The organism is Williamsia muralis (assembly GCF_051487485.1).
GTDB classification, from domain to species: domain Bacteria; phylum Actinomycetota; class Actinomycetes; order Mycobacteriales; family Mycobacteriaceae; genus Williamsia; species Williamsia muralis_B.
In genome coordinates, this window is the sequence record NZ_JAHVCV010000002.1 from 914,380 (window position 1) to 970,417 (window position 56,038).

The following is a 56,038-nucleotide window of genomic DNA, read 5'->3' on the forward strand; positions in this document are numbered from 1 at the left end:
GCGGGCCGGGAAAGCGAAGTGGCTGCGGCCAGTTCCGCCAACGTCGGGTTGGGACGATCAGCGTTGAAGGCCAGAAGGACCGCAAAGCCGCGTTCGATGCTCTGGATGTGGTCCCGGTCCCGCTCGGCCCCGACGTCGGTCACCATTGCCCCCTCGATAGTCGCGGTTCAACCGTACGCAATGCGGGCAGTTGGTGGCCGGTCAGGTTGTGCGTTCGAAGACAGCAGCAAGACCCTGCCCACCACCGATACACATGGTCTCCAGGGCATACCGGCCCTCTCGACGGTCCAGTTCGCGCAGCAGGGTCGCCAGGATCCGCGCACCCGTGGCCCCGACCGGATGACCCAGCGAGATGCCTGACCCGTGTGGATTGAGTCGCGCATCGTCGGCGTCGATCCCCCATGCCTGCAGAACGGCCAGCACCTGCGCCGCAAAGGCCTCGTTCAGCTCGATCACGTCCATGTCCCCGAGTGTGAGATCCATTCGACCCAGCACCTTTTCGACCGCGCCCACGGGTCCGAAACCCATCCGCCCCGGTTCCACGCCGGTTGTCGCCCATCCGGCCAACCGGGCGAGCGGACGCAGTCCGAGCTCCGCCGCCTTCTCAGGGGTCGTCACCACACAGGCTGCGGCACCGTCGTTCTGGCCACTGGCGTTCCCGGCAGTCACCGTCGCATTGGTATCGACTGCACTCCGGATCGGCCGCAAAGCCGCCAGTGACTCGACCGTGGTGTCTGCACGTGGGTGCTCATCCCGCTCGACCACCACAGCGGCGCCCCGCCGTTGCGGCACCTCGACGCCGACGATCTCTTCTGCGAACACACCGCTGTCCTGCGCGGCAACGGCCCGTCGATGCGATTGGACGGCCAACGCATCCTGGTCGGCGCGGCTGATGCCGAACTCGGCCCGCAGGTTCTCTGCGGTCTCGATCATCCCGCCCGGGACAGGGAAGTTGGCGCCACCGGCAGTGACACGGGCACGCGCAAGGCGATCGGCGAGTTCCACCCCGGTGCCCTTGACACCCCATCGGATCGAATCGGTATAGAACTCTGCCTGGCTCATCGATTCGGTACCACCGGCGATCACCACGTCACCGGCCCCGGTCATCACCTGCATGCACGCCACAAGTACTGCCTGCAAGCCTGATCCGCACCGGCGATCCACCTGCATGCCGGGCACCGAGATTCCCAGGCCGGCGTCGAGAGCCGCGACCCGGCCGATCGCCGGAGCCTCCCCACCCGGCGTCGCCTGACCCAGGATCACGTCGTCGATCTGATCGCCGGATATCCCCGTACGCTGCAGCAACTCCCGGATGAGAGTCGACGCCAACGTCTGCGGTGGAACATCTTTCAGTGAGCCACCGAAACGTCCGACGGGTGTGCGCAACGGTTCACAGATGACAGCGTCTGGCATGGGTGGCTCCTGAATCGGTCTGCGGGAGTGGGGTTTGCGGGAGTTCGGTCCCGGGCGGTCAATTCACCGGGAGTTCGGGGTTCGGGCGAGGTCGGCCGTGATCTCCGCGGCCGTCGACTGTAGCTGCGGGAGCAGATCAGCGTGGACGGCGTCGACGCTGTATCGAGCCGACTGGGTCGATATGTTGATGGCTGCGACCACCGCTCCGTCACGTCCGTGCACCGGCGCGGCGAGTGAGCGCAATCCCAGTTCGAGTTCCTCGTCGACGATGCAATAACCGTCGCGGCGGACCCGGTCGATCTCGTCGCGGAGTTCGCGCACAGTGGTTTTGGTGTGTTCGGTCAGTGCCACGGGCGAGACCCTGGCGAGGTGCTCGTCCAGCTCGTGGTCGTTCAGACCCGCCAGTAGCACGCGCCCCATCGACGTCGCGTATGCCGGAAACCGGGTGCCGATGGTGATGGAGACCGCCATGATGCGGCTCACCGGAACACGTGCGACGTAGACGATGTCGTCGCCGTCGAGAATCGACACCGAGGCAGACTCATGCACTTTCGCGGCGAGAGCCTCCAGGTGCGGGCCGGCCAGTTCCGGGAGAGACAGACTCGACAGGTAGCTGTACCCCAGGTCGAGAACGCGTGGTGTGAGCCAGAAGGCGTTACCGTCCGAGCGCACATAGCCGAGGTCGACAAGGGTGAGGAGAAACCTGCGCGCCGCCGGCCGGGACAGTCCGGTTGCCGTCGCGACCTCGCTGACCGTCTGCCTCGGGTGGTCGGCATCGAATGCCCGGATCACCGCCAGCCCTCGGGCCAGTGACTGGACATGATCGCCGGGAGTGGGTGTCATGCGCCCACGATATGAGCCCGGAGCAGAGCCGAGACCTCTGTTGCCCGTTCCAGGTTCACCAGGTGGGCGCCGGGGTCGAGCACCTCGAACCGGGCCCCGGTGATGCCATCGGCCAGGATCTGCACCGTGTCCGGTGGGGTGGACGGGTCTTGCGTTCCCGCGATGGTCAGGGTGCGCGCCGAGATCGCCGTCAGATCGGCACGCGAATCCCAGTCCGCGAGAGCTTCGCAGCATGCGGCGTACCCCTCGTCGTCGGTGCCTCGCACCATGGCGACCGCCTTGTCGACAACGTCTGGATGCGACTCGGCAAAATCGGCCGTGAACCACCGTCCGACAACAGCGTCGGTGATCGCGCCTGTCCCCTGTGCCCGCACGGTTGCCGCCCGTTCGACCCAACCCGCCGGTTCCCCGAATTTTGCAGCGGTACACAGCAGCGACAATCCGGCCACCCGATCTGCGGCCGTTATCGAGATATGCTGCGCCACTGCGCCGCCGAGCGACAACCCGACCACGTGAAACCGCTCGACACCGAGGGTGTCGAGGGTCGACAGCACGTCGGCGGCGAGGTCGTCCACCGAATACGGCCCCGGCGGAGTCGGTGAATCCCCATGTCCACGAGGATCAAAGGCGATCACGCGCAGCCCGCCATCGGCAAGCGCTTTGATCTGCGGGTCCCACATGGAGCGGTTCGAGCCCAGCGACCCCAGGAGCACCACCGTGTCCCGACCGTCCTGCGCCCCGGCCACCGTGCGCGCGAGATCAACTGACATGCACAACCCTCCTCGTTGATGTGTACACATAGCTGTACGTACTGCGTACGACTGTACTTGTAGCGTACACGACGCTATCGTTGCATCATGCTCGACAAAGTCATCAGCACAGCAGCGGCCGCGGTCGCCGACATACCCGACGGCGCGTCCGTCGCCGTAGGCGGGTTCGGCCTGGTCGGCGTACCCGAGGTACTCATCCGCGCCGTCCTTAATCAAGGTGCGACCAACCTGGAGACGGTCAGCAACAATTGCGGCACCAACGGATTCGGCTTGGGAATGCTGCTCGCCGAACACCGGATCCGCAGGACCATCTCCTCATACGTCGGGTCGAACGAAGAGTTCGCCCGGCAATATCTGTCCGGTGAACTCGAGGTCGAATTGACCCCACAGGGCACACTGGCCGAGCGGATGCGCGCCGGCGGCGCAGGGATACCGGCGTTCTTCACCCCCGCGGGAGTCGGGACACCGGTCGCCGACGGTGGTCTGCCCTTGCGATACGACGGAACCGGCGGCGTCCTCACGGCCAGTCCGCCAAAGGAGACCCGCGAGTTCGACGGCACCACATACGTTCTCGAACACGGCATCGTCACCGACTTCGCCCTCGTGCACGCATGGAAGGGCGACCGCCACGGCAACCTGGTCTACCGCCGGAGTGCCCGCAACTTCAATCCCCCGGCCGCAACCGCAGGACGAATCACCATCGCCCAGGTCGAGGAACTCGTCGAACCAGGCGAGATCGACCCCGACGCGGTACACACCCCCGGCATCCACGTGCAACGTGTGGTGCACGTCGGCAAGGTCAAGGTAGGCATCGAGAAGAGGACGGTACGCCCATGAGCTGGACACGCGAAGAGATGGCCGCACGCGTGGCAGACGAACTCGAGAACGGGCAATACGTCAACCTCGGCATCGGCATGCCCACGTTGGTCCCCAACTTCATCTCACCCGGCATCTCGGTCGAGTTGCATTCGGAGAACGGAGTTCTCGGAGTCGGGCCCTACCCCACCGAGCACGAACTCGACCCCGAACTCATCAACGCCGGCAAAGAGACGATCACCGTCAACCCCGGCGCCTCGTACTTCGACTCCGCCGCCTCGTTCGGCATGATCCGCGGCGGCCATGTCGACGTCGCGGTACTCGGCGCAATGCAGGTCAGCGCCACCGGCGATCTGGCCAACTGGATGGTCCCGGGTCAGATGGTCAAGGGGATGGGAGGCGCCATGGACCTGGTCCACGGTGCCCGCAAGGTCATCGTCATGATGGAGCACATCACCCGCAAAGGCGCCCCCAAAATCCTCGAGCAATGCACGCTGCCCCTCACCGGCAAGGCGTGTGTCCAGCGCATCATCACCGACCTCGCCGTTCTCGACATCACCGACAACGGACTGCGTTTGGTGCAACTGGCACCCGGCGTGGGTATCGACGAACTCCTCGACAAGACCGGGGCAACAATCCTCGTCGACAGCGTCGTGTGAGCATGTGGGTGTGGTTGCAGACCACCCCTCGCACAACGCAATTAAGCCACATCAGCCGGTGGTGAACCGACCGATGTGGCTGAATGTCTTTGTGCTGCCTACTTGATCGAAGATCCGTGTTTGGCCAACGGGGTGACCACGATGTCCATGTACGGGAACAAGGGCAGCCCCCAGAGCAGGTCGTTGAGCTCGTCGGGATCGGCGACATCGAAGATACTGATGTTGCTGTATTGACCGGCGATGCGCCACAGGTGAACCCACTTGCCCTGCCGCTGCAGGTCCTGCGAGTAGGCCTTCTCTCGCGCGATGGTCTCGCCCCGCTCGTCGGGGTCGAGGTCACGCGGGATGTTCACATCCATACGAACATGGAAGAGTGCCAACGGGTTTGTCCTTTCGGGATTCGGGTGTCACTCGCGGGTCAGCGAGTTGACGACGTCCATGTCGAGCTGGATGCCCAGCCCGGGACCTTCGGGCAGCGCGACCTTACCGTTCGAATACCGAAGTGGCTCTTGTAACAACTCGACCGAGAACAGCAGCGGACCGAACAGTTCGCTCCCATAGTTGATCGCAGGCTCCGAGCACGCGAAATGGATCGATGCGGCGGTACCGATCGGGCCTTCGATGGACGTGGCACCATGGCACGCAACACCGGCCGCCTTGGCGATCGCGGCGATCTCCTTACTGCGTTGCAGACCACCACATTTGGTGGTCTTGACAGCGATCACGTCGGCCGCGCCCTGGCGCACCACATCGAGTGCGTCGTGTGGGGTCTGCACACTCTCATCGGCCATCACAGGGATCGGCAGCAGGTGGTTCAACTCGGCCAGCACCTCGATCTGCTCGCCGGGCGTGGGTTGTTCGATCAACTCGACGCCACCATCGGCCAGAGCCGGTAGATACCGCAGCGCTGTGAACCGATCCCACCGGGCATTGATGTCCACCCGTACCCCGGCCCTGCCTTTGAGGCCTTCGGCGATGGCAAGAACTCGCGCCGTGTCGTCGGCCGGCTCGATGGCGCCCATCTTCAGCTTGAAGCTGAAGTGCTCTCTGCGGTCGAGCTTCTCAGCGGCCTCGGCGAGGATATCCTCGACCGGCGCGGCCCCCAGCGCCCATGTGACATCGATGCTGCTTCGAAATGCGCCGCCCAGCAACGTGTGTACCGGCACATCCAGACACCGGGCCCACGCATCGTGCAGCGCTATCTCGACCGATGCCTTCGCGAACCGAGCACCTGCGACCACTCGCTCGATGTCGAGCATGATCCCGGTGATGTCGTCCACGGTGCGGCCCACCAGCACCGGGGCGATGTAGCGGTCGACGAGGACTTTCATCGTCTCGACCGACTCACCGCCCCACCACGGCCCACCTGGGACAACACCCTCGCCCACGCCGGTGACCCCACCGTCGACACGAACCGATACCAACAGGATCGGCTGAGCGTCCATCGATGTGGTGGCGAACTTGTGCGGGCGAACAAGCGGGACGTCGATGATGCGGGTGTCGACGCCGACGATCTTCAGATCCGGCACAGCCCGCTTACCCGGCTGCCGGGTCGAGTACAAAGTCGTATGTGACCCGGTTGACCCCGTCGTCACCTGAGGTCGGCCGCAAGACGAGTTCAGGCTTGGTGGCCGAGGCGACATCACTGTCGAGCCACTCCCCACCGTCGAAGTACAGCTGCGTGGTCACCGATTCGTGCTCCGGTGCCGACACGATCAGGTGCAGATGCGCCGGCCGCCAGGGATGACCATTCTGGGCCGCGATGAACGCACCGGTCGGGCCGTCGGTCGGAATCTGGTACGGCGCAGGCTGAATGGTCGTCACCTGGTAACGGCCCTCACCGTCGGTGATGATCTTTCCGCGCAGGTTCCACTCCGGCAGATGATCGGCGAACTGCGAGTAGTAGCCATCGGCATCGGCGTGCCACAACTCGACGATCGCACCACCGATGCCCTTGCCGTCCAGATCGGTGACCTGACCGGAGAAGACGAGAGGGGTCTCTTTCGTGTCGACCTCACGCATCGGCAGCGTGCACACCGACGGCAGCTCGGGAGCATCGGCCACGTAGTACGGCCCCTCGATGCTGCCCTTGGTGCCCTTACGGCTGCGCGCAAGGACTTCTTCCACAGCATGCTCGATGAACACGTCGAGGAACAGCGGCCACTCGCCGCCCTCGCCCACATCGATGAGCCACTGCTTGAGCACGCGATATTCCGGATACGTGACGTTGTGATCGAGGATCACCTTGTGCAGCGCGCTGAGCGCGTCTTTCGCGATGGCAGCAACTCGTTCCGGCGAGGTGTCGGCACTGACCCGCTCGTTCTTGAACTTGTCGGTGGCGGCGGTGCCAGATCCCACCGCGGTGGGGCTCTCGTGTTCGGTGGTTGTCATGTCGTGTCTCCTGCTCAGCAGATCGTTATGAGGTGTGACCGCTATGCGTACCGGGCTGTCGCAGTGCGTACGTACACTGTGCGTCCAGTCACAGGTGATGTCAAGCACCCGAATGCCCATCCACCGCGGTGGACCCGACGAGCCGGGACATCGTTCATCGACTGCGTCCTTGCTGAGCGGCGCTGCCACACAATGGTATTCGACGTCGTTCTGCCTTGTCCCGACCTCATGGCCGTCGGCAGACCGGATACTCCCTGCGTCTCCCTAAGGGAATTCCCAATTGCCTCGCATCTGTGACAGCAGTCACGATCACGTACGCAGAAGGTCAGCCATGTACGCATCGCGTACCCCACCTTGGAGTTTCGATGAACTATCTCAAAGGGCATGTCAGCCCCCTGGATCACCGGAGTCGTGGCCTGTCCGCGGCCGACGGCAGAGGTACCCCATGACCGTGCATGAACACCCCCGCGCCGATCGCACGGACTACTACGCACTGAGCAAAGAGCGCACCCGACTCACACTCACCCTGAGCGCAGCAGTGTTGGCGTTCTTCCTGCCGCTGCCCGTCCTCGGTGGATTCATCTCCGTCCTGGACGGGGTGCTCTTCCAGGGACTCACCGTCGCGTGGGTCTATGCGTTCGCCCAGTTCGTCGTCGCAATCGTCGTCGCCCGCTGGTATTCGCATTGGGCGGCTCGGTTCGACCAACGACTCGCGGCCCTGACCACCGGAGAGACCAGCTCATGACACTTTCTTCAGCACTGCTCTTCGGCGCCCTTGTGGTGGTCACCCTGATCATCACGTGGTGGGCGTCCAAACGGAACAAGACAGCCGCCGACCACTATGTCGCCGGCGGCCGACTCTCCGGTAGACAGAACGGCGTCGCGATCGCAGGTGACTTCATCTCGGCCGCATCATTTCTCGGTGTGACCGGAGCCATCGCGCTCACCGGATTCAACGGGTTCTATCTGGCTGTCTTCGTCCCGATCGCTTTCCTGCTCGCGATGCTGATCGTCGCCGAACCCCTGCGAAACCTCGGACGCTTCACCCTCGCCGACGTACTCGCGACGCGCTTCCAGGGGTCGGCCGTCCGCTCCGCCATGGCCACCAGCACCGTTGTCATCAGCGTGGTCTACCTGGTCGCGCAGCTTGTCGGAGCCGCGCTCATCGTGTCGTTGCTGTTCGACATCAAGTACTACGTGGCCGTGCTCATCATCGGCGTGCTGACCACGGCGTACACCATGATCGGTGGCATGCTCGCGACCAGCTGGATCCAGATCATCAAGACCGGACTTCTGATCTGCTGCGCGGTCGCGATGTTCCTGCTGGTGCTCTTTCGGTTCGACTTCAACCCCCTGGGCCCGTTCTCGTCGGCGCTCAGCGAGTTCGGCAAGTCGTTTGTCGGCCCGGCCCGGTCGTCGGACATGGCGTCGTTCGATCAGCTGTCGCAGATCGTCGGGCTGGTCTTGGGTGTGCTCGGACTGCCACACGTGATGATCCGCTTCCTCACCGTGCCGGATTCGAAGCAGGCCAGATCATCGGCCTACACGGCGATCTGGGTCTTCTTCGCGTTCTATCTCATGATTCCGATCCTCGGTTACGGAGCCGCCAACATCGTCGGACGTGAGGACATCGCCAAGGAGAACAAGGGAGGAAACCTGGCCGTGGCCCAGTTGGCCGAATCACTGGGTGGCTCAATGCTTCTCGCCTTCGTGGCTGCAGTCGCCTTCGTCACCATCCTTGCCGCACTCTCCGGTCTGGTCATCGCCACGTCGGGCGCGATCGCCCACGATCTCTATGCGCAGGTGTTCCGGCGCGGCAAGGTGTCCGAGGTGGGTCAGCATCGCGCCGCCCGCATCGCCACTGTCGCCACATGCGCCATCGGCGTCCTCATCGCACTCGCGGCGGAGAAGCAGAACGTGGCGTTCCTGGCCTCCCTCGGAATGTCGATCGCGGCATGCGCCAACCTGCCGGCGCTGCTGTTGACGATGTACTGGCGCCGGATGACCGCATCTGCGGTCATCAGCGGAATCGTTGTGGGACTGACGTTGTCGATCGCGATCATCCTCGCGAGCCCCGCCATCCACGGCCCCGACGCGCCTCTCGGCTTCTCCAACCCGGCTCTTGTCGTCGCGCCGATCGCGCTCATCGTGTCCATCGTGGTCGCGTTGATGACGGCACCGCGTGGAGACCGTGCGAAAGACGCCACCGAGACGTTCGACGACATGCGGATCACCGCGCTCACCGGCAAGCCGCCCGTGGTGCGGACACCGGATTCCGCCCAAGTCAGCTGACCCGGGGCGGCAGCCGCCGACCTCTCGACACCAGGCACCTCCCGCCGGGCACCCAGCCCGCGGGAGGTGTTTTGTGTTTGTGTGGAATGAGCCAGTCCCTCCGACTCCATGCAGAACCTCCGGTTGCAACCGGAGGAAGTCATCGCAACCGGAGGGTATGGCCGACCGCACTCAGGTCCTCCGACTTCGTGCAGTTCCTCCCGCTGCAACCGGAGGAGGTCACCACAGTCGAAGGGTCTGGTCAGCAGACCGCAAAACCCAACACCCGCTGACACACAGTCCCTCCGACTCCATGCAGCCCCTCCCGCTGCAACCGGAGGAAGTGGCTGCAGTCGGAGGGTCTGGCCGGCAGACTGCAAGCCCCCACACCCGCTGACACACAGTCCCTCCCGCTGCAACCGGAGGAAGTCGCCACAATCGGAGGACCTAGACCGACAGACCGCAAACCCCACACCCGCTGGGCGACAAGTTCCTCCGACTTCGTGCAGAACCTCCCGCTGCAACCGGAGGAAGTCGCCAAAGTCGGAGGGTCTGGCCGGCAGCACTCAGTTCCTCCGACTCCATGCAGATCCCCCCGTTGCAACCGGAGGAAATGGCCACAATCGGAGGAGACCGCCTCTCCCACAACCAAAAACGGGCACCACATCGTCGCTACGATGTGGTGCCCGTATCAGGTGCCTGTTCTCTCAGTAGAGTTCGATCACCAATTTCTCCGACAACGCTCGAGACACGCAGAGCGCCATCTGATTCCCCGCGGCCTTGTCTGCCGCTGACAGGCAGTTGTCGCGGTGGTCCGGCGTCCCTTCGAGCACACCGGAAACACACGAACCGCAGATGCCTTCCTCGCAGGACTTGAACACCTCGATGCCGTTGTCCTCGAGGACCTCGAGGATGGACCGGTCGGCCGGGATCTCGAACTCTTCGCCCGTATCCAGCTCGACGGCAAACGCCTTGTCGTCACTCGAGTCGATCACCGTCGCGACGAAGTGCTCGGTGTGAACGTGATCCGATCCGACCACCGGTGCGAACACTGCCGCGACCTGCTCCATGAATCCGTCCGGGCCACAGGCGTAGACGTGGGTTGCGCTTGTCGCGGTTGACGCAACGTCGGCGAGCACACCGGGCTGTTCCGACCGCGGTGTACCGAAATGCAGGTGCACGCGCGGCGTGAAATCGACCCGGTTCTCCAGCAGGTCTACAAAGGCCGCTTGATCACGCGATCGGGCGAAATAGTGGAGCTCGAATTCCTCGCCCCACGAATAGATCTCGTAGGCCATGCTCAGCAACGGCGTCACACCGATGCCTCCGGCGATCAAGATGTGCCGGTCTGCACCTTTGGCGATCGTGAGCAGATTCCGCGGCTCACTGATCTTGATGTGGTCGCCGGTGCTCACCTCGTGCAACGCCACCGAACCACCACGGGACTTCGCCTCCCGCTTCACGGCGATCAGCAACGACGACGGGTCGCTCGGTGGACTGCACAGCGAGTACTGGCGCAGCACGCCGGTGGGGCCGACCACATCGATGTGGGCGCCTGCCTCATACCGGACGAACGGGGCGCCGTCCTCGCGAGTCAATCGAAGAGTGCGGATGTCGGGCGTCTCCTCGACGACCTCCGCCACCCGTACGAGCACGCTCATAGCAGGAATCCGGCCGCCGGGACCTCGTCCCTGCCGTCGATGAGGCGGATCACCTTACGGACGATCTTGTCTTCCTGCGCAGTTGCCGCCACCCGGATCGTGTAGTCGACGTTCGCGGCCCAGATGTCATGCCTGCCACGCTTGTACGCGATCAGAACCTGCGCGGCGCGAACCTCGACGGTGGAGCCGTCCTCGGTGTCGACAACGTCGGCCGGGACGAAACGTGAGACGGTACGCGCTGTCGTCGCCGAGTCGACCGCCGCGATCGCGTAACCCTCGGTCATCCGTGTAACGCGCAACTGACGCATTCTGGCGTCGTCGTAGACCATGTTCAGGCTGTTGGCGAAGTCTTCTTCGTCCGGGTCGATCGGGACGACGTAGAGGGCATCATCGGAGTAGAGCTGCTGCCAGGGCTCGTAGGCCTTCTGGTCCAGTAGTTCGGCCTCGCGCGCGATGAGGTCGGTGGCCCGCACGACGCGGGGATCCGTTGTCGGCACAAAGGAGACCGGAAGATCGCGCCCCTCGGTGGCGGCTGCCCACGCCCCCGGCTTGGGTTTCGGCTTGGGCTTCGGGGTGGTGACCGTGTCAGTCATCGCTCATCATCTCCTTCCATTTGCCGTATGCAGCGCGCATACCGGTTTCGTCTGTGACGTGTGAGGTGGGCCAACCCTCGGGTGAGAGTTGTTCCCGGCCGAGACCGCGGTTGACCATGATCGGCAGTTCGGGTCCGCCGATCGCGCCCCGCTGCACGCGGTCCCAGCCCTCCGCGTCGTCAGGGGTTCCGAAACCGAAGGGGCCCTGGAAGTGCTCGTGCACCCTGAGCCGCTCGCGGTTGACCGGGCCGACGATGTCAGCCGGGCCGTCCGAGCCGAGAGCGACGTGTTCGATCCACGTCTCGTCCACCGAGATCGGCCGGATGACCCGGAAGAACGAGATCGACATCGACACATTCGGGAACAGGTTGAGGTTGAACCCTGTTCCGTGCATGGCCCGCACCAGCTTTCGGACCGCAGCGTCGTCGAGACCGGCCGACTTCAGTTCGGCGACCAGGCCGTCGAAACGAGCCTGCAGGGGCTCGCTGCCGTCGTCGATGTCGAGATCGGAGTGCTCGGGAACCATCTGCATGACCGAGTGACCGTTGCCGAGGTCGTGGGTGATGGCCGCGGGGTCGGTCATGAAGCTCATCATGTCCGACGTCTCGGAGTCGACCGACGCCATCCACGAGCGGTGGACGATGGGGAAATGGTAACCGTCGGTGGTGTTCTCGAGCTGGATCTTCCAGTTGCCCCGGAACTTGAACCGGTGCGTGCCGAGAACCTTGACGGGGTAACCGCCACCCTGCTTGAAAAATCTGTCCATCCAGAGTTTGGCATCACCCAGGAAGTCCGCGAGAGGCGCAGCATCGTGGTCGAGCGTGGCGAACACCATCCCCGCGTACGACTCGGTCCGCAGTTTCTTCAGGCCCATCCCTTCCTTGCCCATGACGTCTTCGTAACCGTCGGGGTAGGGAATGCCGCGCAGCGTTCCGTCCAGTCCGTAGGACCAGGCGTGGTAGGGACAGGTGAACCCATTGGTGGTGCCCGAACGCTTCTCGCACACGCTGGCCCCGCGGTGGCGGCACCTGTTGAGCAACGTGTGGATGTTGCCTTTGCGGTCACGGCTGACGATGACCGGCTGGCGTCCGACGTGTGTCGACTTGAAGCTGCCGGCCTTGGGGAGCTCACTCTCGTGTGCAACCCACACCCATGTCTTCTCGAAGATCTTGGTCATCTCGAGCTCGAAGATCTCGGGGTCGGTGTACATACGGCCCGCTACGCGATCTTCGCGCACCAGGTCGGCGGGAGGGAGGTCAAAGACCTTCTCCGCGGAGAAGTCGATGGTCATCGGTGATCGCTCCAGTGGATAGACTATGTGCATCGCAAGACGAACGAGGTTGTGGCACTGCGGCACCGGATGCGCACACCTACCGCGGTCTTGCGACTTTTCGCACCTTCCCCGCCCACGGTACGGGGGCACGGCCGGGTGCGAAATCAGAAAAGACACAACCTCGGGTAGGTGATTTCCTTACCCCCGCAGTGGGCCCGGACGAGCCCGTTCCGCCGTAGAGTCGGGCAGTGGCCGGCCGCACGCTCAGGCAGTGACAGAGCCGAACTCGTAGATGCCACAACCCATGCGAGGAAAGACCCACGGAATCGAAATGACCTCAACAGCCCGCACCGCCGTCGCCGGCGAGCACCGGATGACCCTCACCTGTTACAACGACACCTTCGGCTACGGATGGCGGCACGTCGATCTGTTCACCCGCGATGCTTCCGGCCGCGAGCTGAACTGGGTGCACTGGACGGTACCGGCCGACGGGCCCGACGCCGCCGACGCGGTGACCGCCCGTGTCGAGCCGACCCTTCGGCGCACCTCTGACTGGCGTCACAAGGTCAGCGCCGGCGGAATGGACTTCTGGGAAGCCGATGCAGTCTGGGCGGACGACGACGTCTAGGCGCTCCCGCACGAACAACGCCCCCGGATCCGGTCGAGATCTCGGGGGCGTTTGCTCTTCGGGGCGTTTGCTCGTCGGGGCGTTTGTACATCGGGCTGAAAGCACTGCGTGACAATGTCTCTCAGGGGTTCATGACCACCGAGGTGGATGGGTAGCTCTCTGCGAACTCCTCGGGCAGCGGCGCGATGAAGACGTTCTCGGTGCGGGTTCTCGAGATCTTCCAGGTCCCGGACTCTTTGCGGAACGCGTTGTTCAGCCGACTCGACCGCAGCAGACTCCTGCCGTCGGAGAACAACCACGGCTGCATGTGGATCCAGTGACCCTCTGCCGTGTCACCGTCGACATGAATCTGCTCCGAGGTGAGGTAGTGCGCATTCAGCAGCAGGGCGGGATCCTGCTTCTCACCCCAGAAGTTCTGGAAGTGGGCCCGTATTGCATCGCGGCCCACCGCGCGACCGAACTGACCGTTGTAGTACTCGCCGACGCCCTCCCACACGGCGTCGGCGGTGTAGAGATCGACGATCGCGTCGATGCGCTGAGCGTCGTCGACAATGCCGGGGTCAGGGCAAGGCGTGTCACACAGGAGCATGTAACGTGCCTGCAGCCTTCGTATCTCGGCCTCTGCCTCGAGTACCTCGACGCGTGCGGCGAGGGCCGCCAAGGCATCGTCTCGACCGGCGTCGGTCGTGTTCGTTGTCATCGTCAGCTCCTCCTCATCCGGCTTCCAGCACGCGGACCACTGCGCGCGCCTCGTCCAGCCAGGTGTTGATCGTGGACCCCGTGCTCTGGGGCGGCAGCTGGCCCAGGCGCAGCGTCAATGAGAACTCACCCGCAGGGTCTCGCACCGGCAACACGATCGAGCCGACGTCGTAGACCTGCTGGTCGTCGACCTCGCGTACCCGATAGTCGACCGATGCCCGGCCGATCGACTCGCGTATGTTGCGCTCCTGCGACGGGGTCAACCGGCCCTTCTCGTAACGTTTTGTTGCGTCCCGCATCTCGTCGTACGCCGCGCTCCCCTCCACGGGCAAGAACGACAGCAGATAGCCGTGCTCACGCACGAACTCGAGCCGCATCCGATGCATTTCCTTGACCTCTGCACTTGCTTCGCGCAGTTTGTCGACCCAGCGCTCCTGCTCCTCGATGGGCCGGGAGAAGACGTAGCTGTCCCCGATCGGCGGGACCATCGGCACCCGATGGGCAAGCCCTTCTTCGCGGTCGACGCCTATCCCGGTGGCGGACAACACGGTGGCCATCTCGTCGCAGCTGACGGCGGTGAACACCGACACCTCGCACCCGATCGAGTTCGCCAGTGCCTCGACCTCGGCGCGAGCGCCGTGAGCGGCGTGGATGGCAGGCAGGATCTCGTGATCCATGCGTGCCATCAACGACGTGGAGACGAAACTGCCGTAGCCGCCCTGGAAGAAGATCAGCGGGGACACCGGATTCGCCACAGCCATGTCGTTGACCCGACACAGGACGATCCAATGATCGCCTGCCTCAACGGTGTTCCAGATGGTCGTGTCGATCCATGCGATCGATTCCGACAGCACCGGGTCTCCCGACGGCGACGGAAACCAATCGATGCCGTCCAGCTTGTTCTCCCAACGCTGTGCGATGGTCAGCACGATGTCTTCCTGCTCCCCTCCCAAGATGTTGATGCACAGCGACGAGCACTCACGCATCCTCGCGAAGGTCCGAGACGTCATCATCGGCATGAACGACACCAGAGGCGGATCGAGAGACACCGAGTTGAACGTGCCGACGACCATGGCGAGGATGTCGCCTTCATTGTCGCGGCCGGTCACCACCACGACGCCGGTCGGGTAGTGTCCCATCACTTCTCGGAACACGTGCGGGTCCACCGGAGCCGTAGCGGGATGGGACATGATTGCCTTCCTGTGGTCAGGATGCGAGCTCGATACTGCGCTGGCAGCAACGTATTGCTCACCTCCCCTACACCGGTAGGAGAGAAATCTTTACTGTTCCCCGTCGCCGCGGGCGGGCAGACTGGCGGCACCGAGATGGAGGAGACAATCGTGATCGCTGCACACCTGACACGGTCGATCGAGGATCAGGCGGCCGCCGTCGGCAACGGTGACGTGACCGCCGAGGAGCTCGCCGCGGCAGTCCGGCGCGAGATCGAGGGTGCCGAAACGCGTATCGCAGCTTGGGTTCACCTGTCGACCGAGACGGTGAACGAAGCACGCGAACGAGACCAGGACCGGGACAACGGCGCCCTGCCGCTGCGCGGGATCTCCGTGGGGGTCAAAGACCTCATCGACGTCGCCGGAATACCTACGCGCGCTGGATCGTCGACCACACCGGCCGACCCTGTCCTCACCGACGCACCCTGCGTCGCCCGGCTGCGCGAGCTCGGCGCCGTGGTCCAGGGAAAAACGGTCACAACCGAATTCGGGTACTTCGCTCCCGGTCCGACACGAAACCCCTTCGCGATCGATCACACGCCCGGCGGCTCTTCGAGCGGCTCCGCGGCTGCTGTGGGAGCCGGCACGCTGCCTCTCGCCCTGGGCACCCAAACCGCAGGGTCACTCACCCGGCCGGCGTCTTTCTGCGGCGCGGCAGGAATGGTCTTCGCGCACGGCACAACCGATCTGGCGGGTGTGTGCGGATTGAGCGAATCGCTCGATTCGCTGGGGATGCTCACCCGGACGGTATCCGACCTGGCGTACGTGTACTCGTCGTTCACCGGCCGGAAACTGCACCCGAGCAGCACAGGCAGTACAGGCAGCACTGGCAGTACTGGCAGCACCGTATTCGTCTGGGACGGAACGGCACTCGGGGAGATCGAACCGCCGATGGCTCAATTGCTCGAGCAGGCGCCCACTCTGCTCCGTGAAGCAGGCCGTGCGACTGCACCTCTGGAGTGGGACGATCAGGTGCGTGAGCTTGCCCGCGATCACCTGACTGTGATGGCACATGAGGCGGCCATCACCCTTGACGCCGTCTACAACCAGCACAGCGGGACTCTGAGCGATCCTCTTCGACAGCTGATCGACGGCGGCCGGAACACATCAGACGGTGACCGTGATGCGGCCCTCGACCGACGCGAGCGTGCGCGAGCGCAACTCGTGGACCGAATCGGGCGATCGATCATCGTCGGGCCGGCAGCGCTCGGGCCGGCACCCGCCGGCCTCGCTGCAACCGGATCGCCTGTCTTGAGTCGGCCGTGGCAATTGCTCGGGGCCCCGGTGGTGACCGTGCCCGGTGTACGTACCGTCGCCGGGCTTCCACTCGGACTGCAGCTCATCGGTCACCCGGGCCACGAGGGCGAGCTCTTCGACGTCGCGATCGCCCTCGAAGCCGTACTGCGGGCTCTGCCTCCGGTTCAAGACTGACGCGTAGCAGAGAGGGTAGAGTCGACTCGTCTCCATTGCCAGGTTCGAGATGCGGAGATCCGAGGAGAAATGTCCGATCAGCCAACCGATGACCCGCGACCGGCAACGGTCTATGTGGTCGATGACGATCCCGAACTCTGCGAGTCGGTGGCTTGGTTACTCGACAGCATCGGCATCACGCCGCGGATCTTCCACAGCGCCGACGAGTTCCTCTCGGCGTACAACGGCGACCACGCGGCCTGCATCGTGCTCGATGTCCGGATGCCCCAGATCAGCGGAACCCGATTGCAGGAGAAGCTGACTGCGTTTGCGCCCCACGTCGCGATCATCTTCGTTTCCGCCCACGGTGACATCCGGATGTCGGTTCGAACCTTGCAGGCTGGGGCACTCGACTTCCTCGAGAAACCATACGAACCGCAGCGCTTGCTCGACGCGGTGCAGGCCGGCGTCGAGAAGGCCGACAGCAGGTTCCGGCAGTTTCGTCTGCAACAGGCGGTGCAGGTCAAGGTGGCCTCGCTGACGCCTCGCGAACGCCAGATCCTCGCCCTGGTGGTCGAGGGGCTACCCAGCCAGAACATCGCCCGTCGGCTCGGGATGAGTGTCAAGACGGTCGACGTGCACCGCGCGCGGATCAAGAGCAAGACCGACGCGGACAGTATCAGCACGCTGGTGCGTGACGTCCTGCGCTTCGACGTCGACATCGCCGTCGACCCCGACTAGAGCCCCCTCGCCGCCGTCCTTCCGACGGCAGGTCAGCGAAGGTAGAGACCGCCGTTGACGTCCCAGCATGCGCCGGTGACAAAACTCGCACCGGCCGAGGTCAGCAAGCTGACCACGTCACCGATGAACGCCGGATCGCCGAGCCTGCCGACGGGAATGCCGGCGATCACCGCATCCAGCTTCTCGGGCGGGACGGTTGCGTGGACCACCGGAAGATCGTGTGGGCCAGGCGCTATCGCGTTCACCGTCACCCCTTGCGCTGCGAGCTCTCGGGCGAAGATCTTGGTGGCCGTGAGGATCGCGCCTTTCGACGACGCATAGTGCCCGCCTGTGGCGGTGCCACCGTTCTGACCTGCCAGCGAGGCCATGTTGACGATTCGGCCGTACCCCTGCGCCGCCATCGCCGCACCGAAGACCTGGCAACCGAAAAAGATGCTGTTGACGTTGGTCGTCAGCACCCGCGTGAAGTCCTCTTCGCCGAGGGTCATCAGGTCGGCCGCCTGGGTGACTGCGGCGTTGTTCACCAAAATGCTTGGTACACCCCAGAGTTCGCGGCACTCATCGAGCACGCGGGCGAACTCTGCTCGGTGCGCCACATCCAGCGCCACCGCATGTGCCGTGGTGCCATCGGGTGACAATTCGGCCGCAAACGACTCGGCCGCCTCGACCGCGATGTCGGTGAGCAGAACCCGATGACCGTCTGCGTGCAGTCGCTGGGCGATGTGGCGGCCCATTCCCCCTGCCGCTCCGGTCACCACGGCGATACCGCTCGGTGTGGCGTGCTCGTCTCGCATCATCGGTTCACCTCGTGGTCGGCGCTTGTGTGGTCAGTCAAGTGCGACGTCGTCGCGAATCGTCAACTCGCGGCCCATCCGGGCCTCGATCTTGAAGTACTTCCACAGGGCGTACTCGCCGATCATGGTGGTGCGAAGCAGGTTGCAGGCTTTCTTGACCGTCGGCTGATCACTCACATCGGCCAGCACGTAACACGTCCAGGGCCAACCGTCCGACGGCCCCACCATGTGCGAATCGTCGTCGAACGTGCCGATGATGTCGACGCCGTCCATGTTCTTGAGGTTCGACAACATCGTCGAGATGGCAACCCAGACGGGGCCGATCTCGGACTTCGGCAGGTCGAAGAAGTTCTGGTTGTTGCCGATGCAGAAGAGTGTGCGTAGCGGCTCGGTGGCCATGATGTCCTACTCCTTGGTCGAGGTGAATGTTGCTGCTGCACAATGCCTTGGAAAGGCAGGGGTTCAGGGGAAGCTGGGAATCCCGGCGTCCAGTCCGAGGATCAGCGCGCCGGCTGCCTCGTACGTATGGGCCTGGAGCATGGCGTGCTGTGCGGGGACAAGTGCATCCTGCACATATCTCTGCAGTGGGTGGGTCTCATAGATCGCACCGGTGCCCGCAAGGTCGAATGCCTGCAGCACCACAGCACGCCCGACATGAGCGGCGTGTGTTGCACACAGCCTCAGCATTGCCCGGTCCGTGTCCGAGATGGGCTCATCGGCAACAGCTTTGCGCCATACCTGCTCGCTGGTCTCGTAGAAGAAGGCGCGCGCCGACCGCAACTCCGCCTCTGCCTTGGCCACTCCCGACTTGTAGGCGGGCCGGTTGCCCTTCGCGTCTCCGCCGGTGATGGACGACTTTGCCGCCCCCACCTCGATGACGTGATCGAGAGCTCCCCTGGCTGCGCCCAGTGCCACCACCGCAAGCACCTGCGCGGCGTAGGCCAGCGACGGATACCGGGTGAGGGGTTCATCGACCTGCGGAGCCCCGCCCCGGACGAAGGTCATTTCGTCGGGGACGAACAGCCTTTCAGCGCGGATCGAGTGGCTTCCGGTGGCCTTCATCCCGGCCACCGACCAGTTGTCGACGATCTCCACGTCGTCGGGGTGAACGAGGGCGGTCAGTGGTTTGCCTCCGGTTTCCGGCCCACCGACGAGTCCGATGCCCAGGATGTCGGCGCCGCGGCATCCGCTGGCGAACTGCCATACGCCAGAGCAGACAAACCCGCCGTCGACCTTCTCGGCCTTCTGCATCGGGAAAAGTCCACCCGCATAGGCGACATCGGGCCCTTCGGCATAGATCTTCTCCTGGGTCTCGACGGGCAGAGCCGCGAAATAGACCAGCGCCGAACCGAAGCTCGAAACCCATCCCGTGGCCGGATCGACAGCGGAGATGCGCTCGATCAGTCGCATGAAATCGGCGGGCGGCACGGGCTCACCGCCGAACGCGGCAGGCGTGGAGGCCCGGTAGATCCCGGCGCGCTTGAGGAGTTCGATGTAGTCCTTCGGCACATACCGCTGGTCGTTGAACTCGTCACGACGTGCCCGGAGCACCTCGAGTGCGTGATCAAAAGCTGCGTCTCGTGCCGGACCCGCCGGTTCCGCGGACACCTTCTGCGTCACGCTCTCGGTCGTCATCGCTGTCTCCCATTCGTTCGAAATCGCTCTGCCGCAAACGCTATGGACGCGGCCGACCCCGCGGTATCGGGACTTCCCGCGTGGCGACTAAGCAATTCCTTACTTGCACCCCGGCCCCGGGCACCCGATGCTGAAGGCCTGCAAAGGAGGCGGATGTGCCCGAATTGACGGCAAGCGACTACGAGCGCCTGGTCAGGTCACTGCGGTACTGCGTCCTCGTACACGACGCGGTGACGAAAGACATCCTGTGGGCCAACCCGGCGGCCGCCGAACTGCTCGAGTTCAGTGTGGAAGAACTGCGTCCCCTCAAGGCGCCGGACATGAGTGCCCGCGAGCGCCGATACCGGCGGTCGGTCGGCCGTCAATGGCTGCAGGACGCGGCGGACAACGGTGTCGCGGTCACCGAATGGGCGTACCGGGCCAAGAGCGGCCGGGTCATCCTCACCGAGGCGATCGCCATTCGCGTCGAGCTGTCCGCACGCCCGGTGGTGATGGTCCAGTTCCGCGACATCGAGCACGAAGCGCTGATGCGTAGCAACCTGGTGCGCACCGAGGCCGACCTCACCAGAACCGAGGCACGTCTGGCGGCCTTTCTACGGAGCATGAGCGAAGGCATCCTTGTCCTCGACGACGACGGCCTGATCACGTACGCCAGTGAGGCGGCGGCCACGTTGCTCGACTCGTCGGTTGATGACTTGGTCGGCGCACAGTTCATCGACTTCTGCCGTCCAGGAGAATCCAGGCAGAGCGTGCAGGCCGCTCTGGGGCGCACAGCGCGCCACGGTGAGCCAGAGAGCATCCGCTATGAATTGGCTCTGCCGAGTGGACGTGTGCGATGGCATTCGGGTAGTTGCCAGCACATCGAGATCGAGAACGACCTCAGCGGTTCTCTGCTGTTGTGCCACGACGTGACCGAACACGTCCTCACCGAGCAAGCGCATCGCCGTGACGCCCAGTACCTCAATCATCTGGCCCGGTACAACGCGATGGGCGACATGGCCATGGCCATCGCCCACGAACTCGCCCAACCCCTCGCTGCCGCCACCAACTACCTGGCGGGTACACAGAGCCGCCTCGGCGACAGCCAGTCGGGGCAAGAAGACATCCACCGCGGGCTCGAACATGCACGCAGACAACTCGATCGGGCCAACAACATCGTGCGGAGCCTGCGGGAGTACGTCACCACTCTCGAGGAGTCACAGCAGCACACGGACCTCAACGACATCCTCGCGGAGTGTGCCTATTTCATCGACCTGCGCGCCCGGGAGCGGGGCGTCACGGTGCAGTACGCACCTGCCGAAGACCCGGTGGAAGTGGTGTGCGAGCGGGTGCTGACCGGGCAGGTGGTGCTCAACCTGTGTTTCAACGCCATCGAGGAGATGGCGGAGTGGCCGGCGGAGCAACGAATGGTGTCGGTGGCGGTGCGGCGGGAGCGAGATTTCGGCGTCTTCACCGTCACCGATCAAGGGAAAGGCTTGTCACACATGCCTTCCGGCCGCATTTTCGACGGCGCGTTCACCGACAAGTCGACCGGCCACGGCATCGGGCTGGCCCTGAGCCATCGAATCATCACCCGCCAGGGTGGAACCCTGTCGGCGCGCGAGAACTTCCCTCGCGGCGCCGTGTTCGAGTTCCATCTCCCCCTCGGCGACGATCCGGATCCGACTGGTCAGAACGCATAGCGGACAGTCAGCCACGGGGCGTGCGTCGCGATCAGCTCGACCATCGTGTACACGGCGTCGGCTTTGACTGTGTTGCGATAGCGCACGTTGATACCGCCCGACTGCGACCGCTTGGTCTGCTGGATGCCCGGAGTCCACAACACCTCTTCGGCCTTGGGGTGCCAGCCGAGGTTGACCTCGTGCAGGTCGCGGTTGTGGGTGAGCGTGATGATCTCGACGGCCGCCTGCTGTTTGAAACGTTCGTCCGTCGCGTCGCCCAGACGGCGGAGCAGCTCCGTCCAGCGCTCGCGCCATCCGGCCGAGAGGACCACCGGAGAGAAGTTCAGGTGCACCTCGTACCCGGCGTCGACAAAGTCGTTCAACACCGCGAGGCGCTCGTCGATGGTCGACGTACGGATGTCGAGCAACCTCGAGTCCGCCTCCGGCATCAACGAGAACCGGATGCGGGTGCCCCGCCGCGGGTCGAGGTCGAGCAGGTCCCGGTTCACGTACTTGGTGGCAAAGCTGGCCTTGGCGCCCGCTTGTCTGGCGAAGAATGCGATGAGGTCGGCGACGTTGTCGCTGATGGTCGCATCCACGCTGCAGTCGCTGTTCTCGCCGATGTCGTAGACCCAATCAGCCGGATCGCACTGGTTTGGCGCGGGCTTGGCGCCCTGCCGCCGGATGTGCCTGCCGAGGTAGCCGATGATGGCGTCGATGTTGGTGAACACGGTGACAGGGTTGGCGTAACCCTTGCGGCGCGGTACGTAGCAGTAGGCGCAGGCCATGGCGCACCCGTTGGCCGTCGACGGCGCGATCCAGTCAGCCGACCTCCCGTTCGGCCGCGCCGTCAGCGACTTCTTCACACCGAGGACAAGATCTTCGGTCTTGACCCTCACCCATCGATCGACATTGCCCTCGTTGCCGTGCAACGACGGGATCTGCCAGTGCGACTCGACGTCGATGATCTCGGCGTCGGGGAATCGCGCGAGCACCTGCTGGCCGCGCAGATCGGCTTGAGCCTCCGGCTCGGCCCAGATCCGGCGCACCTGCAGCAATGGCGAACGAGGGCGCGCAGACGACGAAGAGGTCACGGCCGACATCTATCACGAGCCTCTGACAACCGGCCGCCGGACAACAGTCCCGTCGAGCCGGCGCCGCGGTCACTCGCCGAGGCCATCACTCCAATCCATGTCCCCGGAGATGGCCGCCATGGTGCTCTGACCGTCGAGCGCCTCGCGGATGATGTCGGCGTGGCCGCAGTGATGTGCGGTCTCACGGAGCAGATGCAGCGCCATCTTGCGGACCGACCACCACTCCCGCTCGGGCTGCCAGGGTGCGGTTGGCTGGGGAATCAGGTCATCGAGACTCTCCACCTCCGCGATCACGCGGTCGTAGTCCGCGGCGGCCTGGTCGTACTCCTCCAGCCAATCCGAGAGTGTCTCGCCCTCGTTGAGGGCATACGCGTCCACAGCCGCGCCCATGTCGAACTCGGCGTTCTCGTCGCGCTCGCGGATGGTCGCGGCATGTTCGCGTTCGCCGCGGGCGAGGTGCTTGATCAAGCCGCCGATGGTGAGTCCGCTGACCGTCGATCGCGTGCGGGACTGAGCGTCGGTGAGGCCGCGTGCGGTGACCTTCAGCAGTGCCCGTTGATCGGCGAGCAACGTCAGAATGTCGGCTTTCTCGCCCGTGACGGGGACGCTGAGGGTGACGGAGGTGTATGTGCCGGCCATGGTGTGGTCCTTTCGAGGAGGAACTGAACGCCCATGACGTTATGACCGATTGCGGTCAGGAACGGTCCGCGATTGCCAGCCGTTCACACACCGGTTTGCGGACGGTCAGCACCCACCCACCCCTTTGCTCGCACGATGTCCCATTCGCCGTGATACTGGTAACTAGGGGCAAAACCCCTCTAGAAAACGCTACGGAAACCGGAGACGAAGCAAATTATGAACGCGAAGCAGCCCACCATCATCTACACACTGACGGACGAGGCGCCGATGCTTGCGACCCACGCATTCCTGCCGGTGGTCCGTGCTTTCGCCGGTGCGGCTGACATCAACGTCGAATCAACCGACATCTCCGTGGCGAGCCGCATCCTCGCCGAGTTCCCCGATTACCTGCCCGAAGATCAGCGCATTCCGGACAACCTGGGCGAGCTGGGCCGGCTCACCCAACTGCCCGACACCAACATCATCAAGCTGCCGAACATCAGCGCCTCTGTGCCGCAGCTGCTCGCCGCGATCAAGGAGCTCAAGTCCAAGGGGTACAAACTCCCCGACTACCCGGGCAACCCGAAGACGGACGAAGAAAAAGAGATCCACGATCGCTACGTCAAGTGCCTCGGCAGTGCGGTCAATCCGGTCCTGCGCGAAGGCAATTCGGACCGGCGCGCACCCAAGGCAGTGAAAGAGTACGCGCGCAAACACCCCCACAGCATGGGCGAGTGGTCGATGGCGTCACGCACCCACGTGGCACACATGCGCGAGGGCGATTTCTACCACGGCGAGAAGTCGATGACCGTCGACAGTGACCGCGAGGTCAAGATGGAACTGCTGACCGAGAGCGGCCAGACGCTGGTTCTCAAGCCCAAGGTGACGCTCAACGCCGGCGACGTGATCGACAGCATGTTCATGAGCAAGAAGGCCCTGATCCAGTTCTACGAAGAGCAGATGGAAGACGCCTACAAGACGGGCGTCATGTTCTCGCTCCACGTCAAGGCCACCATGATGCGGGTGTCGCATCCCATCGTCTTCGGGCACGCGGTGCGGGTTTTCTACAAGGACGCCTTCGCCAAGCACGGCGAGCTGTTCGATGAGCTGGGTGTCAATGTCAACAACGGCTTGTCCGATCTGTACGACAAGATCGAGTCACTCCCGGCGTCGAAAAAAGAAGAGATCATCGACGACCTGCACAAGTGCCACGAGCACCGTCCCGAGCTGGCCATGGTGGATTCCGCCCGCGGCATCTCGAACTTCCACTCGCCGAGCGATGTGATCGTCGATGCCTCCATGCCGGCGATGATCCGGGCCGGCGGCAAGATGTACGGCGCCGATGGCCGTCCCAAGGACACCAAGGCCGTGAACCCCGAGTCCACCTTCTCGCGCATCTACCAGGAGATGGTGAACTTCTGTAAGACCAACGGCGCCTTCGACCCCGCGACGATGGGCACCGTCCCCAATGTCGGCCTGATGGCACAGAAGGCCGAGGAATACGGTTCACACGACAAGACCTTCGAGGTTCCCGAAGGCGGCGTCGCCAACATCACCGACCTCGCGACGGGCGAAGTGCTCTTGACGCAGAACGTGGAAGAAGGCGACATCTGGCGCCTCTGCATCGTCAAGGACGCGCCGATCCGCGACTGGGTGGCGCTGGCCGTGCGGCGTTCACGCGAGTCGGGGATGCCCGTGGTGTTCTGGCTCGACCCCTACCGTCCGCACGAGAACGAACTCATCACGAAGGTGAAGACGTACCTCGCCGACCACGACACCGACGGACTCGACATCCAGATCATGTCGCAGGTGCGGGCCATCCGGTACACGATGGAACGACTCGTACGCGGTCTCGACACCATCTCCGCGACCGGCAACATCCTGCGCGACTACCTCACCGACCTGTTCCCGATCCTCGAGCTGGGTACCAGCGCCAAGATGCTCTCGATCGTGCCGCTGATGGCCGGAGGCGGACTGTACGAAACGGGCGCCGGCGGGTCGGCACCCAAGCACGTCAAGCAGCTGCTCGAGGAGAACCACCTGCGGTGGGATTCGCTCGGTGAGTACCTGGCGCTCGCCGTCAGCCTGGAGGACCTCGGCACCAAGACCGGCGACAAGCGGGCGACCATCCTGGCGAAAACACTTGATGCCGCAACCGGAAAGCTGCTGGAGAACAGTAAGGGGCCCTCGCGCAACACCGGCGAACTCGACAACCGGGGCAGCCAGTTCTATCTCGCCATGTACTGGGCTCAGGAGCTGGCCGACCAGACCGAGGACGAGGAACTGCGCAAGCACTTCGCACCCCTGGCCAAGACGCTCGCCGAGAACGAAGACACCATCGTCAAGGAATTCAACGAGGCCCAGGGACAGCCCGCGGACATCGGTGGGTACTATGCGCCCGACCCCGAGCTCGCGACCGCCGTCATGCGGCCGAGCAAGACCTTCAACGAGGCCCTGGAGTCTGCCCAGAAGTGACGTGCCCGCAGCGCTGATAGACGAAAGCGTCTAGACAGCAACCTTTTTCACATGGACGGATCGTGGGAGACCTGAGGTTTCCCGTGATCCGTCCTTGTCGTTTCCGGGTGCCGACGATCGGCACCGGGGCCTCGAACCGTCACCCGGCATCGGACGCGCGCATTCCATGAATGGAAAACTGGTGCGTTCTATGGCAAAGTGACTGCGGTCACACCGGCTCCAAGAACGCGGGTCGCCGCCAGACACCGGAATCTGTCTGCGCCGATGTTCGTGCCCCGCGCTGGTGAATCGAAACCAAACCAAACCCGTGTGGGCGGCATTCGTCGCAGGCATGGAAGGAATGCCTTCGATGACCGAATTGACGCCGTTCTACGATGACGTGCAGTCCCACTACGACCTGTCCGACGAGTTCTTCGCGTTGTTCCTCGACCCCACCCGCACATACAGCTGCGCGTATTTCGAGCGCGACGACATGACACTCGAGGAAGCAGAGATCGCCAAAATCGATCTGGCACTGGGCAAATGCGACCTGGAGCCGGGTATGACACTGCTCGACGTCGGCTGCGGGTGGGGATCGACCCTGCTCCACGCTGTAGAGAAGTACGACGTGAACGTCATCGGACTCACCCTCAGCCGCAATCAGCACCGTTATGCCAGCGAATTGCTGGAGAACCGGTCTGCCACCAATCGAAGTGCAGAGGTGCGATTGCAGGGCTGGGAGGATTTTGACCAACCGGTCGACCGGATCGTGTCGATCGGCGCATTCGAGCACTTCCGGCGCGAACGCTATGACGCATTCTTCGACCGCTGCACCACGCTCCTGCCCGACGACGGCCGGATGCTGTTGCACACGATCGTCGGCTTCAACCGTCACCAGGTCCGGGACAAGGGCCTGCCGATCACCCGGGAGATCATGGAGTTCGGGAAGTTCATCCAGCTCGAGATCTTCCCGGGAGGCCAACTGCCCGAACCACAATGGGTGGTGGACGGCGCGCACGGAGCCGGCTTCAACGTCGAGCGCATACATCCGCTGCAGTTCCACTACGCCCGCACGCTCGATTGCTGGGCGGAAGCGTTGCAGAAGCGGCGCGACGAGGCGATCGAGGTCGCCTCGGAAGACACCTACAACACCTACGTGAAGTACTTGACCGGTTGTGCCGACTACTTCCGCAAGGGGTACATCGACATCATGCAGTTCAGTCTTGCCAAGCCGACCGCCCGGCCACTTCCCGCGAAGTTCTCACAGGGCTGAGGGACAGTGCCCTACTTGGACAAAGACGGCGAGGTGTCGGTCCTGCATTTCGGCGGGCACGACTCCCCCGATCCTCAGAACCGTTTCAATCCGGACTGGCTCAAGACCGTTCATGCTCTGCTCGACGAGGTGGAAGCCGAGGCCGGGCCGCGCGCCCTTGTCACAACCGGCCACGGCAAGTACTACTCCACCGGCGCAGATTTGAGCTGGGGCGCGCAGAATCCGGCCCAGATCGACTGGTGCCTGAGTGAGATCCAGGCTCTGCTCGCGCGCCTCCTGGAGTTTCCGATGCCGACGGTGGCGGCGATGCAAGGTCACGCTTTCGGCGCGGGTGCATTCCTCGCCATCGCCCACGACCATTCGGTGATGCGGGCCGACCGCGGTTATCTCTGCTTTCCCGGCATCACCCTGGGTGCAGCCTATGCACCCGGGGTGCTGGCGCTGACCGCTGCGCGTCTGCCTGCACGTGCCGGACATGAGGCACTCATGACAGGTCGGCGATACGGCGGAGAAGAGGCACTTCGGTTGGGGTTGGTCGACGAGGTCGCGGAGGAGGCCGACGTGCTGACCGCCGCGGTCGAGTGGGCTCGCTCCAACGCGAACACCCGGTCGGAGGTACTCGGTGACATCAAGCGTGGTCTGCATCCAGAGGTGTTCGAAGCACTGAAACAGCCGGTCAGCGGATACAACCAGTAGGGGTGACAAGCGGTGCTCGCTGCCGATTACGTTCTTGTGCAGGACAACCCGGGTTCACCAGAAGGTTGTAGGGTGCCTCCGTCTGGGTAGCCGAATACAGGGGCGGGCGGTGGCGAGAGCCGATGACAACAACTGATCGGGACGGCCGCCCGACAACGGTGCAGCAGTACATCGACGAGGTGCCGGCCTGGCGAGACGGCACACCGGCCACCGCCGGGGCGATGACGTCGATGCAGAAGCGCATCTGGCTGTTGGCGTCGGCAGGCAAGTTCTTCGAGGGAATGATCGTCTTCATGGTCGGCGTGGCGCTGCCGCTGATCACCGCCGAGTTCGACCTCACCTCCGCCCAGGCCGGATTGACAACGGCCGCACCGCTGCTCGGCATCATGATCGGCGCGAGCGCGCTCGGCGGTCTGTCCGACCGATGGGGACGCCGCCAGATGTTCCTCGCTGAGATGGCGCTGTTCACGATTTTCCTGGTGGGTGTCACCGTCAGCCCCGGGTACGGCAGCCTCGTCGTATGCCTGATCGGTATGGGGCTGGCGCTTGGCTGCGACTACCCCACCGCCCACACCATGATCTCGGAGACGATGCCGACCAGCGTGCGCGGCCGAGGGGTGTTGGCGGCGTTCGGTTTCCAAGCCGTCGGAGCCCTGGCGGGCACTCTGGTCGGCGTGCTCATCCTCGGAAATCGAGACGAGCTGTCCGACTGGCGGTGGATGTTCGCCGTCGTGATCATCCCATCACTGCTGGTGATGATCGGGCGTGTGTTCATCGTGCAGAGCCCCCACTGGCTGCTCCACATCGGGCGGGTCGACGAGGCCGAAGCCGAGCTCCAGCGCCTGCTTGCCCGGGAGCCGGTGTATCCCACCACAGTGACATTGGACCGCAGCGACCCGGCCACTGCAGCACCGTCTGGCTCCGGCGTCGGAATGTTGCTGCGCGCACCATGGCGACGGTCGACCATTCTCGCGAGTGTTCCCTGGTTTCTCCAAGACCTCGGCACCTACGGCATCGGTATCTTCACACCTACCGTCATCGCCGCGACTGTGGGCACGGCCACCGCGAACGAGTCAACCGTCACCGCCGTCGTCGACAACGACCTCCAGGGCGCCGAGGGTGCCGTGATGATCGACGCCTTCCTGCTGATCGGCATCGTCCTCGCTGTCATCCTGGTGGACAGGTTCGGCCGAATCCGACTGCAGGTCTTCGGGTTCCTGGGCTGCGCAGTCGGTCTCGTCATCGCGGCTCTGTCGACGGTCATGACGGGAACCCTGCAGATCGTCCTGGTCTTCGCCGGCTTCATGTTGTTCAACCTGATGACCAACCTGGGCCCGAACTCGATGACTTACCTGTTGGCAGGCGAGGTGTTCCCGACCCACCTGCGGGGTACCGGCGCCGGCATGGCGGCCTCGGTGGCAAAGGTGGGCGCTGTCCTCACCGCCTTCCTCTTTCCGATCCTTCTCGAAGAGTGGGGCACGGCCGTCATCGTCCTGATCCTGGCGGGCACGTCACTGCTCGGCGCCCTGATCACATGGAGATTCCGGGTCGAGACGACGGGGATCAGTCTGGAGCAGGTCGACCGGATGCACGACCCCTCGCCGCCTGCCGGGTCGCCCAGCCCTCCGCTGACCAGCAATCGCAGCTAGCGCCGCCTGGGTTCGAAGGCATTCGGGAATCGATCTCGCAGGGCTTTGATCTGGCGCTGGACGTCGTACAACTCGCGGCGCTTGGCGTGCTGCACGGCCACCGGCACCGCCGCCCGGCCCGACAGCTCGGCCTCGAGTTGGTCCGCCCACCGCTCGAGCTGGTCTGCGAAGTACCGCGCTTGCTCTTCGCTGGGACTGACGCTATCGGACACTGACGGCATGGTCGTAGATCCTAAGCGCTACGCAGTCGCTGATTGCAAATCCTTCGAAGGGCCTCGTGCACCTCGGGGGACAAACCGGCGATACCGTCGTCGAGCGCATCGGACAACCGTTCGAAGTATGCCTCCGGGGTGAGGCCGAACTCGACAAAGATGTCCTCGGCCGAGCCTCCCCCGAACGGGTACCACTGCTCTGCGAACTCAACCAAACGCGCATGATCGGCGGGCGCGATACGTGATGTCATACCGCAAGTCTGTACCGCGAGCACGGAATTCGTGACATGGACAAAGGATTCCGATGTGGCGGCGAACGTCAGACGAACAGTGCGTGAATGTTCGGCGAACTGCCCACCGGGAGCGCTTGATTCACCGAGTGTCGGCAGCCACAAGCGGTCCCCTTGACGTCGACATCCGCTCAGCGCCGTGCGGCGGCGTTCACAGTCGTCAGTACCGAATGCAGCCGCTCGAGTGTGTCCAGGTCGACGCCGAGAGCCTCGACGACCGCATCGGGAATGAGAAGTGCTTTCTCGCGGACCCGGAGACCCTGTGCGGTGAGGTCGATGACGGCCAATCGCTCGTCTGCCGGATCGCGGCGGCGGGTCAGGTACCCGGTTGTCTCCAGCCTTTTCAGAAGCGGCGAGAGCGTGGCCGAGTCGAGCTGCAGGGCGCTGCCGATCTCCTTGACCGAGCGTGGCGACTGCTCCCACAGTGCGAGCATCACGAGGTATTGCGGGTGGGTCAGGTTGAGCGGTTCGAGCAACGGCCGGTAGACAGCCAGTACCGAGCGGTTGGCGACGGCCAGCGCGAAACAGACCTGCCGTTCGAGAGCCAGGGGATCAACATGGCCTTCGTCTTGCTTCGAAATTGTGCTCACGGAACTCTTCCTCGATCGAACAGGCAGTACCGCTTCCAGCGGCTGGTGACCCGGATTGTCACCCAATCTACTGCATAGTGCGCGATTCAATCGCGTCTTATTTACTCACGGCTCGACGTTGTGACCTCTATCATCATGACTGGCTCCCGCCCCACCGCCGGCGTAGCGTGCTATTAGATAGTGCACGATGTAATCCGTGCGCACCAGTGGAGAGTCCGGTTCAGCCCGATCGAACTCACAGACCGGCCCCGCCCACCTGGCGACGCCGGAGACCGTAGGAGTGGAGTGAGCGTGACATCCGAGGCAGATCGACCGGCCTTCTTCCAGTACGTGAAGTACTGCTACGGAGCCAAATTGCCCGACAGCATGAGTGAGTGGGTGGCCAACGACCAGGCCGGCCCCGGCGCCACCCGGCGGATGATCATTCGCTGGGCGATCCCCTGCATCCTCCTGCTCGCGCCGATGTTCTTCGTGCACGCGTCGATCTACGTCCGCCTGAACATGACGGTTCCCATCTTCTTGCCGTACGTCATGTTCTCGATCGCCCTGAACCGCGTGTACCGCCGCCATCGGCTGGCCCAGCACGGGTTGGATCCCGACCTTGTCAACGCGATCGCCCGTAAGCGCGACGCCCATCTCTACGAAGCGTACGAACAGAAATACCGGGGCAAGTAGGGCACTGGACCTCGAACCATTACAGCCCGCTGGTTCACAATCGGCGATCGGGGTACTCGGTCGCCATGCCTGTTGACGCTCCTGACGACTCCAAGTACGAACCACAGAACCCCGAACCGACCAACACTGCGGGGCTCGAAGCCGGGGGCAGCGTCACTCCCGGTGACACCCCGCCGGCCGAAACGGGTGTCGGCGGCCCGAATCATGAACCGCCTCAGCGTGGCCGCACCGGACCGATCATCGCCATCGGCGTGATTTCATTCATCGTGCTCATCATCGCGATCGGTCTCATCGCTCGCGTCGTAGGCCTGTTCTGATGTCGGCGTTCCACAAGAAGCAAACGGCGTCCCACCACTTGCGGTCGCGGACCACGAGTGATGGCTGAGATTTGAGGAGTCCCCAATGGCCACACGGGCAGAGACATTCGGTCTCGAGAGCACTTTCGCCGACGAACTGACCGCACTGACCGTTCCATGGCAGGGCGCTCCCTCCCCCGCCCCCTCCCTGCTCGTGCTGAACGAACAACTCGCCGCGTCGCTGCATCTGGATGTCGAAATGCTCCGCAGCACCGAAGGAGTCGCCATCCTGTCCGGGACCTCAGCGCCTCCAGGGGCAAAGCCCGTCGCGATGGCGTACGCCGGCCACCAGTTCGGGGGGTACACCCCGATGCTCGGCGACGGCCGGGCGCTGCTCCTCGGCGAACTGAAAACCGATGAGGGTCGCCGTATCGACCTGCACCTCAAGGGTTCCGGACGTACCCCGTTCTCCCGCGGCGGCGACGGCTTCGCGGTGGTCGGGCCGATGCTGCGCGAATACCTCGTCAGCGAGGCCATGCACGCCCTCGGAATCCCCACGACCCGCTCGCTGTCGGTGGTCGCCACCGGACAAGCCGTTCGCCGAAACGGGCTCGAGCCGGGAGCCGTGCTCGCGCGGGTTGCGTCCAGCCACGTGCGCGTGGGCACCTTCGAGTTCGCGGTTCGACAGGGCGAGATCCTGCAGCCACTCGCCGACTACGCGATCGCCCGCCATTACCCGGCAGTGACAGATCTGCCCGCGCACGGTCCAGACAGTCGATACCTGGCCTTTTTCGATGCGGTGGTGGATGCGCAGGCCTCACTGGTTGCGCAGTGGATGCTCGCAGGCTTTGTGCACGGCGTGATGAACACGGACAACACGACGATCTCGGGCGAGACCATCGACTACGGCCCCTGCGCCTTCCTCGACGCATTCGACCCGAACGCGGTCTTCAGCTCCATCGACCGCGGCGGCCGATATGCGTTCGGCAACCAACCTGCGGTGTTGAAGTGGAACCTGGCTCGCCTCGCAGAAACCCTGCTGACACTGATCGACTCGGAACCCGACGCCGCCATTGCCGCGGTGACCGAAGTGCTGAACACTTTTGATACGCGCTACGCGAGTTACTACTCGGCGGGTATGGCGGCAAAACTCGGCCTCGCCGACGCGGGTGTCGAACAAGAACTGATCGACGACCTCCTCACTCTGTTGGCCGACGACGGCGTCGATTGGACGAGCACCTTCCGCGCCCTCGCCGACGAACTCCGCGGCGACTCGGCAGCTCTGGGCAATCTGTTGTCTCGTGAGCGCGCCGATTCGTGGCTACAACGATGGCGCGGCGCGCTGGCGGACGCGGGAGTGGCGCTGCCGGAAGCCGCAGATGCGATGGACCGCGTGAACCCGATCTACATTCCGCGTAATCATCACCTCGACGCCGCGTTGCGCGCTGCCACAGACGGCGATCTCGGTCCCTTCGAGACGTTGCTGAAGGTGGTCACGCATCCGTTCGAGCGACGCGACGAGTGGTCTGAATACAGCGGGCCCGCCCCGCTGGTGTTCAGCGAGAACTTTCAAACGTTCTGCGGCACGTGAGGACAGGCGCCATTCACCCTTCCCTGCCCTGACGCACCACGGCTTTGAGGATCTCCTCGGTACGGCCGCGCGACGTATCGGCCGGACTGACGGTGTCGGGCCATGAATCGGTCTCGGACAACGCCCAGTCCGACCACTCGATGATGTGGGCGTAGTGCCCGACCATGAAGCGGTTGGCCAAGGTCAGCAGATGACGGCGTTCAGGATGTGAACCCCGATCCGGTTCCAACATCCGTTCGGCGTTGGAGATGAACAGGTTCCGGGCCGCCTCGGCCTGATCACGCATGTTGCGCAGGTTCGCCCGCAGATCCTCGATCGACCCTTGTTCTGCGAAGCACACGCGGATCATCCCCTCGAAGACCAACGCGGGCGGCTGTGACTGGGTGGCCAGCCATTCGGTGAGGGCGGCACGCCCCTGAGGCGTGATCGAGTAGATCGTCCGATTGCGGCGCTTACCCGCTGGCTCGGTTCGCGCAGTGACCAGGCCGCGTTCGAGGAGTCGCTTCGGTGCGTTGTAGCGCTGCCTGTCCGCACGAGGCCACAGCGCGGAGACCCCTCGTCCTACCTGCTCAGCGATTTCGTAGGCCGACCTGTCCTTGGCCGTCAGTATCCCCAAGATCACATACGACGTCGTGTTGAGGTCGCCCTGGGCCACTGATCTCCTTCCCGCGAAGCACCGTATTTCGATACGACCGCGAGAGCCGATCCTACCGAGACGCTTCGCCGGCGCCGCCGCGACGCCTGTTGCTAGCCGCCGCTTGTATCCTCCGCCGCATCGTCGATGTGTTCGCCGGTGTCGGTGGCCGGGCCGGCGTATATCAGGGGTACCAGAGACTTGGCGACCATCGCCGCAGGCGGGAACCCTTCGGCGGTCGGAGCAAGATTGCCCCACACCACAACGGTGACGTCGTTCACCGGGTCGTAGCCCATGAAGGAGTTGTAGCCGGGCATCTCGCCGATGTGTCCGTACATCGGTCCCATCATGGCGATCCCGTAGCCGTAGCTACTCCCCGATGGGTCGTCGGGATCAGTCGGTTGCACGCTGTCCGTCCGCAGTTTCTGGGTCTTCTCGTCGAGCAGATCTCCCTTGCCGATCGCCTTGACCCAGGTGGCCAGGTCGTTGGCGGTCGAAATGCCTTGCCCTGCAGCCCATGTCCACGACGGATTGTCGTTGGTTGTGGTCCGTGGGGTGACGGTGCCGGACTCGATGGCCGCCAGCTTCTCCGGCGAGAGCGACTCCTTGCCCTCACCCAACGTCTCGACGTTCCCGCTGTACGAATAGCCGTTCACGTAGGTCGCCGGGATGGAGGTATCGGTGTTGGCAGGGAATGAGGTACCCGTCATCCCCAGCTTGCTGAAGAAGCGGTCCTGGAAGATCTGGCCGAGGGGCTTCCCGTCGAGTTGCTCGGCGATGAGACCTAGGAGAACCGTGTTGGTGTTGCTGTAGTTGTACTCGGCACCGGGCGGCGCCAAAGGCGGGTTGGCGAACGCCAGAGCCAGCAATTGTTCTGGCGTCCAGACCTTTTGGGGCTCTGTGTCCAGTGCCGTGTTCAACTCCAGCGTGGCCGTGTAGTTGTAGAGCCCGCTGCGCATGTCGAGTAGCTGCCCGATCGTGATGTTCTGCCCGTTGGGGACATCGGGCCGGTACTTGCTGACCGGGTCGTCCACGGAGATCTTGCCCTCTTGGACCATCTGCATGATGGCCGTACCGGTCCACGTCTTGGTATTGGAACCGATGCGCACCTTGGTATCTGGGGTCGGGGGCTCGGTGGAGCCGATTCCGAGGGTGCCCCACGACTTCGTGTAGTCGCCCTCGGGTGTCCGGACCAACACCATCATGCCGATCTCGCGGAACTCGGTCGCCATCTCGTCGACCAGCTTGTCCATCGCGGCGGGGTCGAGAGGCAGCAGCGCACCACCCGGCGCGGCGCTGGTCGATGACGACGTCGACGAACTACTCGAGTCCGACGAGCATGCGGTCGCGACAAGAGCCGCTGTCAGCATCACGGCGACGGCCGCAGCCTTACGGTTCCGGTGCCGCCGACCTACGCGGGTAGATGAGGACGGTGATGACATGTTTTCTCCCCTGGTGTGGCGATCGTGTTCGGTCGGGCTGCACAAACTCTTGATAGGGCGCTCGTCGGTCATGCTGGGACCTTCGTGAAGGTGCCGAGATCATGGGCATCGAGATACTCGACGGTGAACGACGTGGCGGTGCCGTTGGCAGTGGTGAACCGGACACCCGTGGGTCCGACTGCGTTCTCCCCCGACGTCTCGAACCAGTAGGTGTCCCCGTCGTAGTGCGTGAGCGGGTAGGTCAGCTGTTGATCTCTACCGAGCTTCAGTACGAGATCCGCACCCTCGACCACAACGTGGGCCGCCCCGTAGAAGGGGCTGACGAACCTGCCCGTGTAGGCCGAGATCGCCTGGGCCGGCGCAGCACCCGCCGGCGGACTCGCGTAATCGGTCTCGGACCGACCATGTTCGACGAGCTGTTTGAACTGACCCGATACGTACGGCACCCAGTCGACAGTCAGCTTGCCGTTCTTCGCATAGTCCATGAACTGGGCGGAGATCGTCTCCGAGACGCCGATGGGCGCGGTGTTGGCGAGCACCACGATTCCGAGATCTTCACTCGGCAACAACTCGACATCGGTGCTGGCGCCCAACGCGAACGCGCCGGCGTGAGCAACCTGCACGCGGCCTCGATCATCGGTGTTGATCGAGAAGCCGGTACCGTAAAAGCTCTCCCGTGCACCTGGTTCGGTCGCCGGACGGGAGAACGCGTGGGCCTGGTGGGTGTACTGCAGCGCTTCGGGATCCACGATCTGACGACCGTCGAACATCCCATCGGCGAGCTCCATGCGAATCCAGGCGGCCATGTCGTCGACCGACGAACTCGCGCCGCCCGCCGGTGATTGCGCTTCCGGATTGCTGACGTACGTCGCCTCCCACGTGTTGGTTGCGGGATCGGTGAGCACGTGGTTGTACGCGTGGTTCGGAGCGTTCAGCCATTCATCGGTACTCGATGTCGTGTTCGACATCCCCAACGGTTCGTAGATCGTCTGCTCCGACAATTCGGCCCACGTCGTGTTCTCGGATTTGGCAGCAGCAACCCCGGCGACGGAGAAGCCATAGTTCGAGTAGGCGTAGTTGTCCCGGAAACGATCGAGTGGAAGCTGACCGAGCCGCGACACTATCTCCTCATATCCGTAGCCGAGGTCTTCGAGCAGGTCGCCGCCATGGTCGGGAAGACCCGATCGATGGGAGAGCAGATCGGTGAAGGTGGCGTTCTCCGTGACATACGGGTCTGCGACCACAAATCCTGGCTCGTACCGTTTCACCGGCTCATTCCAGGAGATCTTGCCGTCGCCGACCAGCGTGGCGATCACGCTGGACGCCAAGGGCTTTGACACCGAGGCGAGCTGAAACATCGTGCTGGTGTCCACCGGTTCGGGTTCGCCCACCTTGCGAACACCGAAACCCTTGGCGTAGACCACCTCGTCCTTGTAGACGACCGCCACCGCGATACCCGGTGCACCCGTGCGAGACATCATGTCGTCGACGAACCCGTCGATCTGATCTGTCGCCGAATCCACCGCTGCCCGATCGATCTGTGCTGCCGAGAGATTTGTCGGCGCCTCTGCGGGTGCGCCGGACGAGTCCCCCGAAGTCGAACTGCACCCGGACAGAACCAGTGTGGTCGCCACTCCCAGAACCAGCGCACAGGTGAGGAAGGAGCTCGCCCGCTGCACAGGCTGAGCGAGAAAGGCCGACCGACTGGTCATTCATTGCTCCATCACAAGGCGGCCCGCCGCGGCGGCCCGTCAAACCGATATGGCACGCGCCGATCCACCCCGAGGTGGACGCTTCGAGCCAATGTATCGACCATACTTCCATCAAATGCAACTTGCACGGTGTAATTTGCAGTAATTACTTGTCCCACGCTGGAGTGGGCGTCGAGTCGGACCCAGGAAGTGGTGCGCCACCATGCCATCAGTCGAACACCGAACCAAGACGTATCGCGCAAAGACGACGTTGGCTGCATTCGCCGTCGGTGGACTGCTCTTCGCCGCGGCGTGCTCGGGCGACTCGTCGGAATCCGACAAGAAGTCGCCCGGAGGGCAAGGTCAGGCGCTGCCCACCGCCGCGACGGCGATCATGGAGACCGAACCGTACAAGGCTGCGCGGTGGTCATATCTCGTGGTGGACCCGGAGACCGACGAGGTTGTCTACAGCAACCTGGCCGACGAGTTCATGTTCATGGCCTCGCAGACAAAGCATTTCACCGTTGGGACGGTTTACCAGGATCTCGGCGTCGACCGGCGGCTGACGACTCCTGTCTACGCAACGGCACCTCCTGTGGGTGGAACGCTCAATGGGGACCTCGTCCTGGTGGGCTCCGGCGACCTGGCGCTCGGCGGGCGCAATGCACCCGACGGCAGGTTCGACTTCGCCACCGACGGCATCGACCACGTGTACGCCGATGCCATCCCGGGTGCGGTACTGGCACCCGGCGATCCGCTCGCCGGACTCGATGACCTCGCCGCCCAGGTTGTCGCATCCGGGGTCACCCGCATCGACGGTGACGTACTCGTCGACCCACGGTTGTGGGAGCGCTACACAACGGTCGAAGGGGTGGTCCCGTCGATCTACGTCAACGACAACCTGGTCGACATCCAAGCCACCCCAGGGCAACCCGGACAGCCGGCGACAGTCGGAATGCTGCCTGGCAACGGGCTTTTCAGACTCGACTCGCAAGTCACCACCGGTGCTGCGGACAGCGACTCCACCATGACGGTCAGCGCGGACGAGCTTGATCCCACCCTCATCCGGGTGACCGGTTCGGTGCCCGCCGGCAAGTCAACTCTGACGGTGTTCCGCATCACCGACGCGCCGACCTGGGCGCGTCAGCTGTTCATCGAAGCCTTGCAGCGCAAGGGCGTAACGGTCTCGTCGACTGCCAAGGTGAATGAACAGGCCGCACTCCCGGCAAAGGACAGCTACCGAGACGATCTGCGTCTGGCAAAGCTCGAATCCGTACCGCTCCAGGAGATGGGCTCGATGATCCTGGCCACCAGTTACAACACGGGCGCGAACGACTTCCTCTGCCTGCTGGCGGTCGAGGCAGGGTCTCAGGAGTGTTCAGACGGTCTGCCCGCGATCCGGGAACTCACCACCGAGGCCGGCATCTCGCCGTCCGAGTTCGTCATCGTCGACGGGCAAGGCAGCGATCCGTCGTCGGCCACACCCACCGCGATCACGAAGTGGTTCAAGTGGGTGGACAAGCAGCCGTGGGCCGACACCTTCTGGGCCGGACAACCCATCCTGGGTGAGCGCGGCTCCCTCAGCGGAGTGGGGGTCGACAGTCCCGCCAAAGGAAAGGTAGTCGGTAAGACGGGAACCTCCGCCGACGCCGAGCCCGTCACGGGACGGTTGGTGATGACGATCCAGGGCCTGTCGGGCTATCTCGAAGTCGCTGACGGCCGTCGACTGCTCTTTGTCGTCGGGGTCAGCAACGCGGTGTTCCCGGATCTGCCCCGTGGGATCTTCCAGGTGGGTGACGACGTGGGTATGGTCGCGGCTGCATTCCAGCAGGCCCTGAGCAAGTGATGCGCAGGACCCCATCTCACCGCGGCCCGCACACGCACGCCCCACTACCCGCGAGATCGTCAACTAGGCTTCTCACGACAGTTCGGCAGGCCTGCTGACAGCGGAGAAACGTGCCCATGATGGACCGAAGTGATGACCCACCGTCAGGCATTGCCACGGTTCCCATCGCCTGCCTCTACCAGCCGATCGTCGACCTGCGCACCGGGGAGACAACCGGGTACGAGGCACTCGCACGGTGGCCGAGCCGACCAGATCTCAGCCCGGGCGAAGTGTTCGGTTCAGCGCGAGACGACGGCACACTCGCCACCCTGGATCGTGCCGCGCAGCAGGCCGCGTTGCACGGAGCGCGCGAGGCGGGACTACCCCGCTCGTACACCCTCTTCATCAACGTCGAAGCCGACACATCGTCGAGCCTCTCGCTCACCGCCGACATGTTCGCTCCGGAAGGTGACGCAAGACCCGGCCGCGTGGTCATCGAGATCACCGAGCGCGCGCTGCTGGTTGACCCCGGTCGGGTTCTGGAAATCGCCGACGAAGCCAGGGCATTGGGATGGGGGGTGGCTCTCGACGACGTCGGCTCCAACCCGGACTGCCTCACCATGCTGGATTTTGTTGCACCGGAGATCATCAAGATCGATGGCCCACTGACCCGGACTCGTCGCCCCACCCCAGTCCACACTGCGACCCTGGCCGCCATCGCCGCGTACGTCGAAGCCACCCCCGCCACGGAGCTGATCGCGGAGGGAATCGAAACCCAGGCCGACCTCGAACAAGCTCTGGCGCTCGGCGCGACACACGGCCAAGGCTGGCTGCTCGGATACCCCGCACCCCTGCCCGAGGTCTTTCCACCTGTGTCGAACAGGATGCTCCCGCATACTGCCGTGCACAACGCGTCGCTGAGCCCACCGTCGGAGGCACTGAAGACGATCAGTCCGCGCATCGGCCGCAAGAGCCTGCTCATCACGCTGTCCCGCCACCTCGAGGACATGGCCTCGACACTGCGGGCCCCGGTCACGGTCCTGGCCACCTTCCAAGACGCCGCGAGTTTCGGACCCGTTGTCGCAGAACGATTTTCCACTCTCGCAGCCACACATCCCAATGCTTATGTGGCGGCTTTCGGAGTCGACATGCCGACCCATCCGGCAGCCGGGGTGGTCGGGGTCCCCCTCAACAGGGACGACAACCTGGTCAGCGAGTGGACGATCACGGTCACGGGCCCGCATTACTTCGGTGCGCTCATCGCCCGTGACCTCGGCGACCCTCCTGACGACCCCGACCGACGGTACGAGTACACACTCACCCACGACCGGTCCACTGTGACCACCGCTGCCCGCGCTCTCATGCGACGGATACACCATCGCAATGTGTATCCCTCACAGAGTGTTTCCTGAGACCGACAGAGTCTCAGCGAAACTCAATCAATCGACGTACGCCTTCGGCACCCGCCACGTTCGACCGAATTCTCGGTCGAACGACTCGGGGCGAAAAGGGCTTTCCCCACCGGCGGGGTAGTTCGTCATCTCGCCGAACACCACTCTCCCGTCGACGACATACAGGTCGACCCGGACGAAATCGGTGGTGGCGGCCAACTTCTCGGACACGATGATCATCTCGTCCAGGCACGCCGGGGCCGGTTGGGGATACTCCGCGAGCGGAGGACCCCCACTCAATGGCAGGAGGGTCCAGGGCCTTTGGTAGAAGTTCTGGGTTCTCTTGCCGAACCGGCCGGTGTCGACCTGAATGAACTCGCACCTGCCATGAAAGACGAAGAACTTGTAGTCGTCGGGCACGTCGCCAGCGTCGTTGGTCAGGAGTTCTTCGACAAGGATCCGCCGAGGGACATGGCCGTACGCCCACTCCCGGTTGGGGCCCTGCCCGTACAACTGTTGTAACCAGTAGCGCGCAATCGCCGTCAATTGGCCACGGTCCGCGTGCTCGGGGCGGACATGGATGTAAGACCAGCATCCCTCTACACCGGGCAGACGGGCACCTGGATCGGCTGTGTCGGACACCACCACGACAGCCCCGCTCCCGTGGGACGGCTTGACCACATACTGTCGCGGCAGGGCCACGGTGCGAAGCCGCTCCGGGTCGTCCATGATTGCGTACACCGCCGGTAGATATCCCGTGCCCACGGTGGTCCCGACGAGGTCTCGTACCGCGACCTTGTCAGCAAACGTCACCACGAGGCTGCGATGGTCTCGCAGCATCTTGTATCGAACTTTCTCGGTGAACGTCTCTGGGTTCCGTGTCTGCATGAGCCGCCACCATCGGATGAGTCTGCTGCGTTCGCGCCACCGCGCGTGTCTCATACCCGAGCCTCAGACGGCCACGAAGCGCACGGCCGACCACTCTCACCGGCGTCGCGCGACTGCCCGTAACCCAGCCGCTCCGGCGGGTGCAGATACATCTTCATCGGGATAGAAGCTACACACGTCGTCCTGCCGGGTCAGCGGCGGCGGAACACATCGCGAAGCCCGCGGTGTCGGTCGGTGCGCCGCAGGGCCTCGGCTTCGTCCTCGAGGTCGGCATGGCTGATCACGCGCGCAACAACGATTGCGACACCGATCGACACGACCACCCAGACGACGGCTCCGACGCCGATCCACCACCACACCCGGGGAAGTATGTCGTACCGAGAATTCGCCCGAACAGACAATGGTCATAGTGATCTTTACGGTCAGCACGCGACGGTCAAACGGTCGTGGTTCGCCTTCTGCGCAGCCAGAAGCGCACAATGGGGTTCTACGGCAGACACCCCCCTTCGGTGTCGCAGCGAACAAGGGAACCCCACATGGGCACCAGCAGTGAGCTCAATGGAGTACTCAGCGAGCGACACGTCATCGCAATCGCCGTCGGGATGCTGATGCAGCGGTGCAAGCTCAGACGCATCGATGCAGCGCGGCGACTGACACAGGTCGCAACCGTGTCCAGGGTGTCGTTGTTCGATGCCGCGTCGGTATTGATCGACACCCACCCGAGACCGCTGCGGCCCGAATACAACTGACACGAGAGTTTCGACCTGTCGAAACCACAGCGGCGATCGCCCCAACAGATGCGAGACAAGTTGTCCCGCATCTGGGTCCGGGCAGGTTGCCCGCGCAGGAATCCGGCGGGGGTGGTTGAGTTGGCATCCAACCCGAGGAGTGTGGTGATGGCCGAAGACGACCGGCGCGCGCAGTCGGCGTCGCACTACACGCGGATCACACCTTCTCGCGGACTGACTTCGGTGCTCGCCCTCGCCGCGCAGGTGACCGGGTGTCCGACCGCTTTGATCAACGTGGTCGACGGGACGCATCAATACACCGTGGCCGCCCACGGCTTCGACACCGGAATCGTTGTACCACGGGGCATGTCCGCGTGCGCCGGGGTGATAACACGGGGTGCGCCGGTGGTCATTCTCGACTCCGCCAGTCCGGGCGCAGATGAAGACGTCGCAGAACCGTTGCGCCGCGCGGGGTTTCGCGCATACGCGGGCATCCCCCTGCTCGGTCGCGAAGACCTGCCGGTGGCCACTCTGTGCGTCCTCGACACAGAGCCTCATTCAGCGCAAGAATTCGATCTGGTTGCGCTGCAACATTGCGCGGTCCTGGCGGGTGAAGCCCTCGACGCGGCTCGGTCGCAGAACAGTCGCATAGCCATCGGCGCCAGGGCGCCCCGCGGCCACGCCGACGACGAACTCGGCATCGGCGAGGTGTCCGCTGCGATAGACAACGGCCAGATCGTGCCGTGGTACATGCCGATCGTCGACCTGCAGACCGGTGAGCTGACGGCCGTCGAAGCACTCGCGCGATGGGTGCACCCCGAACGCGGGGTGCTGGCCGCCGACTCATTCATCCCGCTGGTCGAGAACACCGATCTCATCATCGAATTCGACCTGACCATGCTGGCCCGGGCGGTCGCCGACCTGCAGCGGTGGCGCAGCGAACGCATCGACGCCGACCACATCGGGCTCGCCGTCAACTTCTCCGCCCACCACTTCTATCGCCCCGACTGCGCCGACCGGATCGACAAGGTGATTACAGCGGCCGGCGTGGCCCCTGCGTCGGTCACCCTCGAGATCACCGAATCCGTTGCCGTACCCACCACGGCGCTCATCGATGCCCACGTCATAGACGATCTCCGGGATCGCGGCTACATCGTCGTCTTCGACGACATCGGCGGCCCGTGGCTACCTGCCGAACACCTGCTCGCGATCGGCGTCAACGGCCTCAAGGCCGACCGTACCGTCGGATCGTCGCTACACACGCCGACCGGACGTGCGATCGCCCGCGCCTTGACCGCACTCACCGCCGAGCTCGGCCAATTCCTGGTCATCGAGGGCATCGAGACAGCTGAACAGGCACACCAGGCACGCATCGTCGGGGCCCGCTACGGGCAGGGCTATCACTGGTCCGCCGCGCAGCCCGCCGAGGCTTTCCCGATGCTCTCAAGTGCGCGGTCATAGGCAGGCCGGTCAGGTAGGACTGAGCTCCATTCAGAATGCAAAAAGTCCGACCCTCGGAGAGGATCGGACTTCGTGGACTGCGATGACGGTGGCCAGAGTCGGGATCGAACCGACGACCTTCCGCTTTTCAGGCGGACGCTCGTACCAACTGAGCTACCTGGCCGGACGGCACCCGAACCGAATGCCAATCGAACTTGGTGTTGCGATCTCCGGCGAGCCGGAGATGTAAAGCGACCCTGACGGGACTCGAACCCGCGACCTCCGCCGTGACAGGGCGGCGCGCTAACCAACTGCGCCACAGGGCCTTGCATGCTTGCCAGTGTCATCTGGCTCGCGTACCCCCTACGGGATTCGAACCCGCGCTACCGCCTTGAAAGGGCGGCGTCCTAGGCCGCTAGACGAAGGGGGCCGGTGTTCTCCGTAAGGGAGCTGAATCAGCTTAGGACACCGGCGCAGAAAATCCCAAATCAGCAGGTCAGCCCGCATTATTTGAGCAGTTTGGCACCCCGTGTCGACGACGCACCGTTCTGATCACCACGCCCGTGTTCAAACACGTGCGTGATGATCAAACGCGTGCGGCACCACACCGACCGACCGCGTGCCCCGACTACACGACCCCGCGCCGTCGTCTTGTAAACTTCGTTGCGCCCTGAAATGGGCACGCCCCTTTAGCTCAGTTGGTAGAGCTACGGACTTTTAATCCGCAGGTCCTCGGTTCGAGCCCGAGAGGGGGCACCACATTGTGAACCCGATATTTGCTGCACGAAAGACAGTTTGTTTCGCAGACAAAACGGCGGCCCGGATGCGATTGTCATCGCGGTCGCCGAGCAGAGTGCGCATCGGCGATCAGATCAGTTCGAACATCGCCGAAAGGAACTTCATGTCGTCCTCTGAACTCGCCCTCACCGCTTTGCTCGCGTTCATCGGCCCCATCTTGGCGCTCTACGCCAACGGCAGCTGACATCGAGGCGGGTCCGGGTGTCCACCCCGACGCCCGGGCAATGCCCGCCGCCGACAGACGAGTCATGCGGGCCGCCACGACGCGATGTCAGACAAAACTCGCTTCGATGGCCTCGCGATCGCGGACCTCATCAGCCCCCAACCGATACGTCGGGAGGGTGTGCGCTGACGTGGTGCCACCGGCCACCCGCGCCTTGGCTTCTTCGAACTCGGGTGCGGTTCCCATCGCCAGATGTAGACCATTGAGCGAACTCCAGACCGCGGTTCGGCGAGCAGCGCGCTCGAGGGAATTGGGCGGGCGATACATCACCAGTTGGGCCGCCCAGGTCGGCATCGTGTCACGGATGGCCCAATCGACCGCCGCTGGGACAGGGTCGACGAGGTTGACGCCGGTGGCCACCGCGTTCCCGTGTGTCATCGCCAATCGCGGCAGATACGACTTCAGGCAGTCGAGCGTCTCGGCCTTGGTGGTCGGCAGATCCGTACCGCCCAGGGCGTGCCCCACCCGGACGAACTCGCGGTAGTACTCATCCAGGTCCGCCCCGCGCAGCGGCTTCGGGTGGTAGATCTCGTGTGCGGTGGCAATCCCCCACACCACCGTCGCGTAGTTCCAACGCAACCACTCCGGGTCGTCTGCATCGTACGAGAGACCATCCGGCCGAACACCTTTGATGGTGTGGTGCATCGACCGCACGGTCTTGGCCAGACGCTCGGCGGTCGCCGTGGACCCGTATGCGGTGCCGATGAAGAATGCGACCGAATGCCCGAGCCGTACCGCGAGCCCGGCGGGATCCAGTTGTCCGGTGGGTTCACCGCGAGCATCCTTCTGGACCAGCCGCGAGTGGTGCATGCCCATCCAGAAGATGCTGGGATCAAGCCGTTCGAGGTATGAGGCGCACTGCAGGCCGAAGATCAACACCGGCGTATGCGAGTGCACATGCCAGGTGGCACTGTCCGGGCCGAACCAGCCCGGATCACCTGCTGGACCGGCGAACTCCACGCCCCGGAAGTACTTGCTGCGGATGTCCTTGTCGAAACGCTGGTTGAGCCATTGGCCGGCTACTTGGTGCGGCAGTAGAGCAAGCATGGGGTCGTTTCACTCTCGGTTTGGCGACGTGTGTCTCCACAATAGAGTTTGGTTACGGTCGTGACCAGACTTCTCTTTGATTCGACTGGACCTGGACGTACGCTTTGCCAATGTCGACCCCCACCCGATGGGCCGGCGTTCCGCTGACCGATCGTCGCGCCGAACGCCGCACACTGCTCGTCGACGCCGGGTTCGCACTGTTCGGGTCGGGCGGCGAGTCAGCACTCTCGGTCCGTTCGGTCTGCCGCGAATGCGAGTTGAACACCCGCTACTTCTACGAGAGCTTCGCCGACACCGACGAATTGCTCGGCGCTGTGTACGACCGGGTCGCCGCCGGGCTGGCCACGACGGTCGAACAGGCGATGGCCGACGCCGGCGATTCGGTCCCGGACCGCACGCGTGCCGGCATCCGGGCGGTCCTCGGCTTCAGCTCCGAAGACCCACGCCGCGGCCGGGTGCTGTTCACCGACGCACGGGCGAATCCCGTTCTGGCGTCGAGACGCGCTGTGGCACAGGATGTTCTGCGCGAACTGGTGCTGACCGAAAGCGGTCAGGTGTTCCCTGATTCAGATCCCGTGGCCACCCGGGTCGGCGCGGCGATGTACACCGGCGCGATGGCCGAACTCGCCCAGGACTGGCTCGCGGGACATCTCGGAGACGACCTCGACGCGGTGGTGGAACACGCGTTTCGTCTGGTGATGCGCTCGGCGCCGGCAGAAAAGTAGATGTTTCGTCGGTCACACCGATGAATTCGGGGAGATCTCAGGGTCATTCCTGATGGATCCGTCCCGGCCCCTGGGCAAGGATGGGATTCGTCCCGCTCGCCATCTCGCCATCTCGCCCCGGAGGCCGACAGCCATGGACCGCTACACGTCATTCATCATCCGTCGCCGATGGCTTGTGATCGGCACGTGGATTGCGGTGCTGATCGCCGCGATCGCCGCAGCGGCCATGTGGGCCGGCCCCACCACCACAGCGTTCACCAACGACACCCGGACGGAGTCGGGTAAAGCCGGTGAACTCCTCGAACGCGCGGGCCAAGGTGACCAGGCGACCGCCGGTCAGATCGTCATAGCCGCGTCGAGCGACATACCGGGTGGTGTCCGCAACGCCGAGGTGACCCAGGCCGTCGAAGGCCTTGTCGGTGACTTCCGTTCGAGCTCCCCGGACGTGACAGTCGGCGACCCCTATGGGCAGGGCGCACAGATCTCGCCGGACGGACGCATCTCGATCACCTCGCTCGACCTCGGGACCGGCACCGACTCGGTGGTGCAAGACCGCGTCGACACCATCAAGGAGATTGCCGACGACGCCGGAATCCCCGGTGTAGCAGTTGAATTCAGCGATCCGCGCTTCGACGAGGTCCCCCCGAGTGGGACGTCCGAAGCCATCGGTGTGCTGCTGGCACTCGTCATCTTGCTGATCGCATTCGGCTCGGTGATCGCCGCCGGTCTGCCGATCCTGTCGGCACTGTTCGGCGTCGGTGTGGGCGCGTCCGTGCTGTTCCTTTTCCAGAACGTCATGAATGTCCCCAACTTCGCGATCTCGGTGACCATGATCCTGGGCATCGGCGTCGGCATCGACTACGCACTGCTCATCGTCACCCGGTTCCGCTCGGGACTTCACGAAGGTCTCGACACCGATGCGGCAGTCCGGACGGCGATGTTGCGAGCCGGACGATCGGTGTTGTTCGCGGGTTGCACGGTGATCATCGCCATGTGCGGCATCCTGATCTCCGGCGGCGACCTCGGGCCGTCACTGACGTTCGCCGCCATCGCAGGCATTCTCGGCACCCTGATCGCGTCGGTGTCGCTACTGCCCGCACTGCTGTCGGTGATGGGCACCCGGGTCAACAGCCTGTCCTTGCACTGGTTGCGCAAACGTCGCGGCAAAGACCCCGACAAGGCCCTCGAAGGGGTCTGGGCAAGTAAGTGGAGCCGGCGCATCCAGCAGCGACCGTGGGTCGGTGTGGCCACCGCGGTGCTCATCCTGGTGATCCTGTCGATCCCGGCGTTCTCCCTGCGCCTCGGTTTCTCCGACGCGGGAAACCGCTCGACCGACGCGACCACCCGCGTCGCCTACGACTACGTCACCGAAGGCTTTGGTGTCGGTGCCAACGGCCCGCTCGTGCTGGTCGCCGAATACCCCGAAGGAACCGACCCGCAGGCTGCACTCGGGACGTTGCAGCAGCAGATCCAGGCCGATCCCGATGTCGCGCAGGGTGGGGTCACTCCCCCCATTCCCGTCGGCCAGGTCGACGGCAACCAGATCGCCGTGATGTCGGTGAACCCTGCCACCGGACCGCAGGACGAGGCGACCACCGAACTCATCGAACGCCTGCGCAACGAGGTGATCCCGGACAGCCTCGGATCCGACTCCGACATCTCGGTCAGTGTCACCGGCATCACGGCCGGCGCGATCGACTACGCCGACATCACACTCGCGTTGCTCCCGTGGACGATCGCAGCCGTGCTCGCGGCCGCATTCGTCCTGCTGGTGCTGGCCTTCCGGTCGATCGTGGTCCCCGTCAAGGCCGTTATCGTCAACGTGCTGTCGCTCGGCGCCGCCTACGGAGTGATCGTCGCCATCTTCCAATGGGGTTGGGCGGGTTCACTGTTCGGGGTCGGCCGGGCGGGCCCCATCGATGCCTGGGTGCCGATCATGTTGTTCGTCACGGCAATCGGGCTCTCGATGGACTACGAGGTGTTCCTCGTCTCGCGTATCAAAGAGCGCTTCGAGCGGACCGGGGACGCCACCACGTCGGTGGCCGAAGGGCTGGCCAGCACGGCCCGCGTGATCACCTGCGCCGCCCTCATCATGGTCTGCGTGTTCCTGTCGCTGGCCTTGACGCCCGATCGAAGTCTGAAGATCCTCGGTGTCGGACTCGCTGTCGCCGTGTTCATCGACGCCAGCATCGTCCGACTGCTGCTGGTGCCCTCCACCATGGAGATCCTGGGCAAGGCCAACTGGTGGTTCCCGTCCTGGTTGAACTGGCTGCCCCGCGTCGACGGTTCGCACGATGACGACGTCCCTGACGTCCGGTCGAGCGATGACGGCTCGCGCAAGACCTCATCGAACGCCCCCGCGGAGGCGGAGGGCAAACTGGTGAAGTGAGATCCATAGATCCATTGACCGCACCGGTGTCGCCTGCGGAGGCCCTGCGCCGAATTGCCCTGCTCCTCGAACGGGCCCGCGAACGCACCTACCGCGTAGAAGCGTTTCGCAAAGCGCTCAAGGTGGTGGCAGGCCTCAGCGACGACGAGCTGGCCGACAAGGTGAAGCGGCGCACACTCACCGACCTGCCCGGCATCGGCAAGACCACCGCCGCCGTCATCGCTCAGGCCGTCTCCGGCGAGGTGCCGGATTATCTGAAAGCGTTGCAAGACGAGCAATCCGCGTCTCTCGCCACCGGCGGCGCCGACCTCTACGCGATGACCAAGGGCGACTTGCACAGCCATTCGGACTGGAGCGATGGCGGGTCCCCGATCGACGAAATGGTCCTCACTGCGATCGACCTGGGTCAGGATTGGATGGCGCTGACCGATCATTCTCCGCGGCTCACCGTCGCCAACGGCCTGTCGGTGGAGCGCTTACGCAAGCAGCTGCACGTGGTCGACGGCATCAACAACACACTCGGAGAACGGTTTCGCCTGTTCCGCGGCATCGAGGTCGACATTCTCGACGACGGGTCGCTCGATCAGACCGAGGAGATGCTGGGTGAACTCGACATCGTCACCGCGTCGGTGCATTCCAAGTTGAAGATGGATGCCGGACCGATGACCCGGCGCATGGTCGCCGCAGTGCGCAACCCCTACGTGAACGTGCTCGGCCACTGCACCGGGCAGCTTGTCACCGGGGGACGGGGCAAACGCGCCAGGTCGGTGTTCGACGCTCAGGCGGTGTTCGAGGCATGCGCCGAATCCAACACCGCGGTGGAGATCAACTCGCGCCCCGAACGAGTTGATCCGCCAGACGAACTCATCGAATTGGCGATGGCGGCCGGCTGTCTGTTCGCGATCGACTCCGACGCGCACGCGCCTGGTCAACTCGACTTCAAGGCCCTCGGGTGCGAACGGGCAGAGCAACACGGCATTCCCCCCGAACGCATCGTCACGACCTGGCCGGCCGACGAGGTTCTGGAGTGGGCCGCCGGCTCACGCAGCTGAGCCCGAACCCGAGTCACGCGATGATGTCGTCGAGCCAATCGAACATGCGCTGATCGGTCAACGCGCGGGCGAGCGGCTGACAATGAAAGTTGGCTCCCTCGTCCGCGGTGAAGTGGGACAACGCAGCTTTGCCGTTCAGCTTGTCGGCCAAGGCCTTTGACTGTCCTGGCCAGAACTGTTCGTCGTCGGGGTCGGTGATGAACAGCGGCGTGGCGATGGCTGCCGCCTCGTCATCGGAGATCCGGTACTTGAGCACCTCTGCGAGCGTGTCGAAGTAGGTGTCCTTCTGGTAAGGACGCGCCCGGAAGTTCCACATCCGAGAGTTCTTCTTGGAGAACTTCATCCCGGTGGCCATGTTGCGGTCGAACTTCTCGCGATTGCCCTGCTCGATGAGCTTGATCATGCTCTTGGGCATGTGTGCCAACCACGACGCCGACACGTCCACCACTCCCGGGTCGGCGATTGCCGCGACCAGCCGGTGCTCGAATGCAAGTGCGCGCGGAACCCAGTATCCGGCCTGGCTGATGCCGTAGAGGGCGATCTTCGATTCGTCGACGTCGGCACGGGCGCCCAGGAAGTCGACGATCGGCGTGATCACGGCCTCCCAGTCATGACGAAAGGGCACCGACCGTTCGAACAACATCGATTGCTGGCCCGGCCCATCGAAGAACAGCACGTTGTATCCACGCTCGAGAGCCCCTGCCCCGCCGCAGGTCCACAGACTGCTGATCGGGCCATCGCTGCCGTTGTTCAGGATCAGTGTGGGCCGGGGGCCGTGGCCGGAATGCCGCGGCTGGAAGAAGTATCCGGGGAGAGTGGTGTCTTCGTACGGTATGTCCACCCGTTCGGTCTTGTGCGGGGTGGTGTCGACAAAAGCGTCCCAGGAGCCGCGGTGCTTGCGGAACGTGGGCAGTAGAGCATCCTCGGAGTCGAGTTCGTCAACCGAGTTGACCGCCGTGGCGTAGTACGTGGCGGCACGCAGATACGCACGGGCGGCGCTCAGATCGTGGCCGGCAGCCCGCCCGGCCTCGGCCAGCGCCGTGATCCGGTCGCCGAGTCCGACCCACGCATCGAACCACTCCTGATGGGCACTCTCCCCGACCGTCGCGATAGCCGAGAGCACCTCGCCGATGTCGGCGGCACCGTAGACGGATTGACCCAGGACAATCCTGACCTCGAAATCGCGGTCGGGACTTCGGTAGAAACCTGCGTTGAAAGCCTCGTACGGGTGAGCGGAAAACGGCAGGGACGGCATCGCTGACAAGCCTTTCGACGACAACTGGCACTACGACGGTAACCCGTCGGCCGCCGAAATGGCGTACAGCGGAAAAAGATTGGCTGTCTGTTCCTGCTGGCGTCAGAGGGTGCGGTTGCGGACCAGTGTCCAATGATTCCGGTGGTCTGCCCGCCGATACGACAGTTCGTCGAGAACGGTGAGAGCGATGGCGAGTCCCCGGCCGCGCTCGGAGAACTCATCGGGCAACTCGACCGTCTTGAGATCGACACGGGCCTGCTTCCCGTCGTCGGAAAACCTCGCGTGGATGCTGTCCGGCCGAACCTCCAATTCGAGGCGGATCGACACCTGTCCACCATCGGTCTTCTCGGCGTGCTCGATGATGTTGGCCGCGATCTCGGCCAGCGCCAACTCGAATTGCATCGCGTCCATGTCGTCCACCGGCTCGGCGGTCAGTAGTTCGGACAGCAGCTGATGCACCCGTTCCACCGTGTCCGGCTGAGCGAACTCCTCGAGCACCCGCACGCCGGGCGGGTTGTCAGTCGGCATCGAATGCACTGTCCGCCGACGGGTGCGAGCGCAGCACTCGATTGAGGTTGGTCAGCGACAACACCGACTCGACCTGGGTGGACGGGGCTGCGATCCGGAGATCACCGCCTGCCTGCCGAGCCACCTTCAGACCGGAAATGAGCGCACCGAGACCGGACGAATCGATGAAGTCGGTCGCCGACAAGTCGATGACGATCTTGGTCGACCCGGACTCCACGAGCTTGTGCAACTGCTCGCGCATCGCGGGAGCGGCGACCATGTTGAGCCTGCCCTCCGGCCGGAGTACCACGGCACCCCCGGTGGTGGTGCGCGTTTCGTAGCTGGTCATCATTCTCCTTCTGTGGTCGACCCGCGATAGCGGACCGCTTGGATCACGACACTGAGTACCACGAGGTCGAACAGCACCCAGAAGAGATTCACACTCACACCGAGTACCGAGATCGAACCACGATAGAGCTGCACGATCCCGATCAGCGACGCCACCACCAACACGGTCATGGCGACGAGCTGGGGGCGAATGAGGTGCCAGGGCACCGCCTCCTGGTCCTGCCGGGTCTTCGGCGTCACCGCGAACCCGAGTGGGCGTTTGAAGTAGACGTTGCGAAAAGCCGTGGTACAGGACTTGATCCACACCGGGAACAACGCCAGGCTGTACTGCTGCCCGCGCCAGGTGGACTTACCGCGCCCGATGATGAAGAACAGCAGCTGGTTGAACAAGAGGAACGGGATCAACCGGACGAAGAAGTCGAAGCTCAACGCCTGCACCGGGAGTATGCCGAGGATCAGATAGATCGCCGGTGCGGCGATGTACGCCACGGCCGCGAACCCGGCGAGATAGCTCCACATGGTGGCCCAGTACATGAGCCTCTGCGGGACGCTCAAACCCTTTTGGATCAGCGGGTTCTCCCGCAGCATCACCTGAATCGTGCCCTGCGCCCAACGAAGTCGCTGCGTGATCATCGTCTTGGCGTCCTCGGGTGCGAGTCCGAGCGCGAGCACCTCGTCGTGATAGGCCGACCGCCAGCCCATCCCGTGCAGTCGCATACAGGTCGCCATGTCCTCGGTGACCGAGATCGTCGCCAGCGGCAGCATCGGCTGCGCTTCGTCGTCGCGCCCGACATCCACCGCGCGGATCATCGCCCGGATGGATTCGAGGGCGCCGAGCGGTGACCAATCACGACCGGCCAGGGCCGCGAACGCATCTTCGTCGAGAGGCGCTGCGCCCGACTCCTGCTCGGCCAGTTCGTTGAGTGCGGCGATCGCCTCGAGGTCGGCCCGCATCATCTCCATGTCGGATTCGACCAGCCCCCTCGCGGCCGCGTCCACCCGCTGCTGGAAGTCGTACGTCACGTCGGCCAGTGGCTTCTTCGCCTTCAGGTCGGCCCGGGCGATCCGAACGGCCTCGTCCACCGCATCCAGCGCGACGATCGCCTCGGGGTTGTCGGCCCTCACCTGCTTGCGGGTCTTCTTCAGGACCGCCTTGGCTGCGCGCAGCGATTCCTCGATGCCCTCTTCGATGGCACGCACATATCCGGTGATGCCGAGTTGCATCAGGGCCTCACGCCGCAACACCGCGTTGGAGCCACAGAAGAACGCAGCGTTCCAACCGTCCTTGCCCTGCTGGATCGGCCCGTAGAACAGGGGCGCCTGGCTGCCGAGCGGATCGTTCGGCGGCACGTTGACGAAGTACTGCGGCGTCTGCACCAACGCCATCTTCTCGTCCTTGAAGTAGCCGAGAGTTCGGTCGAGGATCTGCGGCTCAGGGATCTGGTCGGCATCGAGGATGAGGATGAACTCCCCGTCGGTCTGCAGCAGCGCGTTGTTGAGGTTGCCGGCCTTGGCATGCCGCGGTTTGTCGACCCAGCTCTCGGTGCGGGTCAAATAGCCGATGCCGTTCTCCTTGGCCATCTGCGCGAGCTCCGGGCGGTCGCCGTCGTCGAGAATCCATGTGGTGTGCGGGTATTCGACCCGCACAGCGGCATTGGCCGTCTCCATCACCATCTCCAAGGGCTCGTTGTAGGTGGTGATGAAGATGTCGACTGTGGCGCCTTCCGGAGGGTCACCGGGATCGGCGCGACGGCGCAAACGCCACATCGTCAGACCGAACAGCAACGAGTCGATCAGGCTGTACGTCTCGGCGATCACCAGCGGGACGGCGATCCACCACGCCTCCCAGTTGATCGAGGCCATCCACCGCCACACCACATAGTTGATGCCGAGGATGGCGGTCACCACGATCAGCAGGCGCAACCAGGGTGATGGAGTGGTACCGAGGTCGGGTTGGGTCTCGACGCGACGATGCGTCATCCGGCGTCGTCCCGGCGCACCGCCACCATCGTGACGTCGTCGAGTGGCGCGTTGCTCGACGCGAGCGTGGCCACCGCGGAGCACAGCGACTGCGGATCGGTGTACCCGCGGACGAAGTCCTGGACCGTGTCCGCGTCGCTGTCCTCGGACAGCAGGTCCAGGAGACCGTCGGACACGATGATCAACATGTCGCCGGCACCGAGGGTGACGGCATCCGACTTCCACTCTTCGTCGATCAGAACACCCAGCGGTAACCCACATCCGGGCAGCGACTCGACATCACCGTTGCTCCGCGAGACAAGCGCAAGTCCGTGTCCGGCGTCGATGTACTCGACCTTGCCCGTCGACTGCTCGAGCCGGGCGTGGAACAGCGTCACAAAACTCTCGGTGCTGGTGAGGTCATCGGCCACGTGATTGGCCACCAGTGAGACCGCGTCGTCCAGACTCGTTCCCGGGCACGCGTGGTCCAGGGCCTTGGAGGCGCCTCGCAGCGCAGACCGGACGCTGGCCGTCAAGATCGCGGCCCCCAGGCCCTTGCCCATCACGTCCGCGACAGTGAACACGGCGCCGCCGTCGGTGAGGTAGTGGTCGTAGAAGTCGCCGCCGACGGCGTAGGCCGGCGCACACATCGACCGCACCGAGTACCCCTCGATCCCCCGCATCGGAGCCGGCAGCAACTGGCGTTGCACGGCTGCGGCGCGTTCCAGATCATCTGCGCGTTCGAGTTCCCGTTGGGCCCATGCGGCCAGTTCACGAAAGGTCGCCTGCTGGGAATCGTCGAACGTGCGGGGCGAGGTGTCGTAGACACAGAACGTCCCGACCGGCTGATGACCCGGGCCGTACAGGGGGTAGCCGGCGTAGAACCGCACGCCGCCATCACCACCCACGCCTGGGAGGCGGGCGAACTCGGGGACCTTCGCGAGGTCGTCGACGATCAACGCCGGATCGGCAGGCTTGGTGTAGGTTCGCGCCACCGTGGTCTGGCAGACGGTCTCGGCGCGCGGAACCTGCGACAGGGGCAGACCTTCGACCATCTTGAACCACAACCGGTCTCGATCGAGCAGCGCAACCGACGCCATCGGCACGCCGAAGATGAGCCGGGCCATCCGGGTGACCCGCTCGAATCGATCCTCTGGCGGTGAGTCGAGGATCTGGAGCTGGTCGAGAGAGCGCAGACGCTTCTCCTCGGCTTCGGGCGGGAGGACGAGCTGGATCTCGGCGATCTCGGTGTCGATACTCATCGGTTCAACGCTTTCTGCAGTGCTTCGGTCATCGCCGCTGCTGATCCGGGAGAACTCTCGATCCTCCAGTCGGCCTCTTTGTTGTAGTCGAACCACACGAATCCTGAAACGTTTGCGGCTCCTCCCAGATAGGCGACGAGGTCTTTGATCCAGTCGGGTTTGGAACCACCTTGCTCGGCGCTGCCGACTTCGGTGACGAGAATGGGTTTGTCGGCGGCGACGTCTCGGATCTGGTCAACAGATTCGCCGAACAAGTCCTCTGGCGAGGTCCACTTTCCGTCGGGGATCGCGGTGCCCCAGTTGTATCCATCCACCCCGATCACGTCGACCACATCGTCCCCGGGATACCAGTCAGCCAATTGTTCGCCGGCGAGAACAACATTGGGCGCCCATATCCATCGGACGTTCTGCACGTTCTTGGTGGCGAAGATGTTTCGCACATGCCGCCACGCCTGTACATAGGTTTGCGGGGAGGTACCACCGGCCGGGCTCCACGGATACCAGGTGCCATTCGGTTCGTGGGCGAACCTCAGGTAAACCGGCTGCCCCCAGGCCGCCAATTCGTCGGCCCATCGATACAGGTAGTCGTCGTGGGTTCCCGAGATGATGGAATCCATCGTGAAGGCAGACCGGTCGTAGCTGTCCCCGCCGAGATACTTCCAGGGTTCCCAGGTCACGATCGGGTCGGCGCCTGCGCCGCGCACCACGTCGAGGCCACCGATCGGAGGAGCCGCCGTGAAGTCGGAGAAGGCCAGCACGATGCTGGGCTGTTCACCGACCAGGCCGGCCACCGCGGCCACCTCTTCACCGGCCGACAAGCCGCCCGGGGTACCGACGCCGAACCGCAGACAGGTGTCCGCGGAATTGTCGAAAGATGTGGTGTCGACCGTGCATTGCGAATCGCTCGAACATGCGAACAGGCCGGTGGATGCCACCAGCACACTGCAGATCATCGCAGTCAACTGAATCGTCGGCGACGAACGCATGCACCACCCCTGTCGATGAGTACCGCCCTTCGCGCTCGGCTACACGATTCGCGGGCGGCGTCCCTTCCCCGACGAGACGCACGTGCCATTGTTCCTGATTTATCCCGATTAGGTATGGGCAACCCCCGGTCTAGGGCGTGGCCGGCACAACTGCAATTTCGGCACCGAGTGCATAACCGGGGGCCAGCGGCAGCGAGTCGCCGCTCCAGAACCGGCCGGGGTCGAACCAATTCGGCTCTTTCTCGGTGGCGAGCAAACCCATTTCCTCATAGGTCATCGCGACCACCTCGGCGCAGTATGCCGACTCCAGCCCGACCTTCGATTGTTTTGTCCCACGTCGCGCGGCACGTCGTCGGTCCGCCGAACTCCGCACCTTGTCGTCGAGCACCGGTACACCCCGGGTGACATCACTCATCGTCGGAACGCGCCCCTTGAACCATCGGCCGGCCAGCCGGGCAGTCGTCGGGAACGCGGTGCCGTCCATTCGAGCGATCACCCTGAGCAGCAGATCTTCTTGTTCGCG

General features: G+C 64.1%; 56 protein-coding genes and 4 tRNA genes (2 of these 60 running past the window's edge). 24 read left to right on the plus strand and 36 right to left on the minus strand.

What is annotated here, in order from left to right:
* The 4 genes from KXR83_RS07680 to pcaD all read right to left on the minus strand — a co-directional run.
* On the minus strand, window positions 1-146 hold the start of the coding sequence (locus tag KXR83_RS07680) for an IclR family transcriptional regulator domain-containing protein (RefSeq protein ID WP_437424312.1). It extends 646 nt beyond the left edge of the window; the window shows 146 of its 792 coding nt (coding positions 1-146); it begins with the start codon at window positions 144-146; the stop codon falls past the left edge of the window.
* A gap of 55 nt (window positions 147-201) precedes the next feature.
* Entirely contained in the window at window positions 202-1,413 is a 1,212-nt protein-coding gene (locus KXR83_RS07685; protein WP_437424313.1) for an acetyl-CoA C-acetyltransferase, read from the minus strand.
* Between the two features lie 63 nt (window positions 1,414-1,476).
* Window positions 1,477-2,256 carry an IclR family transcriptional regulator gene (locus KXR83_RS07690; RefSeq protein WP_437424314.1) on the minus strand — a complete coding sequence of 260 codons (780 nt, stop codon included), beginning with the start codon at window positions 2,254-2,256 and terminating at the stop codon, window positions 1,477-1,479.
* Window positions 2,253-3,026: a 3-oxoadipate enol-lactonase gene (gene pcaD / locus KXR83_RS07695; RefSeq protein WP_437424315.1), complete on the minus strand. Its 774-nt coding sequence runs from the start codon at window positions 3,024-3,026 to the stop codon at window positions 2,253-2,255. Before pcaD ends, KXR83_RS07690 begins: the two co-directional genes overlap by 4 nt.
* A gap of 87 nt (window positions 3,027-3,113) precedes the next feature.
* On the opposite strand from pcaD, the gene KXR83_RS07700 reads away from it, so the two are divergent.
* Window positions 3,114-3,863: a CoA transferase subunit A gene (locus KXR83_RS07700; RefSeq protein WP_437424316.1), complete on the plus strand. Its 750-nt coding sequence runs from the start codon at window positions 3,114-3,116 to the stop codon at window positions 3,861-3,863.
* Window positions 3,860-4,501 (plus strand): CoA transferase subunit B, encoded by a 642-nt coding sequence (locus tag KXR83_RS07705; protein ID WP_437424317.1) that lies wholly within the window; start codon window positions 3,860-3,862, stop codon window positions 4,499-4,501. The genes KXR83_RS07700 and KXR83_RS07705 overlap by 4 nt, the downstream gene beginning before the upstream one ends.
* A gap of 98 nt (window positions 4,502-4,599) precedes the next feature.
* On the opposite strand, the gene catC is transcribed toward KXR83_RS07705, so the two are convergent.
* Genes catC through catA form a run of 3 tightly spaced genes read right to left on the minus strand, consistent with a single transcriptional unit; the run spans window position 4,600 to window position 6,892 of the window.
* Window positions 4,600-4,881: a muconolactone Delta-isomerase gene (gene catC / locus KXR83_RS07710; protein ID WP_023957138.1), complete on the minus strand. Its 282-nt coding sequence runs from the start codon at window positions 4,879-4,881 to the stop codon at window positions 4,600-4,602.
* Between the two features lie 27 nt (window positions 4,882-4,908).
* Entirely contained in the window at window positions 4,909-6,030 is a 1,122-nt protein-coding gene (locus KXR83_RS07715) for a muconate/chloromuconate family cycloisomerase (protein WP_437424318.1), read from the minus strand.
* Between the two features lie 7 nt (window positions 6,031-6,037).
* Window positions 6,038-6,892 (minus strand): catechol 1,2-dioxygenase, encoded by an 855-nt coding sequence (catA, locus tag KXR83_RS07720; RefSeq protein ID WP_437424319.1) that lies wholly within the window; start codon window positions 6,890-6,892, stop codon window positions 6,038-6,040.
* 445 nt (window positions 6,893-7,337) lie between these two features.
* On the opposite strand from catA, the gene KXR83_RS07725 reads away from it, so the two are divergent.
* A complete protein-coding gene (locus KXR83_RS07725) occupies window positions 7,338-7,637 on the plus strand; it encodes a DUF485 domain-containing protein (RefSeq protein ID WP_437424320.1) in 300 nt (99 codons plus the stop codon).
* Complete coding sequence (locus tag KXR83_RS07730) at window positions 7,634-9,184, plus strand: solute symporter family protein (protein WP_437424321.1); 1,551 nt, start codon at window positions 7,634-7,636, stop codon at window positions 9,182-9,184. Before KXR83_RS07725 ends, KXR83_RS07730 begins: the two co-directional genes overlap by 4 nt.
* Before the next feature lie 686 nt (window positions 9,185-9,870).
* Here KXR83_RS07730 and KXR83_RS07735 read toward each other — a convergent pair.
* The 3 genes from KXR83_RS07735 to KXR83_RS07745 are packed head-to-tail and all read right to left on the minus strand — an operon-like array spanning window position 9,871 to window position 12,708.
* Window positions 9,871-10,824: a PDR/VanB family oxidoreductase gene (locus KXR83_RS07735; RefSeq protein WP_437424322.1), complete on the minus strand. Its 954-nt coding sequence runs from the start codon at window positions 10,822-10,824 to the stop codon at window positions 9,871-9,873.
* Complete coding sequence (locus KXR83_RS07740) at window positions 10,821-11,417, minus strand: aromatic-ring-hydroxylating dioxygenase subunit beta (RefSeq protein WP_437424323.1); 597 nt, start codon at window positions 11,415-11,417, stop codon at window positions 10,821-10,823. Before KXR83_RS07740 ends, KXR83_RS07735 begins: the two co-directional genes overlap by 4 nt.
* Window positions 11,410-12,708, minus strand: a complete 1,299-nt coding sequence (locus KXR83_RS07745; RefSeq protein WP_437424324.1) for an aromatic ring-hydroxylating oxygenase subunit alpha — start codon at window positions 12,706-12,708, stop codon at window positions 11,410-11,412. Before KXR83_RS07745 ends, KXR83_RS07740 begins: the two co-directional genes overlap by 8 nt.
* Before the next feature lie 313 nt (window positions 12,709-13,021).
* Between KXR83_RS07745 and KXR83_RS07750 the strand changes: the two genes are divergently transcribed.
* Window positions 13,022-13,318 (plus strand): hypothetical protein, encoded by a 297-nt coding sequence (locus KXR83_RS07750; protein WP_437424325.1) that lies wholly within the window; start codon window positions 13,022-13,024, stop codon window positions 13,316-13,318.
* A gap of 121 nt (window positions 13,319-13,439) precedes the next feature.
* Here KXR83_RS07750 and KXR83_RS07755 read toward each other — a convergent pair whose 3' ends face one another.
* Together KXR83_RS07755 and KXR83_RS07760 are read right to left on the minus strand one after the other, a co-directional pair.
* A complete protein-coding gene (locus tag KXR83_RS07755; RefSeq protein ID WP_437424326.1) occupies window positions 13,440-14,018 on the minus strand; it encodes a nuclear transport factor 2 family protein in 579 nt (192 codons plus the stop codon).
* 13 nt (window positions 14,019-14,031) lie between these two features.
* Complete coding sequence (locus KXR83_RS07760; RefSeq protein WP_437424327.1) at window positions 14,032-15,207, minus strand: flavin reductase family protein; 1,176 nt, start codon at window positions 15,205-15,207, stop codon at window positions 14,032-14,034.
* A 150-nt stretch (window positions 15,208-15,357) separates the two neighbouring features.
* On the opposite strand from KXR83_RS07760, the gene KXR83_RS07765 reads away from it, so the two are divergent.
* Both KXR83_RS07765 and KXR83_RS07770 read left to right on the plus strand, forming a co-directional pair.
* Window positions 15,358-16,677 carry an amidase gene (locus KXR83_RS07765; RefSeq protein ID WP_437424328.1) on the plus strand — a complete coding sequence of 440 codons (1,320 nt, stop codon included), beginning with the start codon at window positions 15,358-15,360 and terminating at the stop codon, window positions 16,675-16,677.
* A gap of 69 nt (window positions 16,678-16,746) precedes the next feature.
* Entirely contained in the window at window positions 16,747-17,397 is a 651-nt protein-coding gene (locus KXR83_RS07770) for a response regulator transcription factor (protein WP_437424329.1), read from the plus strand.
* A gap of 32 nt (window positions 17,398-17,429) precedes the next feature.
* On the opposite strand, the gene KXR83_RS07775 is transcribed toward KXR83_RS07770, so the two are convergent.
* From KXR83_RS07775 to KXR83_RS07785, 3 genes are all read right to left on the minus strand, one after another.
* Window positions 17,430-18,194 (minus strand): SDR family NAD(P)-dependent oxidoreductase, encoded by a 765-nt coding sequence (locus KXR83_RS07775; RefSeq protein WP_437424330.1) that lies wholly within the window; start codon window positions 18,192-18,194, stop codon window positions 17,430-17,432.
* A 30-nt stretch (window positions 18,195-18,224) separates the two neighbouring features.
* Window positions 18,225-18,590, minus strand: coding sequence for a hypothetical protein (locus tag KXR83_RS07780; protein WP_437424331.1), 366 nt, complete (start codon window positions 18,588-18,590; stop codon window positions 18,225-18,227).
* 63 nt (window positions 18,591-18,653) lie between these two features.
* Entirely contained in the window at window positions 18,654-19,826 is a 1,173-nt protein-coding gene (locus KXR83_RS07785) for an acyl-CoA dehydrogenase family protein (RefSeq protein ID WP_437424332.1), read from the minus strand.
* Between the two features lie 155 nt (window positions 19,827-19,981).
* On the opposite strand from KXR83_RS07785, the gene KXR83_RS07790 reads away from it, so the two are divergent.
* Window positions 19,982-21,508 (plus strand): PAS domain S-box protein, encoded by a 1,527-nt coding sequence (locus tag KXR83_RS07790; RefSeq protein WP_437424333.1) that lies wholly within the window; start codon window positions 19,982-19,984, stop codon window positions 21,506-21,508.
* Here the strand turns inward: KXR83_RS07790 and KXR83_RS07795 are convergent.
* Entirely contained in the window at window positions 21,496-22,590 is a 1,095-nt protein-coding gene (locus tag KXR83_RS07795; protein ID WP_437424334.1) for a spore photoproduct lyase family protein, read from the minus strand. The two genes, KXR83_RS07790 and KXR83_RS07795, sit on opposite strands and share 13 nt — an antisense overlap.
* A 60-nt stretch (window positions 22,591-22,650) precedes the next feature.
* Entirely contained in the window at window positions 22,651-23,220 is a 570-nt protein-coding gene (locus tag KXR83_RS07800) for a DinB family protein (protein WP_437424335.1), read from the minus strand.
* A 216-nt stretch (window positions 23,221-23,436) separates the two neighbouring features.
* Between KXR83_RS07800 and KXR83_RS07805 the strand changes: the two genes are divergently transcribed.
* From KXR83_RS07805 to KXR83_RS07820, 4 genes are all read left to right on the plus strand, one after another.
* Window positions 23,437-25,674 (plus strand): NADP-dependent isocitrate dehydrogenase, encoded by a 2,238-nt coding sequence (locus KXR83_RS07805; protein WP_437424336.1) that lies wholly within the window; start codon window positions 23,437-23,439, stop codon window positions 25,672-25,674.
* Window positions 25,675-26,023: 349 nt separating this feature from the next.
* Entirely contained in the window at window positions 26,024-26,926 is a 903-nt protein-coding gene (locus KXR83_RS07810; protein WP_437424337.1) for a cyclopropane mycolic acid synthase family methyltransferase, read from the plus strand.
* 6 nt (window positions 26,927-26,932) lie between these two features.
* Window positions 26,933-27,622 (plus strand): enoyl-CoA hydratase/isomerase family protein, encoded by a 690-nt coding sequence (locus tag KXR83_RS07815; protein ID WP_437424338.1) that lies wholly within the window; start codon window positions 26,933-26,935, stop codon window positions 27,620-27,622.
* Window positions 27,623-27,744: 122 nt separating this feature from the next.
* The gene (locus KXR83_RS07820; RefSeq protein WP_437424339.1) at window positions 27,745-29,271 is read left to right on the plus strand and encodes an MFS transporter; all 1,527 of its coding nucleotides are present in this window, start codon (window positions 27,745-27,747) and stop codon (window positions 29,269-29,271) included.
* Here the strand turns inward: KXR83_RS07820 and KXR83_RS07825 are convergent.
* From KXR83_RS07825 to KXR83_RS07835, 3 genes are all read right to left on the minus strand, one after another.
* A complete protein-coding gene (locus KXR83_RS07825; RefSeq protein WP_023957184.1) occupies window positions 29,268-29,483 on the minus strand; it encodes a hypothetical protein in 216 nt (71 codons plus the stop codon). The two genes, KXR83_RS07820 and KXR83_RS07825, sit on opposite strands and share 4 nt — an antisense overlap.
* A gap of 20 nt (window positions 29,484-29,503) precedes the next feature.
* Window positions 29,504-29,734 carry a DUF3263 domain-containing protein gene (locus tag KXR83_RS07830; RefSeq protein ID WP_437424340.1) on the minus strand — a complete coding sequence of 77 codons (231 nt, stop codon included), beginning with the start codon at window positions 29,732-29,734 and terminating at the stop codon, window positions 29,504-29,506.
* 170 nt (window positions 29,735-29,904) lie between these two features.
* The gene (locus KXR83_RS07835) at window positions 29,905-30,363 is read right to left on the minus strand and encodes a MarR family winged helix-turn-helix transcriptional regulator (RefSeq protein ID WP_437424341.1); all 459 of its coding nucleotides are present in this window, start codon (window positions 30,361-30,363) and stop codon (window positions 29,905-29,907) included.
* Window positions 30,364-30,648: 285 nt separating this feature from the next.
* Between KXR83_RS07835 and KXR83_RS07840 the strand changes: the two genes are divergently transcribed.
* The 3 genes from KXR83_RS07840 to KXR83_RS07850 all read left to right on the plus strand — a co-directional run bounded on the left by KXR83_RS07840 (window position 30,649) and on the right by KXR83_RS07850 (window position 32,925).
* Window positions 30,649-31,038, plus strand: coding sequence for a DUF5313 domain-containing protein (locus KXR83_RS07840; protein WP_437424342.1), 390 nt, complete (start codon window positions 30,649-30,651; stop codon window positions 31,036-31,038).
* A 65-nt stretch (window positions 31,039-31,103) separates the two neighbouring features.
* Window positions 31,104-31,355, plus strand: a complete 252-nt coding sequence (locus tag KXR83_RS07845; protein WP_437424343.1) for a DUF6480 family protein — start codon at window positions 31,104-31,106, stop codon at window positions 31,353-31,355.
* A gap of 85 nt (window positions 31,356-31,440) precedes the next feature.
* Window positions 31,441-32,925: a protein adenylyltransferase SelO gene (locus tag KXR83_RS07850; RefSeq protein WP_437424344.1), complete on the plus strand. Its 1,485-nt coding sequence runs from the start codon at window positions 31,441-31,443 to the stop codon at window positions 32,923-32,925.
* Window positions 32,926-32,938: 13 nt separating this feature from the next.
* Here the strand turns inward: KXR83_RS07850 and KXR83_RS07855 are convergent, their stop codons facing one another.
* From KXR83_RS07855 to KXR83_RS07865, 3 genes are all read right to left on the minus strand, one after another.
* Entirely contained in the window at window positions 32,939-33,580 is a 642-nt protein-coding gene (locus KXR83_RS07855; RefSeq protein ID WP_437424345.1) for a PadR family transcriptional regulator, read from the minus strand.
* Between the two features lie 92 nt (window positions 33,581-33,672).
* Window positions 33,673-35,001 carry a serine hydrolase domain-containing protein gene (locus KXR83_RS07860; protein ID WP_437424346.1) on the minus strand — a complete coding sequence of 443 codons (1,329 nt, stop codon included), beginning with the start codon at window positions 34,999-35,001 and terminating at the stop codon, window positions 33,673-33,675.
* 68 nt (window positions 35,002-35,069) lie between these two features.
* Complete coding sequence (locus KXR83_RS07865; protein WP_437424347.1) at window positions 35,070-36,713, minus strand: serine hydrolase; 1,644 nt, start codon at window positions 36,711-36,713, stop codon at window positions 35,070-35,072.
* 202 nt (window positions 36,714-36,915) lie between these two features.
* On the opposite strand from KXR83_RS07865, the gene dacB reads away from it, so the two are divergent.
* Both dacB and KXR83_RS07875 read left to right on the plus strand, forming a co-directional pair.
* A complete protein-coding gene (gene dacB, locus KXR83_RS07870) occupies window positions 36,916-38,538 on the plus strand; it encodes a D-alanyl-D-alanine carboxypeptidase/D-alanyl-D-alanine endopeptidase (protein WP_437424348.1) in 1,623 nt (540 codons plus the stop codon).
* 116 nt (window positions 38,539-38,654) lie between these two features.
* Complete coding sequence (locus tag KXR83_RS07875; protein WP_437424349.1) at window positions 38,655-39,929, plus strand: sensor domain-containing phosphodiesterase; 1,275 nt, start codon at window positions 38,655-38,657, stop codon at window positions 39,927-39,929.
* A gap of 27 nt (window positions 39,930-39,956) precedes the next feature.
* Here the strand turns inward: KXR83_RS07875 and KXR83_RS07880 are convergent, their stop codons facing one another.
* Entirely contained in the window at window positions 39,957-40,796 is an 840-nt protein-coding gene (locus KXR83_RS07880) for an ATP-grasp fold amidoligase family protein (protein ID WP_437424350.1), read from the minus strand.
* 191 nt (window positions 40,797-40,987) lie between these two features.
* Window positions 40,988-41,155 carry a hypothetical protein gene (locus tag KXR83_RS07885; protein ID WP_437424351.1) on the minus strand — a complete coding sequence of 56 codons (168 nt, stop codon included), beginning with the start codon at window positions 41,153-41,155 and terminating at the stop codon, window positions 40,988-40,990.
* Window positions 41,156-41,332: 177 nt separating this feature from the next.
* Between KXR83_RS07885 and KXR83_RS07890 the strand changes: the two genes are divergently transcribed.
* Window positions 41,333-41,545 (plus strand): ANTAR domain-containing protein, encoded by a 213-nt coding sequence (locus KXR83_RS07890; protein ID WP_437424352.1) that lies wholly within the window; start codon window positions 41,333-41,335, stop codon window positions 41,543-41,545.
* Between the two features lie 147 nt (window positions 41,546-41,692).
* Window positions 41,693-42,985: a sensor domain-containing phosphodiesterase gene (locus tag KXR83_RS07895; RefSeq protein WP_437424353.1), complete on the plus strand. Its 1,293-nt coding sequence runs from the start codon at window positions 41,693-41,695 to the stop codon at window positions 42,983-42,985.
* Between the two features lie 89 nt (window positions 42,986-43,074).
* Here KXR83_RS07895 and KXR83_RS07900 read toward each other — a convergent pair.
* The 3 genes from KXR83_RS07900 to KXR83_RS07910 all read right to left on the minus strand — a co-directional run bounded on the left by KXR83_RS07900 (window position 43,075) and on the right by KXR83_RS07910 (window position 43,394).
* Window positions 43,075-43,148, minus strand: a tRNA-Phe gene (locus tag KXR83_RS07900).
* A gap of 68 nt (window positions 43,149-43,216) precedes the next feature.
* Window positions 43,217-43,290 (minus strand) — tRNA-Asp (locus KXR83_RS07905).
* A 31-nt stretch (window positions 43,291-43,321) separates the two neighbouring features.
* A tRNA-Glu gene (locus KXR83_RS07910) sits at window positions 43,322-43,394 on the minus strand.
* A gap of 253 nt (window positions 43,395-43,647) precedes the next feature.
* On the opposite strand from KXR83_RS07910, the gene KXR83_RS07915 reads away from it, so the two are divergent.
* Window positions 43,648-43,723, plus strand: a tRNA-Lys gene (locus KXR83_RS07915).
* 64 nt (window positions 43,724-43,787) lie between these two features.
* On the plus strand, window positions 43,788-43,946 hold the full coding sequence (locus KXR83_RS07920) for a hypothetical protein (protein ID WP_157366784.1): 159 nt from the start codon (window positions 43,788-43,790) through the stop codon (window positions 43,944-43,946).
* Between the two features lie 87 nt (window positions 43,947-44,033).
* Here KXR83_RS07920 and KXR83_RS07925 read toward each other — a convergent pair whose 3' ends face one another.
* A complete protein-coding gene (locus KXR83_RS07925) occupies window positions 44,034-45,032 on the minus strand; it encodes an oxygenase MpaB family protein (RefSeq protein ID WP_437424354.1) in 999 nt (332 codons plus the stop codon).
* A 110-nt stretch (window positions 45,033-45,142) separates the two neighbouring features.
* Between KXR83_RS07925 and KXR83_RS07930 the strand changes: the two genes are divergently transcribed.
* Genes KXR83_RS07930 through KXR83_RS07940 form a run of 3 tightly spaced genes read left to right on the plus strand, consistent with a single transcriptional unit; the run spans window position 45,143 to window position 49,198 of the window.
* Window positions 45,143-45,757 (plus strand): TetR/AcrR family transcriptional regulator, encoded by a 615-nt coding sequence (locus KXR83_RS07930; RefSeq protein ID WP_437424355.1) that lies wholly within the window; start codon window positions 45,143-45,145, stop codon window positions 45,755-45,757.
* Between the two features lie 52 nt (window positions 45,758-45,809).
* Window positions 45,810-48,146: an MMPL family transporter gene (locus KXR83_RS07935; RefSeq protein WP_437424356.1), complete on the plus strand. Its 2,337-nt coding sequence runs from the start codon at window positions 45,810-45,812 to the stop codon at window positions 48,144-48,146.
* Window positions 48,143-49,198: a PHP domain-containing protein gene (locus KXR83_RS07940; protein ID WP_437424357.1), complete on the plus strand. Its 1,056-nt coding sequence runs from the start codon at window positions 48,143-48,145 to the stop codon at window positions 49,196-49,198. Before KXR83_RS07935 ends, KXR83_RS07940 begins: the two co-directional genes overlap by 4 nt.
* 13 nt (window positions 49,199-49,211) lie before the next feature.
* Here KXR83_RS07940 and KXR83_RS07945 read toward each other — a convergent pair whose 3' ends face one another.
* The 7 genes from KXR83_RS07945 to KXR83_RS07975 form a co-directional block, all read right to left on the minus strand.
* Entirely contained in the window at window positions 49,212-50,453 is a 1,242-nt protein-coding gene (locus KXR83_RS07945) for an alpha/beta hydrolase family protein (RefSeq protein WP_437424358.1), read from the minus strand.
* 102 nt (window positions 50,454-50,555) lie between these two features.
* Window positions 50,556-50,981, minus strand: coding sequence for an ATP-binding protein (locus KXR83_RS07950; protein WP_437424359.1), 426 nt, complete (start codon window positions 50,979-50,981; stop codon window positions 50,556-50,558).
* Window positions 50,971-51,309 carry an STAS domain-containing protein gene (locus KXR83_RS07955; RefSeq protein WP_099381448.1) on the minus strand — a complete coding sequence of 113 codons (339 nt, stop codon included), beginning with the start codon at window positions 51,307-51,309 and terminating at the stop codon, window positions 50,971-50,973. The genes KXR83_RS07950 and KXR83_RS07955 overlap by 11 nt, the downstream gene beginning before the upstream one ends.
* The gene (locus KXR83_RS07960) at window positions 51,309-53,288 is read right to left on the minus strand and encodes a glycosyltransferase family 2 protein (RefSeq protein ID WP_437424360.1); all 1,980 of its coding nucleotides are present in this window, start codon (window positions 53,286-53,288) and stop codon (window positions 51,309-51,311) included. Before KXR83_RS07960 ends, KXR83_RS07955 begins: the two co-directional genes overlap by 1 nt.
* On the minus strand, window positions 53,285-54,529 hold the full coding sequence (locus tag KXR83_RS07965; RefSeq protein ID WP_437424361.1) for a PP2C family protein-serine/threonine phosphatase: 1,245 nt from the start codon (window positions 54,527-54,529) through the stop codon (window positions 53,285-53,287). Before KXR83_RS07965 ends, KXR83_RS07960 begins: the two co-directional genes overlap by 4 nt.
* Window positions 54,526-55,515 carry a glycoside hydrolase family 26 protein gene (locus KXR83_RS07970; protein ID WP_437424362.1) on the minus strand — a complete coding sequence of 330 codons (990 nt, stop codon included), beginning with the start codon at window positions 55,513-55,515 and terminating at the stop codon, window positions 54,526-54,528. Before KXR83_RS07970 ends, KXR83_RS07965 begins: the two co-directional genes overlap by 4 nt.
* A 130-nt stretch (window positions 55,516-55,645) precedes the next feature.
* Window positions 55,646-56,038, minus strand: the 3' portion of a protein-coding gene (locus tag KXR83_RS07975) for a guanylate cyclase (protein WP_437424471.1). 309 nt of this gene lie beyond the right edge of the window; the window shows 393 of its 702 coding nt (coding positions 310-702); the start codon falls outside the window, past its right edge; its stop codon occupies window positions 55,646-55,648.

Coding starts and splice junctions, on each gene's coding strand:
- KXR83_RS07755 (WP_437424326.1), bottom strand. CDS start 14,018: ATGACAACGAACACGACCGACGCCGGTCGAGACGATGCCTTGGCGGCC.
- KXR83_RS07970 (WP_437424362.1), bottom strand. CDS start 55,515: ATGCGTTCGTCGCCGACGATTCAGTTGACTGCGATGATCTGCAGTGTG.
- KXR83_RS07890 (WP_437424352.1), top strand. CDS start 41,333: ATGGGCACCAGCAGTGAGCTCAATGGAGTACTCAGCGAGCGACACGTC.
- KXR83_RS07760 (WP_437424327.1), bottom strand. CDS start 15,207: ATGTCCCATCCCGCTACGGCTCCGGTGGACCCGCACGTGTTCCGAGAA.
- KXR83_RS07735 (WP_437424322.1), bottom strand. CDS start 10,824: ATGAGCGTGCTCGTACGGGTGGCGGAGGTCGTCGAGGAGACGCCCGAC.
- KXR83_RS07875 (WP_437424349.1), top strand. CDS start 38,655: ATGATGGACCGAAGTGATGACCCACCGTCAGGCATTGCCACGGTTCCC.
- KXR83_RS07685 (WP_437424313.1), bottom strand. CDS start 1,413: ATGCCAGACGCTGTCATCTGTGAACCGTTGCGCACACCCGTCGGACGT.
- KXR83_RS07955 (WP_099381448.1), bottom strand. CDS start 51,309: ATGACCAGCTACGAAACGCGCACCACCACCGGGGGTGCCGTGGTACTC.
- KXR83_RS07920 (WP_157366784.1), top strand. CDS start 43,788: ATGCGATTGTCATCGCGGTCGCCGAGCAGAGTGCGCATCGGCGATCAG.
- KXR83_RS07810 (WP_437424337.1), top strand. CDS start 26,024: ATGACCGAATTGACGCCGTTCTACGATGACGTGCAGTCCCACTACGAC.
- KXR83_RS07865 (WP_437424347.1), bottom strand. CDS start 36,713: ATGACCAGTCGGTCGGCCTTTCTCGCTCAGCCTGTGCAGCGGGCGAGC.
- KXR83_RS07860 (WP_437424346.1), bottom strand. CDS start 35,001: ATGTCATCACCGTCCTCATCTACCCGCGTAGGTCGGCGGCACCGGAAC.
- dacB (WP_437424348.1), top strand. CDS start 36,916: ATGCCATCAGTCGAACACCGAACCAAGACGTATCGCGCAAAGACGACG.
- KXR83_RS07705 (WP_437424317.1), top strand. CDS start 3,860: ATGAGCTGGACACGCGAAGAGATGGCCGCACGCGTGGCAGACGAACTC.
- KXR83_RS07935 (WP_437424356.1), top strand. CDS start 45,810: ATGGATCCGTCCCGGCCCCTGGGCAAGGATGGGATTCGTCCCGCTCGC.
- KXR83_RS07775 (WP_437424330.1), bottom strand. CDS start 18,194: ATGATGCGAGACGAGCACGCCACACCGAGCGGTATCGCCGTGGTGACC.
- KXR83_RS07745 (WP_437424324.1), bottom strand. CDS start 12,708: ATGACCATCGACTTCTCCGCGGAGAAGGTCTTTGACCTCCCTCCCGCC.
- KXR83_RS07850 (WP_437424344.1), top strand. CDS start 31,441: ATGGCCACACGGGCAGAGACATTCGGTCTCGAGAGCACTTTCGCCGAC.
- KXR83_RS07925 (WP_437424354.1), bottom strand. CDS start 45,032: ATGCTTGCTCTACTGCCGCACCAAGTAGCCGGCCAATGGCTCAACCAG.
- KXR83_RS07740 (WP_437424323.1), bottom strand. CDS start 11,417: ATGACTGACACGGTCACCACCCCGAAGCCCAAGCCGAAACCCAAGCCG.
- KXR83_RS07945 (WP_437424358.1), bottom strand. CDS start 50,453: ATGCCGTCCCTGCCGTTTTCCGCTCACCCGTACGAGGCTTTCAACGCA.
- KXR83_RS07930 (WP_437424355.1), top strand. CDS start 45,143: ATGTCGACCCCCACCCGATGGGCCGGCGTTCCGCTGACCGATCGTCGC.
- KXR83_RS07795 (WP_437424334.1), bottom strand. CDS start 22,590: ATGTCGGCCGTGACCTCTTCGTCGTCTGCGCGCCCTCGTTCGCCATTG.
- KXR83_RS07805 (WP_437424336.1), top strand. CDS start 23,437: ATGAACGCGAAGCAGCCCACCATCATCTACACACTGACGGACGAGGCG.
- KXR83_RS07750 (WP_437424325.1), top strand. CDS start 13,022: ATGACCTCAACAGCCCGCACCGCCGTCGCCGGCGAGCACCGGATGACC.
- KXR83_RS07725 (WP_437424320.1), top strand. CDS start 7,338: ATGACCGTGCATGAACACCCCCGCGCCGATCGCACGGACTACTACGCA.
- KXR83_RS07830 (WP_437424340.1), bottom strand. CDS start 29,734: ATGACATCACGTATCGCGCCCGCCGATCATGCGCGTTTGGTTGAGTTC.
- KXR83_RS07965 (WP_437424361.1), bottom strand. CDS start 54,529: ATGAGTATCGACACCGAGATCGCCGAGATCCAGCTCGTCCTCCCGCCC.
- pcaD (WP_437424315.1), bottom strand. CDS start 3,026: ATGTCAGTTGATCTCGCGCGCACGGTGGCCGGGGCGCAGGACGGTCGG.
- catA (WP_437424319.1), bottom strand. CDS start 6,892: ATGACAACCACCGAACACGAGAGCCCCACCGCGGTGGGATCTGGCACC.
- KXR83_RS07950 (WP_437424359.1), bottom strand. CDS start 50,981: ATGCCGACTGACAACCCGCCCGGCGTGCGGGTGCTCGAGGAGTTCGCT.
- KXR83_RS07820 (WP_437424339.1), top strand. CDS start 27,745: ATGACAACAACTGATCGGGACGGCCGCCCGACAACGGTGCAGCAGTAC.
- KXR83_RS07895 (WP_437424353.1), top strand. CDS start 41,693: ATGGCCGAAGACGACCGGCGCGCGCAGTCGGCGTCGCACTACACGCGG.
- KXR83_RS07780 (WP_437424331.1), bottom strand. CDS start 18,590: ATGGCCACCGAGCCGCTACGCACACTCTTCTGCATCGGCAACAACCAG.
- KXR83_RS07785 (WP_437424332.1), bottom strand. CDS start 19,826: ATGACGACCGAGAGCGTGACGCAGAAGGTGTCCGCGGAACCGGCGGGT.
- KXR83_RS07845 (WP_437424343.1), top strand. CDS start 31,104: ATGCCTGTTGACGCTCCTGACGACTCCAAGTACGAACCACAGAACCCC.
- KXR83_RS07800 (WP_437424335.1), bottom strand. CDS start 23,220: ATGGCCGGCACATACACCTCCGTCACCCTCAGCGTCCCCGTCACGGGC.
- KXR83_RS07730 (WP_437424321.1), top strand. CDS start 7,634: ATGACACTTTCTTCAGCACTGCTCTTCGGCGCCCTTGTGGTGGTCACC.
- KXR83_RS07770 (WP_437424329.1), top strand. CDS start 16,747: ATGTCCGATCAGCCAACCGATGACCCGCGACCGGCAACGGTCTATGTG.
- KXR83_RS07960 (WP_437424360.1), bottom strand. CDS start 53,288: ATGACGCATCGTCGCGTCGAGACCCAACCCGACCTCGGTACCACTCCA.
- KXR83_RS07690 (WP_437424314.1), bottom strand. CDS start 2,256: ATGACACCCACTCCCGGCGATCATGTCCAGTCACTGGCCCGAGGGCTG.
- KXR83_RS07700 (WP_437424316.1), top strand. CDS start 3,114: ATGCTCGACAAAGTCATCAGCACAGCAGCGGCCGCGGTCGCCGACATA.
- KXR83_RS07880 (WP_437424350.1), bottom strand. CDS start 40,796: ATGCAGACACGGAACCCAGAGACGTTCACCGAGAAAGTTCGATACAAG.